Origin of the sequence: Bacillus sp. ATD, assembly GCF_050585765.1 — a bacterium.
Taxonomy (GTDB): domain Bacteria; phylum Bacillota; class Bacilli; order Bacillales; family Bacillaceae; genus Bacillus; species Bacillus stercoris.
Map to the genome: position 1 here is coordinate 1 of NZ_JBOBQH010000008.1, position 56,334 is coordinate 56,334.

Below are 56,334 nucleotides of genomic sequence, written 5' to 3' on the forward strand. Positions count from 1 at the left end.
CACAGTGCTGCTTTTTTTATCCCTGTTTTTTTGCGGGCTGAACATCAGGCTTCCATTTAAATACCTTGTTCAGCAAGCGGTAAATCTGTTTTGATTCCTTTGTTACGAGCGGTCCCAAAATGGCTAGAATGAGGACATATAATGCGGCAAACGGCTTTAATGTGGCTGACAGTCCGCCGGCTATCCCAAGATTGGCAACGATAATCGAAAATTCTCCCCGTGATACGATCGTCAGCCCGATATTGGATGAAGCCTTATGAGAAAGCCCTGCGCGTCGTCCTGCGACCATTCCGGCGATAAAGTTTCCCACAATGGTCAAAATCACTGCACCTAACGCAAGCCAAACCGCTTCACCGAGCGAAAACGGATCAATGCTGAGGCCGAAGCTGAAAAAGAACATCGCACCGAAGAAGTCGCGGAACGGAATGACAAGGTGCTCAATCCTATCGGAATGCTCTGTTTCTGAAAAGACCAAACCGAGCAACAGCGCGCCGATGGCTTCCGCTACATGGATCGTCTCTGAAAACCCGGCGATAAAAAAGAGCGCTGCGAAAATGACGATAATAAACACTTCATTTGAGCGAATGTCCAACAGTTTATTCAACAGCGGCGGGAGTTTTCTGGCTGCGATAAAAAACAGCAGCATATAACCGAAGGCGATCAAAATGGACAAGAGCGCACTCCCTACGGATGTCGCATCACCTAGCACAAGGCCGGAAACAACCGACAGATATACGGCAAGGAAAATATCTTCAAACATAATGATGCCGAGAATCAGTTCGGTCTCGGGATTGGCGGTTCTTTTTAAATCAACGAGCACTTTTGCGACAATCGCACTTGACGAGATTGTGATGACGCCTGCGAGGACGAGGACTTCCAGAAAGGAAAACCCGGTGATAAACCCGTAAAGCAGCCCGAGGGTGAAGTTAATCAATATATAAATCGTTCCGCCGACCGCGATTGATTTTCCTGATTTGATTAATTTCCCGACGGAGAATTCGATCCCGAGATAGAAGAGGAGGAACAGTACGCCCATTCGCCCGAAAAACTCAATGATTTCACTGCTTTCAATAAATGTAAGGTCAATAATTCCCATTTTCGGCGCGTGCGGCCCAACCAGCATGCCCAGCACAATCAGAAATGGAATAATTGAAAATTTAATTTTGTTGGCGATCACACTGGCGATTGCGACAAGCACAAGTGCAGTTCCGACTTCAAATACAAGATGGTCCATCGGCGCTCACACGCCCTCTCCAGAAAGAAAATCGTGAATCAGTTTCTTCAGATGCTTTCTCTCACCTGAGAGGACAAGGGTGTCATTTTCTTCAATAACCGAATCGGCTCCGGGATTTAGGAGCTTTTCCTGATTGTGTTTGATGATGGCAATCACAGTGACATCGTAGTTCTGGCGGACATCAAGCTCTCCGAGTGTGCGCCCGATCGATTTGGCGCCTTTTTCGACCTTAAACCATTCAATAATAAGGTCGCTGAAGGCCATTTCGATGGACTCCAGAGCTTGCGGTTTATAGACCATGCCTCCAAGAATAGCTGCAATTTGCCTTGCCTCAGAATCATCCAATGAAATATTTGAGAGGAGCTCATCCGGGTCCCGGTCATTAAACCGGTAAATTTCCCTTCTTCCGTCATCATGAATGATTATGGTCATTTTTTCGCGGTTTCTCGTTTCGATTTCAAACTTTTTGCCGATGCCCGGCAGATCGTTTTCTTTAATATTCAATGAAAATCCCTCCGAATGTCGTGTTGGCAAGATGGGGTGAGTTACAAATAAAACTTGAGCAAATTATATTCGGAGGTAATTAGACTGGTATTTGACAGGGGCGGCAAAAGCTTTTTCCAGCCTGTTTATCAGCGGTTCGTCAAGGGGCTTGACAGAGAGCTGCCTGATAGAGTGCGACAGCGGGCTGTACGCGTTGATCAGCTCAGCAGGGTGCACGCTGCCCGGCGACGGTGTTTTTGCCGATTGTGTTTCCTGCGGATATGAAGACATAGGCACATAGCTGTCAGAGCTTGCTTCAAGCTGGGAAGGCAGAACCACGTCCGAAGGGGGAAAGTACACCATAAATAAACTTAACAGAAAACTGATCAGCAATTTATCCATGTTTCTTTCCTCCTTTCCCATCAAGATATCCCTTCTTTTTCACTATATAAAACTTTATGTGTTCATTCAAACAATATGCATTTTTTCAGTATCTATTGACCTTGAAAAATATGAAGGTTTATTTGGGGATGACGGGGAATGTATAGGAGAAAGAAAAAAGAAAGCGTATACATGGAGGTGCTTCATATGAAGTTTATTCAATATGAATGTGATGGGGCTGTTGCGGAGATTATCTTGAATCGCCCTGATGCCCATCACGCCCTGAATGAACAGATGCTGGCTGAATTGAAGGAGGCAGTCGAAATGGCGGCTGCAAGCGAGGCGCTCATTGTTCTCCTGAGAGGAAGCGGGAAAGGCTTTTCCGCCGGCGGTGATATCAGGATGATGACGTCAGAGCATGAACCTGATCAATTTAAACGACTGATGGATACGATTGAGGCTGTCACCCTGAAGTTATACCAGATGAAGAAAGTGACAATTGCAGCCATTCACGGTGCTGCTGCGGGGCTGGGCCTGAGTTTGGCGCTTTGTGCGGACATTGTGCTCGCTGAAAAAAACGCCGTTCTCGCGATGAATTTTATTGGCATTGGGCTTGTTCCGGACGGCGGCGGACATTATTTGCTGAAGAAAAGAATCGGCGAAGCAAAAGCGAAAAAGCTGATTTGGAGCGGGAAAAAACTATCTTCCTCTGAAGCTGCCGATATGGGGCTTCTAGATGGAACATTTACCGGAGATCCTGCCGAAGGTGCAAGACCCATTATCGAAACCCTGTTGGCTTCACCTCTTTTGGCGATGATCGAAACGAAAGGCATCTTTCAAAGCCTACATCTTGAAGAACTGAAAAAGGTGCTTTCTCTTGAGCGCAGCGCCCAAGAGAAAATGAGAATGACCAAGGATCATCAAGAAGGAATCCGTGCCTTTTTAGAGAAACGGGAACCGAAGTTTCAAGCGTAACAGATCAGCCGGAAAGCTGATCATCTGTGAAACAAAATCAGCTTTCCGGCTGCATTGACTAAACGATGAGTATGACTGTGAAGCTCTTTTTCTTTTAAGATAACTTCACCATGCGTTTTAGCCGCTTCTTCATTTTCCGCCTCGAATCGCTCGTTTACCAGTGTGTTCCCCGAAGGATCAAAAACAGTTAGGAAATAATCAGCCATCAGGTTTCTCCTCCATTTTTCATGATTTATCAGTCTTTCTTCATTTATATTCTAACCAGGAAATGAAAATCCTCTATTATGTTTCATCCAAAATTAGTATATAATGGGTCAGGGAAGGAGGAGATTCGGTGCTTACAATTGATCACGTAACGAAGACATTCGGAGATTACAAAGCTGTTGACGGATTGGACTTAGATATTCCGGAACAGCAAATGTTCGGTCTGTTAGGCGCAAACGGAGCGGGAAAAACGACGACGTTTCGCATGATCCTAGGATTATTAAGCATTACGGAGGGCTCAATCAGCTGGAAGGGCCGTCCTGTGAATTATCATATCAGCAACAAAATCGGTTATTTGCCGGAAGAGCGGGGTCTTTATCCGAAAATGAAGGTAAAGGATCAGCTTGTCTATCTCGCCAGATTAAAAGGGATGGAGAAGCGGGAGGCTGTAAAAGAGCTTGGGACATGGCTTGAACGCTTCAATATTACAGATTACGAGAATAAGAAGGTGGAAGAGCTTTCAAAGGGGAATCAGCAGAAAATCCAATTCATTTCGGCAGTTTTGCATAAGCCGGAGCTGCTGATTCTTGATGAACCTTTCAGCGGCCTGGACCCTGTCAATGTTGAGCTGTTAAAAGAGGCTGTGATCTCGCTGAAAAACAGCGGCGTTTCTATTTTATTTTCAAGCCATCGGATGGAACATGTGGAGGAGCTCTGTGAGAACCTTTGCATATTGCAGAAAGGAAGACCGGTCGTGCAAGGCAAGCTGAAGGAGATAAAGCGCTCCTTCGGTAAAAAGAATGTTACCATCCACTCCGATGACGATCTGCGATTTTTGCAGTCTCATGAGGGTATTCTTCAATGGAAGGAAACGGCCGACGGCGTCAAGCTGCAGATCGCCAATGAAGACATCTCTCAAGAGATTTTTGCGATGCTTCAGGGAAAAGGGTTTATCAGAAAGTTTGAGCTTGAAGAGCCGTCACTGCATGATATTTTTATAGAAAAGGTGGGGGCCGTCTATGAATAAATTTTGGATCATGCTCTCTCATACATACAAAAATAAGATTATGGCAAAATCCTTTATTATTTCGACTGTCATCACGGTGCTGCTTGTTTTAGCTGTAACGAATCTGGAGTCGATCATTTCTTTGTTTCAAGGTGAAGACGCGAAAGAAAAAATCGCTGTTATTGATGAAACAAACGAATTATATCCGATTTTTTCAAAGCAGCTGAAAGCGGTGGATACAGACGGCGATCTTGAGGTGAAGCTGTCGAAGCAATCGGAGGATGAGGTCACAAAGCAAGTCAAAGATGAAGCGTTCGATGGCATGCTCATCATCAAACGAGATGAAAAAGGGACCATTTCAGGAACATATAAAGCGTTAACGATTTCTGATGAAAGCACGTATCAAACGCTGCAGCAGGCGCTGACGCAAACCAAAACGGCTGTCGGAACGGCGGAGCTCGGCGTGTCGCAGGAAACGATCAGCAGCCTTTATGCGCCCGTTACTGTGGGGCAGAAGGCGCTGAAAGAAGGAGCGAAGTCTGAGGAAGAGCTTGGCCAGACGGTAGGGCTTGTTTACATTATGCTGTTTGTCATTTATTTTTCAGTGATTATGTATGCCAGCATGATTGCGATGGAGGTCGCAACTGAAAAATCTTCGCGGGTCATGGAAATCCTGATCTCAAGCATGCCGCCGATCCAGCAAATGTTTGCAAAGCTGCTCGGTATCGGGCTTGTCGGGATCACACAGCTTGCTATCATTATCGGAGCCGGCTCTCTGTCTCTTAAGCTGAACCAAAAGAGCGAAACGGCATCATCTGTCGGCGGATTCCTTAATCTGACTGACGTATCAGCAACGACTGTCATCTATGCTGTCATTTTCTTTTTGCTCGGATACTTTTTATACGCGACACTCGCCGCGTTTCTCGGCAGCGTTGTCAGCAGAATAGAAGATGTGCAGCAAGCGATCACGCCGATGACGCTTTTGGTTGTCGCGGGTTTTATGATCGCGATGTTCGGATTGAATGCGCCTGACGCAGGATTTATTACGGTAACTTCGTTTATTCCGTTCTTTACGCCAATGATTATGTTCTTGCGCGTCGGCATGCTTGATATTCCATTCTGGCAGGCGGCAGCCGGAATCGGAATCACACTGCTCACCATTGTCATACTGGCCGTTATCGGCGCCAGAATTTATAAAGGCGGTGTATTGATTTACAGCAATTCAAGCGCGTTCAAAGCGATCAAACAAGCGCTTCGTTTAGCGAAAAACTGATTGGAAAACAGCCTGGGGATTCTCAGGCTGTTTCTTTATTGACAGAACGTGCATTCGCAAGAATTCGGTGCTAAAATAAGGGTACTTCATCCTGGAAAGGAGCAGAATGTTGACTGATCTAACCTTTATTCATGCGGCAGATCTTCATCTTGACAGCCCGTTTTACGGGATATCGCAGTTGCCGGAGCCGATTTTTGCCCGGATTAAAGAAAGCACGTTTGCAAGCGTGAGACATATAATAAACGCCGCAATGAGAGAAAACGTTGATTTCATTTTGCTGGCGGGGGATCTGTTTGACGAAGCCAATCGAAGCTTAAAGGCTCAGCTCTTTTTGAAAAAGCAGTTTGAAAGACTCAGAGAGTGCGGAATTTCGGTGTACGTCATCTTTGGGAATCACGATCATCTTGGCGGGGAGTGGACGCCGATTGAATGGCCTGAGAATGTCCATATTTTTTCGTCAGCTGTTCCAGAAGAAAAATCGTTTTTTAAAGAAGGCAGGCGTATAGCGAGCATTTACGGATTCAGCTATCAGGCCAGAGCCGTGACGGAAAACCAAGCCGCCCGCTATCGGAGATCAACTGACGCACCGTTTCATATCGGTATGCTCCACGGCACGCTGTCTGGATCTGAAGGACACGATCCGTATTGCCCGTTTACACATGACGACCTCGTGAAGAGCGGGATGGATTATTGGGCGCTTGGCCATATACATAAACGCCAGGTTCTATCTGCCGAGCACCCGGCAGTCATTTACCCGGGAAACACGCAAGCACGCCATATGAAGGAGACGGGAGAAAAAGGCTATTATCTCGTTCATGTGACAAACGGAGAAATATCTTATGAATTTCAGAGAGCTCATGATGTCCTGTGGGAAAAAGCAGCGGTAGATGTGACGGAGGCAAAGAATATGACTGTTCTCTTCCAAATGGTGGAGGACACGTTTTCGAAGCTGCGAAAAAAGGGGAGCCCTGTTTGTGTAAGGCTTGTTTTACAAGGAACTGCGCCAGAATGGCTGCTGAAGGCGCCAAAAGGCACCTTGGAAGAGTTTCTTGAAACGCTTCAGGAGCAAGAAGCGGAGGAGGAACTGTTCGTTTGGCCTCTTGCATTGGATGATGAGACAGAAAACGAAGCTAACGTAACAAATCTTGATCCTTTTTTTGGCGGTTTATTTGAAGACATAGATCGCAGCGATCTGTCAGACGTGCTGGAAGGACTTGAGCGGCATCCAGTGTATAGAAGGCACGCAGACCGGTTTAGCCAAGAGGAAGTAAAGGAAATAAAAGAACAGGCACAAATTTTATTGAAAAAGCAGCTTAAGGTGCTTGAACCATGAGGCGGTGACAGCTTTGCGAATTATATCTTTACACATCTACCAATATGGAAAATTTTCTAATCGAACCTTTCATTTTTCCGCCTCTCCTGTCCAAGTTATCTACGGATTAAATGAGGCAGGAAAAACGACGATGATGTCATTTATTGAAAGCATGCTGTTCGGTTTTCCGAGAACGAAAAAATATGAACCGAAATCAGGCGGTGTCTACGGTGGTATTCTTGAAGCTGAACATCCTGAGTATGGGGTGCTGAAGATCGAACGGACGAAAGGGACTGCCGAAAAGTTAAGAGTGTATACAGAAAAGGGCGAAGTAAAGGATGGAGATGTTTTAAAGCGACTGTTCCAGGGCACAGACAGGTCGTTGTACAAAGCCATTTATTCGTTTGATGTATTCGGGTTGCAGGAAATTCATGCTTTTAACCGGGACAAGATAGGGGAATTTTTGCTATTCTCCAGCTTGTTTGGAGCTGAAGCCGTATCAAAGCTTGATTCAAGGCTGACGAAGGAAAGCGAAAGGCTCTATAAACCAAACGGGCGAAACCCTCAATTGAATCAGGAGCTGGAAACGCTTAAGCAGCTGGCAGTGAAGCTAAAACAGGCTGAAGCAGAGGAAGCGGGCTATCATCAGCTTCTTGAGGAAAAACGAACGTTTGAAGCCCGCCTTGCAGCCGCGGAAACCGAATTGAAAGAGACGGCGGAGCATATCCGAATGATAGAGGGAGCGATTGAGCGAAAGCCGCTGTTGAATGAAAAAGCGACACTCGAACAGGTGATTGCGGAATTTCCGGAACATGCAGGACAATTTCCGGCTGACGCACTGCACCAGCTGGAAAAATATGAATCCCACCTTCACCCGAAATCCGCACAGCTTGAGGCGCTTCGGGTGAAGATGGCAGAGCTGGACAAACAGAGGCAAAAGCTTACCCCAGATAAAGAACTATTGGCGAAAGAAACGCTGATACAAGAGCTTTCGGCATCATTTCATGTGTACCAATCATGGGGAGAACAGCTGGCCGCCATTCAGGCACAGCTGCGCCAGTCGTCTGCACAGACAGCGGCAGGTCTCGAACAGCTAAATAAAACGGATGAAAATGAGCTTCTGAATATGAACACGTCATATGATTATGAATGGCAGCTTCAGCAAGCCGTGCAGCAATATGTACAGGCAAGAGACAGAAAACGGCAGCTTGACGAGACGTTTGAACTTGCCCGGCAAGAGCTGGAAGACGCAGAAAAAGCCGTTCATGCCGCTTCGTCCGCCATTCTTGAAGACAGCCAAAGAAAAGATAAAGAAGCGGCACTTAGCGCATATGATGAAACACAAGGGCAGCACCAAGAGCAAGCACAGCTGAGAGAGCAGCTAACGTTTTTTGAAAGACAGCAGGCTAAACAGAGAAAGGCTGTCATTGCAGCTGGTATGTTCTTCATCGTTCTCTTTTTTCTGCTGCAGCAGGTGATTCCCGCCATCAGTATCGGCGCTGCACTTATTGTGTATTGGCTTTTATCAGGAAAAAAAACGTCTTCTCGAAACAGCCGGGAGACAAGACAGCCAATGACGGATATTTCACCAGCAGAAGCTGAAAAGCTGAGAGAAGCGTTATGGGAGGACGACCGCAATAAACAGCATCTTCTCACGCAGCGAGCAGCGCTTCAGCAAAAAGAGGCGGCGTATGAAAGGGTCATCCAGCAGTTTGAACAGTGGGAAGCCGATATGGCCCCGTCCTTAACACAGGTCGAGCGTTTTATGAATGAGCTCGGATTTAACGAAGATCCATCGTTTTTGCTTGATGCATACAGCTTAATGAAGGATGTCAAAAAAGAAGTGAGGAAAAAGCATGAGCTGACTATTGAAGCAGGCAGGCTGAAAAAGCACCGGAGAACATTCGAAGAACGCATCAGCATGCTGCATCCTCATAGTCAGGACATCTCCATCTCGGACGCCCTTCACACATTGCGGAAAAACATTGAGCGTGAAAAAGAAATTGAGAAGCAAAAAAAGGAAATTGAAACAGATATTCATTATACAAAGGAACAGATGCTTGAGCTTGAGCAAGAAATACAGTATTTTCACGTACAGATCGAACAGTTATTTGCCGCGGCTGCTGCAAAAGACAGAGATGCGTTTTTTGCCACAGCCGACATCAGCAGGCAATTGAAGGATACGGAGAACAAGCTTTATCACGTAAACGCACAGCTTCAAGGCGGGCACCCAGAGGAGCTTGAACTGGCGGATTCCAATACGCTTTCTGAATTGAAAAACAAGCAAGTCATCGAGAATGAAAGAAAAGAGCGGCTGACTGAGGAGATCGAGCAGCTCCGCAGCCAAATCGCACTGCTCTTAGTCAAACAGGAACAATTAGAGGCTTCGGGATTGGTGTCAGATCTCAAGCTTCAAACCGAAATGCAAAAAGAACGTGTGAAAGAAACGGCTAAAAAATGGGCCTCCATACAAATGGTCAAACAAGTGATCAAAAACAAATTGGAGCGGCATAAAAAGGTTGAGCTTCCGCGCCTTCTGGAGACAGCAGGAGAATTCTTCCGCCCCCTGACTGACGGAAGCTACCAAACCATTTATTTTTCCGAAACGGATGATTCGATCATGGTTATGCATCGCGATGGAACTGTCTATCATGCGGAAGAGCTGTCACAAGGGACGTGTGAACAGCTGTATACAGCGATCCGATTTGCTCTGGCTGTTACGCGCCAGGATGGGTCAAAGCTTCCGTTTCAGCTTGACGACAGCTTTGTTCATTTTGATCAGGAAAGGCTGAAACGTGTATTACATGTTCTGTATGATTTAACCGAAGGCGGAAGGCAGATTTTGTATTTTACATGCCATGACCATGTGAAGGATGCATTTCATAGCAGCCAAACTATCCATTTGGTGTCATAAAAGAGGTTCTATAGCTGAAAATCGGTATGTGATATACTGGTATTATGTAAGATACGGAGGGAGCTTTAATAGAATGGCTAAAGGGATTATGCTACATGAGGTTGGCGAACAGGTGGACCAGTATCTATTGATTAAATCCTCGACGAAAGGGATTGCAAGCAATGGAAAACCGTTTTTGACGCTGATGCTGCAAGACCAGTCAGGCGATATTGAAGCAAAGCTGTGGGATGCCAAGCAAAGTGATGAAGTGACCTATGCGCCGCAGACGATTGTCAAGGTTGTCGGCGATGTTCACCATTATCGCGGCCGCACCCAGCTGAAGCTAAGAAATATCAGACCAGTAAGCGAAAATGAAAACGTCAATATTGATGATTTTCTAGAAACTGCACCGATTCCGAAAAATGAAATGATGGATACCATCACTCAATATATATTTGAAATGAAAAATCCGAATATCCAGCGAATCACAAGGTTTTTAGTGAAAAAACATGAAGCTGAATTTATGGATTATCCGGCGGCTACGAAAAACCACCACGAGTTTGTCTCAGGTTTGGCGTATCATGTTGTCTCTATGCTGAACTTGGCAAAATCAATAGCAGATTTATATCCGTCTCTTGATCGTGATCTGCTTTATGCCGGTGTTATTCTGCATGATCTTGGAAAAGTGAAGGAGCTGTCCGGCCCTGTTTCCACTTCATACACGGTTGAAGGCAATTTGCTCGGCCATATTTCGATTATGGTGACAGAGCTTTCAAAAGCGGCTGAGGAGCTTCAAATCGATTCTGAAGAGGTGTTAATTCTTCAGCACTTGATTTTGAGTCACCATGGCAAAGCGGAATGGGGCAGTCCGAAACCGCCGATGGTGAAAGAAGCGGAAATTCTTCACTATATAGACAACCTGGATGCAAAAATGAATATGATGGACAGAGCGCTTGAGCGCGTGAAGCCGGGCGAGTATACTGAACGTGTATTTGCGCTGGAAAACCGTTCCTTTTATAAACCGACATTTCATAAATAACTTAAAAAGGACTGATGCTGACATATTCAGCTCAGTCCTTTTTGATGCGTCTTTCCCGCTCATAACTCGTCTCATTCCCGCATATGGTTAAGAATAAAGAATTTATGCAAAAGGGGGAGGAGCCCGTGTTATTTTTTCCATGGTGGGTGTATCTTTGTATTGTAGGCATCATTTTCAGCGCATATAAACTTGTGGCGGCAGCTAAAGAGGAAGAAAAAGTAGACCAGGCTTTTATTGAAAAAGAAGGGCAGATTTATATGGAGAGGATGGAAAAGGAGCGAGAACGCCGCAGTTCTCAGCAGCATGAAGAAGAAAATCAAAACCATTCCATCGCATAAAAAAAGCTGTGCGGCTCAATGAGCCTGCACAGCTTTTTTATTACTTAGAACTGCTTGAAGATGAAGAAGTGCTGTTGCTTGTTGAAGATGTATTAAATGTGTCTTTCAGATCTTTATCTTTTACTTCGATGTCAGCCTTCTTCATGACTTTTTGAACAGCTTCCTGAACGGCATTGCTGTCATTTAGTTTTTGTTCAAGCACTTCAGATTTCAGTTCTTTTTTCATATCATCGTATTTGCCGCGTTCTTCGGTCTTTTTAATGATATGGTAGCCAAATTGTGTTTTCACAGGATCGCTGACTTCGTTTGTTTTCAACTTGAATGCAGCTTTTCTGAATGTGGAATCCAGTTGTTCGTTATCTTTTGAAATCCAGCCAAGTTCGCCACCTTTTGAAGCTGAGCCTGTGTCTGTAGAGTATTCCTTCGCAAGGGCATCAAATTTCTCGCCTTTTTTCAGCTTTTTCTCTACTTCTTCAGCTGTCTTTTTGTCAGCGACAAGGATATGGCTTGCGCGAATCTGGCCTTTTAAGCCTTCCCAGTATTCTTTAATTTCATCGTCTGTTACTTTGATGTTATCTTTAGCCGCTTTTTGTGTCAGCAATTCATATTTTACTTGTTCTTTAAGGTAATCCTTGCCATATTGCTTTTCGAGGGCAGTATATTGATCCCCAAGCTGCGTTTTGTATTCTTTCAGCTTGTTGTCAATTTCTTTATCCGAAACTTTATACTTCTTGTCCAACACTTTTTCTTGCACCAGCTGTGTCAGGACGCTTGCGCCAGCAGTTTTCTTCATGTTTGTGTAAAGCTCGCCTTTAGTTACATCGCCTGCGTCTGTTTTTGCGATGACTTCTTTGTCGCCGCTGCTGCAAGCACTGAGAGCGAGGATGCTTGTAGCAGTGATAGCTGCTATTGCGATTTTTTTCATGGTTTTCAAACACTCCTAATCATTCCAAATTAAATTACCTATGCGTATCATAACATATTGTGGCTTTCTGTAAAAAGATTTTAAATAAAGGGCATTCGTCTAGTCAAACTTTTGCTGATGGCATACTTATATATTGATCAAGAAAAGGAGGTATGTAACATGAGCGGAGGATACTCTAACGGGTTCGCGTTGCTTGTAGTACTGTTCATTTTGCTTATCATCGTAGGTGCAGCTTACATCTACTAAGCAGCCCGGGGATCGCTTGCAACATAAGCGATCCTTTATTTTCACTAGCGCCTAATCGTTTCAAACATGAATTGCATAACATGTAATTGGTAAATAAAGTTTTTTACAGGAGGTGCTTTTTAAGATGGGTGAAGTTTTTGCAGGCGGATTCGCTTTATTGGTTGTGTTATTTATTTTATTGATTATCATCGGCGCTTCTTGGCTGTACTAATCAACATAAAAAAGCATAGCTGCCCAATCGCAGCTATGCTTTCTTTCGTTTTTACACTGTAAAGGAGATCTCCACAAACGAAGAGATCAGTAAAATTAATATAGATACATTAATAAATCGGAATACCTTATCTTGCCGCTCTTCAGGAATCTCTCTGACAAGGCATAATGTATTGGTGAGCCTGTTTATGAAATATAAAATAAACACGGCAGCCACGATAAAATAGAATAAAATGATGGGAGATTCCCCCTCTCTCTGAACTGTCCCATATTACATTACCAAATATTTATTAAAAAAGATAGAATGTAAATTGAAAAATCGCTGCCAGCACCAGGGGGTGGCTACTTTTCAACAAGAATATCCAAGCCGTCTGCTTCCTGATCAATAAAAGCGGTTTTCGGCGCTTTTATCAGCTTGAGGGCCAGCAGGAAGTCAGGCAGACAGTAGCCGGCGTGAATGCCCGAGATCATGCAGAAATAATGAGCGTGATTCGGAAACGCCAGTGCGGCGTAAAACAATACCGGTGTAATCAGCAAGAACGGACTTACCAATGAAATCAGCATTGTTGTTTTTGGTATTCGTTTCCATGTGCGCATGCGCAATATGTAAAACTTTTTTTCTATTTTTCTTTTTTTGCAGATGATTGGCAGGACATGGATGACTTTATGTACAAATAAAATAACGACGAGCAAACCGCCGAATAAAGGTACATATTCATCGCTTAAGCTTGTGCCAGGCCGCAGCAGCTCAAAAGCTAAAAAGGTAGAGATAAAAACCAAAATCATAAAACATACAGCAGTTAATATTATGCGAACGGCGCCATAATCCTTCATGAGATTTATGGTCTTCCAGCAATTCATCAAAGTCATCCTTCCATACATCTTGAGTAGAATCTCAAAATAATTTACTCCTCCCAAGAGAAAAAATCAATGCTTTTTTAAGAAAAAATATCATCCGGCAGGTATTTTTTTGAAACAAGCAAACAAACTGCGAAATATGGGGTTAGAACTTTCTTCTCAGTGAATTATCAGCTAAAATAAGATTAAAGATAGAAAGAAGTGGTGTGGATGGATTCGATGGATCATCGCATTGAGCGATTAGAATATTACATACAATTATTAGTGAAAACAGTAGATATGGACAGGTACCCCTTCTATGCGCTTCTCATTGATAAAGGGCTGAGCAAGGAAGAAGGGGAAAAGGTTATGGGGATATGCGATGAATTGTCGGAAGAGCTGGCAACACAAAAAGCGCAAGGATTTGTAACCTTTGATAAGCTCCTTGCGCTTTTTGCCGGACAGCTGAATGAAAAGTTAGATGTTCATGAAACGATTTTTGCCCTGTACGAGCAGGGGCTTTACCAAGAGCTGATGGAAGTCTTTATCGACATCATGAAGCATTTTGATTAACTGTTTACAGGTTCGAGCTCTTCTGCCGGTTCATCCGCCGTACTGTCCTTTGCTTTTTTCTTCAGTTTTCCGTTTACGCTTTCAAAGTCATTGTCAATATTGGTGAGTGACGTTTCGAAAATTTCCATAAAATCATCGCCGTAGATATGGCGTATCATACACATCATTTCTGCCACTTCAGGGAATTTTCCGAATAAATGGTACAGAGGCTGTGACCCTTTAAAAACAGCGTTGCGTGTCGGATCAAATTCCTCAAGCAAGCTCCAGAATACCTCGGTGCCTTCCTCAGTCAATTGGACGTATGTGTTCCGTTTATCGTTCAGCCGTTTGGAGAATCTTAAATATCCCCGTTCTTCCAGCTTTTTTGAAAAGTTGAATGCGGTTGATACGTGCATGACCCCGAATTTTGCGATTTCAGAAATGGAAGCTCCATTCAATTGATACGCAATCCATAAAATATGATGCTCATTAATATTCAGGTCATACGGTTTGAGCCATTGCTGCCAATCCTTCTCGATCGATTTCCAAAGAGCCTTGCTAAGCTGAGCCATTTTCTGGGTGAAGACCAGAGCTTCTTTCACATCATAGGGCGGTTCCACTCGATTCATTACGTCACCTGCTTCTCTTTTTCTTTTTCTCTATTATGCCAATAAAATAAAGATTAATAAAGATGAAAATGTAAGAATTTTTTAATAAATTCACAAACCATTGTGGCGGAAGGGTTTATTGGCCTAAAAAAAATACGGGTCCAATTTCGGCCCGCATTTTTTTCTTTTGAATAGGATATTAGTTTTGTAAGGTTTTCTCCAGCTGTCTGATTTTCTCTTCAATATCAGCAATTTCTTTTTGCAGATCCTGCTGGTGAGGCTTGATCTCTTCCTGCCATTTTTTAATTGACGTTTGGAGCTCGCCGCCTACGTCTTTAATCACATCTGTGCTTTCTTTTGCCGCCTTGATCAACTGGTCTTTTAACGCAAGCCCGTCTGATTTTAAGCGTTTGATCGTTTCTTCTAAAGAATCATAATTGGTCTTCATTTTTTCACGCAGCTGCTTTCCTGAGGAAGGTGCAGTAAGAAGAACCGCTGCTCCTCCGATAATGCCGCCTACGAATAGTCCTGTTAATAGAGAACGTCCGCTCGCCATTACAATCACCCCGTCTTTTTCTTCAAAATAGGATTCATTCAGCATTTTTCATTTTTGTTGAAAGCCTGAACTTCTATACATAGCTTGCTTTATTTTAGCATATTTTTTAAGTGAAAAGGAGGGAGAAGGTTGTCTGTCTTTTTGATTGTGTTATCCTGCATCACCCTTGCCTTCGCTACAGGCGCTGTTTACTATATCAGACTTCTCAGCCAGGCTGCTTCTTATCCGCCCAAGAAGGTGATCCGGCAAAAAGCGCTTGTTTGTTCAACCGGAACCGCCTTTACACTATGTCTTATCTTTTTCACAAAACTCCTCGCTTAAAACATGCTGACATGCTGCGGGCGCTCTGTTTTAAAAAAACCTCTCCCGGAAGCGGAAGAGGTTTTGTGTGACAATTATTTAGCAGCTTCCATAAAGCTCGAACGTCTTAAAATGGTTTGCACAATCGGATAAATAATGATCATTGAGATTGTATTCAGCACAGCGGCCGGCAGAACAACGGCTGCGAACAATGCGGCGAAACCGCCAGGCAAACCGACGATCAATAAAGCTGAAGATAGAAACACAATTCCCGATAAGATGGTCCCGATTACTGTCAGCACAGCGGCTGCACCTGTTTTCCGGCTCTTTCTGAACAAGAGAAACAGGGAGAAGAACAGAAACGCTGATACGGGTTTGTCGATGATGTTAGGGATCTGTCCGGCTGGAAATGCGGTTGTAAGCGCGGAAATGATTCCGGTCACGATCCCGATGACGAGTACGTTTTGCACCCGGGGGAACAGCAGAATGCCCATGAACATCATGATCAGCATCATATCTGGTTTCATGCCGCCTAAAAAGGGCGGAATAATGGAATGAAGCGCTGCGCCGATTGCGGCAAACAGAGCCATAATGACTAACTCTTTTGTTTTCATATCTATGCTCTCCTCTGCTAAGCTTTTGCCCTCCAATAATATGCTCATCATTTATTGCGAAGGCTTTATAAGAATGTGTTATGCAAACAGTATACCAAACGAACGGTTTGCATAGCCAGACTTTTTACTCATTTTCCTGCTGGAATTTCTTCATGAACGCCGCTAGTTTTTCACAGTCTTCGAGAGACACCGCGTTATAAATAGAAGCGCGGCAGCCTCCCACTGAACGGTGTCCGCCAAGGCCGACCATCTTCGCATCTTTTGCTTTTTGAACGAATGTTTTCGTTAATTCGTCATCCCGAAGCGTGAAGGTCACATTCATGCGTGAGCGGCTGTCCTTTCTGGCATGTCCTTTATAGAATCCGTTGCTTTCATCAATACAGCTGTAGAGAACCTGCGCTTTTTGTTCATTGCGCTGTTCAGCGGCTTCCACACCGCCGTTTTCCTTCAGCCACTCCAGAACAAGGCTCAGCATATAAATCGCAAATGTCGGCGGAGTGTTGTAGAGTGAATCCGCTTTGACATGCGTGGAATATTTCAAGATTTTTGGGACGTTCGCATTTTCATTTTGCAGCCAGCTTTTTTTCATGATAACTACAGTCACGCCGGAAGGGCCGAGGTTCTTTTGGGCGCCTCCGTAGATCACGTCAAATTTGGACACATCGATTTTTCTGCTCAAAATGTCGCTGGACATGTCGGCGACGAGCGGAATTGGGGAATTCGGGAACTCCTGCCACTGAGTGCCGAAAATCGTATTGTTGGATGTGATGTGTAAATATGCGCCGTCTTTTACATCCGTAAGGTCAATCTCCGGAATATAGCTGTAATTGTCTGTTTCACTTGTAGCGGAGATAGACGTGTTCCCGAACAGTTTCGTCTCTGCCAGTGCTTTTTCAGACCAAGCACCTGTCATGACAAAATGCGCGGTTTTTTCAGGTGTTAAAAAGTTCATCGGAAGCATTGAGAATTGAAGGCTCGCCCCGCCTTGAAGAAACAAAATATCGTAATCTTCCGGAATGCCCATCAGTTCGATTAAGAGGTTTTTCGCTTTTTGGTGCACCGCTTCATACTCTTTGCTGCGGTGGGAAAGCTCCATAACAGACATGCCGGATTCGTTAAAATCAATAAATTCTTTCTGTGCTTTTTGCAGAACTTCCAATGGCAGCGCTGCAGGACCTGCGTTAAAATTCGTTGTACGTTCCATCATGATCTCTCCCTGTTTTCCACGTTAATGTATAAAATAATACAATTATCCTATCACAAAAATTCAGTTTTTTGATAAAAAATTAGAATTATCAAAAGAAATTGACGGATGTTTGCGAAATGTTCACAAATAAAATAACCTCATCTTATGATGAGGCCAGGCGTTTTGCGATAGAGGAAGAGATATTCTGCAGATCCTCCGGTTTATAATCATCAGCATGCGTTTTCCAAACCGCTCCGAATCCATCTCCTTTTCCATAGCGGGGGATAATATGCATATGGTAGTGGAACACAGATTGTCCAGCTTTTTCTCCGTTATTGTTCAGCGTATTTAAGCCGATCGGTTCAAATTCATCCCGGATAGCGCGGGCGATTTTCGGAACAGCATGGAAATATTGTTTTGCTAATTCATCTGTAAATTCATACACATTCTCAATATGTGTTTTCGGAATGACAAGCGTATGGCCTTTTGTTACTTGGCTGATATCAAGAAAGGCAAGTACATGTTCATCTTCATACACCTTCGCGGATGGAATGTCGCCGGCGATAATTTTACAAAAGATACAATTCTCTGCACAATGCATGAGGGTTCCTCCTTATGAAATTGTTTAATATGTATACACTCATCGTACCACAGAAATGCAGAAAATAGAAAACAGGATGAACGGCGAGCGTTCACCCTGAATGCAGAGGAAGAGCTTATATGAAGAAAATGTGTTATGCCTTTGGTAAGCACCTCATTTGTTAATAAAATGAAGACTTGTTTAATGCCTAACGATTCCTGCGATAAACACCTCATTTGACAATTTGCTTCATACATGAAGAATTCATCAATTCAGTGAAGAGAAATGGTTTGAGCATTGGACATGTTTATTTTCTATCCAACTGTTTCTAAGACGTCTTTGACAAACACCTCATTTCAGTTGATATGCTTTTCCTCTACGACTATTATGATGTCCAGAACCCTGTCTCTTTATGACAGCAAATTCATCATTTGTTAAAAGGGAATTGTTTCAAATCAAGCCTTGTTTTTGGTACTATGAAGAAAAACACTATAAGGGGAGAAACTATGTCTCTGCTATCGGTAAATGACTTAACCGGCGGATATACAAGAAATCCGGTTTTAAAAAACGTATCATTCACCCTAGAACCAAATCAAATAGTCGGCTTAATCGGGCTGAATGGTGCTGGCAAAAGTACAACAATCAGACACATCATCGGGCTGATGGACCCGCATAAAGGTTCAATCGAATTAAACGGTAAAACCTTTGCTGAGGATCCGGAAGGCTACCGTTCACAATTCACCTATATACCAGAAACACCTGTTTTATATGAAGAACTGACTTTGATGGAGCATCTTGAATTGACAGCCATGGCATATGGCCTGTCAAAAGAAACGATGGAGAAAAGGCTGCCTCCGCTTTTAAAGGAATTCCGAATGGAAAAGAGATTGAAGTGGTTCCCGGCCCATTTTTCCAAAGGAATGAAGCAGAAGGTTATGATTATGTGTGCATTTTTGGCAGAGCCTGCGCTCTACATTATTGATGAGCCTTTTCTGGGGCTTGATCCGCTTGCCATTAACGCGCTGCTTGAGCGGATGAATGAAGCGAAAAAAGGCGGGGCGAGCGTGCTGATGTCAACGCACATTTTGGCAACGGCAGAACGCTATTGTGATTCGTTTATTATTTTACATAACGGCGAGGTGCGGGCGCGCGGCACGCTGTCAGAGCTCAGAGAGCAGTTTGGAATGAAAGACGCGGCGCTGGACGATTTGTATCTTGAGCTTACAAAGGAAGACGCTGGCCATGAATAATATGCTTGATATTTGGCAGTCGCGGCTGCAGGAGCATATCAAAGAAACAAGAACATACATGAAATATATGCTCAACGATCACCTCGTCATTGTTTTGATCTTTTTTCTAGCGGGCGCTGCAAGCTGGTACAGCAAATGGATACGGGACATCCCCGCTCACTTTCCATCCTTTTGGGTGATGGCCGTGCTGTTTTCGCTCGTGTTGACAAGCTCTTATGTGCGGACGCTTTTGAAGGAGGCTGACCTTGTTTTCTTATTGCCTCTTGAATCAAAAATGGAGCCTTACTTGAAGCAGGCGTTTGTCTACAGCTATGTGTCTCAGCTGTTTCCGCTGATTGCACTGAGCATCGTTGCGATGCCGCTTTATTTTGCAGTCACCCCGGGGGCTTCACTCGTTTCGTATGCCGCGGTCTTTGTCCAGCTTTTGCTGCTGAAAGCGTGGAATCAGGTGATGGAATGGCGCATGACCTTCCAAAACGACCGCAGCATGAAGCGGATGGATGTCATTATTCGCTTTGCGGCGAATACGCTCGTTCTTTATTTTGTTTTGCAATCTGTTTATATGTATGCGCTTCTTGTCTATGTCATTATGGCTGCTCTTTATCTGTATATGTCTTCGGCAGCAAAACGGAAAACGTTTAAATGGGAGAGTCATATCGAGTCCGAATTGAGACGCAAGCAGCGTTTCTATCGGATTGCCAACCTGTTCACTGATGTGCCGCATTTACGAAAGCAAGCGAAACGCAGAGCGTATCTTGACTTTTTGCTGCGGCTCGTGCCGTTTGAACAGCGCAAAACATTTGCCTATATGTTCACCCGCGCCTTTTTGCGTTCGAGTGATTATTTGGGCATTCTCGTCAGGTTAACGATCATTTTCGCGCTGATCATCATGTATGTTTCAGCCAGCCCGCTGATTGCAGGGGTTTTGACTGTGTTTGCCATTTTCATTACGGGCATTCAGCTTCTGCCGCTCTTCGGCCACTTTGACCATCTGGCGCTTCAAGAGCTGTACCCTGTGAAAAAAGAAACGAAGCTGAAAAGCTATTTCTCTCTATTAAAAACTGCACTTAGTGTTCAAGCGCTGCTGATGTCTGCTGCATCTGCCTATGCAGCCGGCTTGACCGGTTTTGTTTACGCGCTGATCGGTTCTGCCGTTCTGATTTTTGTTGTTTTGCCTGCTTATATGACAACCAGGCTGAAAAAGCACGGAAAGCTGTGAACTGAAAAGAGGTAATCAAATGACAGATAATCAGCTGCTGATGCAGGAAGCTTTGGAATGGAAAATGCATTTTTTGCGAAAGGATTCCATGTTTGAACGCTTTTCGAAGCGTGTCCAGACGAAGGTGAATGAACGGATTCCTGAAAAAATCCATACGGTCGTCACCGAGAGTGTAAGAAAAATGGTAGAAGCGACAATGGCGGGCTCCAATATTATTACCTATAAGAAGGATACAAGCACACTTTCGCTAAGTGAAAAGAACGAACTGGCGAAAAAAACGATTGCTTCTTATCAGAAGGTGGCGGCTGCTGAGGGAGTCGGCACTGGAGCAGGCGGCATATTTTTAGGCATTGCCGATTTCCCGCTGCTGCTTTCTATTAAGATGAGGTGTTTATTTACTTTATCCTCAATATATGGCTTTGATGTGAAGGATGCACAAGAAAGAATGTTCCTGCTGCTCGTGTTTCAGCTTGCGTTTTCGAGTGATGATGGCCGAAAATCGCTTTTTTCTGTCATCGAAAATTGGGAGACGGAGAAAAAGAGCATCGACTGGAGAGTGTTCCAGCAGGAATATCGCGATTATATCGACGTCGTGAAGTTTTTTCAGCTTTTGCCGGGCGTAGGAGCGGCAGTCGGCGGGATTGCCAATTATAAACTGCTGGCTCAGCTTGGTGAGACGGCAAGACACGTTTTTCATCTGAGGATAATAAAGGAAACAGCCGGAGAATAAACATTCCCGGCTGTTTTTTTATAGCTTATGATAGGTGATTGCGGCGCCTGCAAGGACCTTGGCTGCTGTCAGCATTGCTTTTTCATTAATATCAAATTTCGGATGGTGATGGGAATAGACCCGCTCTGGCTGTTCAAGAGCGGCACCTGTAAAGAAAAAAGTGCCTTTCACGTTTTGTAAGTAATAAGCAAAATCCTCGCCGCCCATTTGCGGTTCACCGGCAATGACCTGCTGAACACCCTCTATGTTTTTGGCGATGCTGGCCAAGTGGCTCGTTTCTGCAGGATGGTTCACAACCGCCGGATAGCCCCGTTCATAGTTGTACTCATAGGACGCGCTGTGCATACTGCATACTCCTTTTACAACCGCTTCAATTTCTTTTTCCAGAATGTCCCGGACATTTTCATCAAAGGAACGTGCTGTACCGATGAGTACTGCTTGGTCTGCGATGACATTAAATGGATTGTCTGCGATAAAGGAGCCTGTCGAAATGACGGCGGATTGAATGGGATTGACCTTGCGGCTGACAATGTGCTGCAAAGAGGAAACGATTTGTGAACCGATCAGGACGGCGTCTTTTGTATCATGCGGATGAGCACCGTGGCCGCCCTTTCCAAGGACTTTAATCGTAAATCGGTCCGCCGCTGCCATTACGGCGCCGGGGCGGCAAAGAATGGTTCCGAGCGGTTCGGTTGCCCAAAGATGAGTGCCGAATATCACATCCACGTTTTCGAGACAGCCGTCATCAATCATTGGCTTTGCGCCTCCTGGATAATATTCTTCCGCATGCTGGTGGATCATCACAAAAGTTCCCTTCAGCTCATGTCTGTTTTGGTGAAGAACCTTGGCGACTGCGAGAAGAGCTGCCGTATGGCCGTCGTGGCCGCATGCGTGCATGACACCGGGCACTTTGGAGGCGTAAGGGACGTCTTTTTCATCTTGAATGGGGAGAGCGTCAAAGTCAGCCCGCAAAGCGACTGTAGGACCTGGTTCGCTTCCTTCTATATATGCTAAAATTCCTCTGCCGCCGACATTCGTGCGGATTGGGACTCCTAGCGATTCATAATAGGAAGCAATAAATGCGGCGGTTTTTTCTTCTTGAAACGAGAGCTCAGGATACATATGGAAATGGCGCCTGATTTCAATCATTTCTTCAAAACAGCTGTCGAGCTGTTTGTTTATCTCTTTCTGCAGTGTGGATATGGACAAAGCCGCTTCCCCCTTTTCTATGCTTTTCCATGATTGTATAGGAAAATTCTGAAAACTTCAACTTACGCTGTTTTAAAGCATCATCACGGCTGCGATTGTTGTCACGAAAAGGCCAATCGCGACGGGAATGAAGTTTTTTCTGGCTAATTCAAATGGATCAACTTTGCAAATGGCCGCAGCGGGAATCAACGCCCATGGGACAAGTGTGCCTCCGCCCACCCAAATGGCGGAGATTTGTCCGAGTGCGGTCAGGACGGCGGGGTCGGCATGGAGAGCGGACGAAAAGAGCTTTGCAATGGAGCCGGCGAGAGAAATGCCTGAAAATCCTGAGCCGTCGAGGCCCGTTATGGCTCCAGCGGCAGTTAATGCAGCGGCGGCAAGCTCTTTTGACATAGGCATCATATGGGATAAAGCAATGCCGAGATCGTTAACAATGCCGTGGGAACCTTTAGGGAGTGAAACGCCTATTATGCTTTCATAGCCTGAGTCCCCAAGATAAAAGAAAGCGGCAATCGGGATGACGGGGCCGAAAACCTTAAAACCGAACTTAAACCCGTCAATAAAATAGCCGGTGATTTTTTCAAGCCCTTTATGCTTATACACGAGAAAATGAACGGTTAGGAGGATACAAATCGCAGACCCGCCAATTAACGCGGTTGCATCATTTCCCTGCAGGTTAAACAAGAGCATGCAGGCAATATCAGCAAGAAAGACAAGCGGAATCAAAAAAGCCAGAATGGACCGCATGCGTTTTGGCAAGTACAGTGAGTTGTCTTGTTCGCCGGAAAAAACGGGGGAAAAAGAAGCGGGATGCTCCTGTTTTCTGTGCTCGCGCTGAATCATGATAAAGGCAGCGGTTGTTGTTGTCACACCCATAATCAGCACAAGCGGAATGCTGGCCGAGACGACATCACCCACTGGAATGCCTGCTGCATCCGCAGTCAGCTTTGGCGCCGCCTGAATGACAAAGTCTCCTGACAGGGCAAAACCATGTCCGAATAAGTTCATGGCCATGGCTGCTGCAAGAGGTGTCAAACCGGCGCGTGCGGCTGCCGGGAGCAGGACGGCGCCGATCAAAGCGACACCCGGAGAAGGCCAGAAGAAGAGAGAAATGGCGAACATCAGGCCTCCAATCAGCCAGTAGGCAGTCACGGGCCCTTTCACAAGGCTTGTAAAGGGAGAAATCATCGTTTCATTTATCCCTGTTTTTGTTAATAAATCACTCATCGAAACGATAAAGCAAATGATGAAAATCGTGGGCAGCAGTTCGCCGGCCGCATAGATAAAGCTGTGGAACAAGCTGCTGACAGAAGCTGAAAGTGAATGGCTGGCCCATAGCGATATGATAAAAATGCCGAATAAGGAAATAAAGGTCGTATCTTTCCGCAGCAGCATAAATAGGATAATCGCCCCGATAAACAACACGTACAGAACATGGATAGGCAAAATCCCGACTTCCATCATTAATCACTCCTTCCGCTTCCTACAGATTATTCATAGGCGGGCGGAAGGTGCGGGACAGAAGTCTGGGTTATGATGGAAGATAAGCATTGATACGTTTCAGCTGTTCAGTTAAAGCATGCTTTTCACTTTTTGCTGTTGCGCTGGGCAGCAATCAGGAGAAAACATAACAGAACCGTCAGCAAGCCACTGTTTTCTGTAGGCGATGATGCTTTCCGCAGGTTCTAAATATGAACCATCCTCGTGCTGCATCTCGTACTCGTCAAATCCGAACTGAAAACCGCAGCACGGGCAGATTTCATGAGATTGATGGCCTTCATGATCATATGGCGGTTCCGTCAATCCCTTAAACCCGCAGACTGGGCAAGGATGCTTCATTTTGCTTTCCTCCCAATAAATAAGCTGCCGGACATGCCGGCAGCTATTCGACAGCGAAATATGTGGTGACGTACGAAGGCCGGGAGAAGATCGACGTCGTGTCAATTCCGGCAGACGTGCCACGTTTTTTGTGGGCTTCCTTGTAAGAACCGGACTGCTGCCAGTCTTGAAAGGCACTTTCCGTTTCCCACAATGTCAGAATGACATAGGTGTCACTGTCAAGCGGACGGAGCACTCGAATTGCTTCAAAGCCAGGCTCATTTTCGACTTTTCCCGCTCTGTTTTTAAATCTGTTTTCAAACAGCGGTCGCCCTTCCTGCGTGACGGCAATATTGTTCAATACTGCAAAACCGGGATGCTTGATCTCTCCGACTTGGTCAATGACTTCATAAGCATGTGGTGCCTGAAAAACGGTATCTCCGTTTGTTTCATGAATCAAAATCGCGTTTTCCTGCCCCTGCATCAAAAGGATATGCTCTGAGGGATGCTTCTCAACGATCTTTTTTAAAAAATCGGCTGTCCCATATGTAATATAAACCTTCATATCAGCCACCTCCTGCTTGCTAGTATATCAAAACAATGGTATAAGTTTCTATTGGCGAGTGCTTCGAACATAATTCCAAACAATTTTTCCCATACTACCCTTAGAAAGGCGAGGTGAGTTCATGTTTAAGATAAAGAAAAAGAAACTTTTTATACCTATCATTATTTTAGTGTTAACTGCTTTTCTCGCTTTAATAGGATATATTTCAATTATTTTTCTCGGCCATTATGTCATAGATGAAAAGAAGCTGATACTTCATGCCTCTTCAAAAATTGTTGATCAAAACGGCGATGAGGTTGCAAGCCTGTATACAGAAAATCGCGAGCCGGTTTCGATCAATGAGATTCCCAAGCAAGTCAGAGAAGCGTTTATCGCTGTTGAGGATAAAAGATTCTATGAGCATCACGGCATTGATGCGAAATCTGTCGGAAGGGCAGTGTACCGCGATATATTAGCAGGCGGAAAGGTGGAAGGCGGAAGCACAATCACCCAGCAGCTTGCCAAAAATATTTTTTTGACACATGACAAAACGTTTCTAAGAAAAACAAAAGAAGTCATCATTGCGATCAATCTTGAACGGGATTACAGCAAGGACAAGCTGCTTGAAATGTATTTGAACCAGCTTTACTTCGGACACGGGGTCTACGGCATACAAGCGGCGTCCCACTATTATTTTAATAAAGAAGTAAAAGATTTGACTGTATCTGAAGGCGCTGTTTTGGCCGCTATTCCAAAGGCGCCTTCTACGTACTCTCCGATTTTGCACCCTGATAAAAGTAAGGAGCGGCGTGATACAATTCTAGGTATGATGAATGACCAAGGCTATATCAGTGCGAAGGAGGCTGTCACCGCGCAGGGCCGGACGCTTGGGCTGCACGTGAAGAAACAGTCGGAAACACCTTGGTTTGACAGTTACATTGACCTTGTGATCAAAGAGGCAGAAGACAAGTATTCCATTTCCGGAGAGCAGCTTCTTCAAGGCGGATACACGATCAAGGTGCCGCTTGATTCGAAGTTGCAGAAGACGGCTTATCAGGTGATGAAAGAGGGAAGCTATTATCCCGGAACAGATCAGAATGCCGAGGGCAGCGCGGTCTTTATTAATAACAAGACAGGCGGTGTAGAAGCGGCCATCGGCGGAAGGGATTACACATCCAAAGGATATAACCGTGTCACAGCTGTCCGCCAGCCGGGTTCCACATTTAAGCCGCTCGCAGTATACGGACCGGCGATGCAGGAAAAGAAATTTAAGCCATATTCTCTATTGAAGGATGAGTTGCAGTCCTACGGAGATTATACACCGAAAAACTATGACAGCCGGTATGAGGGCGAAGTCACTATGTCTGATGCTATTACGTATAGCAAAAACGCGCCGGCTGTCTGGACGCTGAATGAGATCGGCGTCGAAACAGGAAAATCTTATTTGAAAGCAAACGGCATTGATATTCCTGATGAAGGGCTTGCTCTTGCTCTAGGCGGCTTGGAAAAAGGCGTTTCACCGCTTCAGCTTGCCGGCGCGTTTCATACTTTTGCCGCGAATGGGACGTATACTGAACCGTTCTTTATCTCAAGCATAATAGATGAAGACGGGGAAACAATAGCCGATCATAAAGGAGAAGGAAAACGGGTATTCAGCAAACAGACGTCCTGGAATATGACGAGAATGCTGCAGCAGGTAGTCAAAAAAGGAACGGCCACGTCTGGCATCTATCACGGCGATCTGGCGGGAAAAACAGGTTCTACAACTTATACAGGCGTCTCCGGCGCGACAAAGGACGCTTGGTTTGCAGGCTATACGCCGAAAATAACCGGGGCAGTCTGGATGGGCTATGACAAAACGGACCGAAATCATTATTTAACATCCGGGAGCTCGTACCCGACGCGGCTGTTTAAGGATATTTTGACACAGGCAGGAGAAACCGGTGCTGTGTTCACAAAGCCTAAAAACGTCAAAGAACTGGAAAGTCCGATTGAGCTGAAGCCGGTCAAAACACTCACAGCCGATTACACATTTAAAGCAGCGGGGCTCTTTACTATTGAATTAAAGTGGGACGCCCAAGAGGATGATCGGGTTGTATACAGAATTTATGTAAACAAGGACGGAAAGGAGACGCTTCTTGATTCGGTTGAAGGGAAGGGGAGCTATGAAATCCCTTATGCCAACTTGTTTTCGGGCGCGTCTTATAAAATTGTGCCTTATAATTCACAGACAAAAAGAGAAGGGGAAGGAACCGATTACGTTCAGCCGAAATTGTTTTCCTCTTAATGGAATTCGGCGATTTTTTGAACTTTGAGCTTCATTTCTATACCATTTGCCTAAAACAAGGTATAGTGTAATAAGTCAAGAAATACGAACGTATGGTTGCAGTATGAAAGGTGGAAATCAGATGAGTAAACGAGAAACGTTTAACGAGACGTTTTTAAAAGCTGCGCGGGGAGAAAAAGCGGATCACACGCCTGTGTGGTATATGAGACAAGCAGGTCGCTCACAGCCGGAATATCGTAAGCTGAAGGAAAAATACGGATTGTTTGAGATCACCCATCAGCCCGAACTTTGTGCGTATGTCACAAGACTGCCGGTTGAGCAATACGGAGTCGATGCTGCAATCCTATATAAAGATATCATGACTCCGCTTCCGTCAATTGGTGTGGATGTTGAAATCAAAAACGGGATCGGCCCTGTGATTGATCAGCCAATCCGGTCTCTGGCGGACATTGAAAAACTCGGCCAGATTGATCCGGAACAGGACGTGCCGTACGTGCTTGAGACGATTAAACTGCTTGTCAATGAGCAGCTGAACGTCCCGCTCATCGGTTTCTCAGGTGCGCCTTTTACGCTTGCCAGCTATATGATCGAGGGCGGCCCATCTAAAAATTACAATAAAACAAAAGCCTTCATGTACAGCATGCCGGATGCATGGAATCTGCTGATGTCCAAGCTTGCCGACATGATCATTGTGTATGTGAAAGCGCAGATTAAAGCAGGCGCAAAAGCGATTCAAATCTTTGATTCGTGGGTCGGCGCGCTGAATCAGGCCGATTACAGAACATACATCAAACCTGTGATGAACCGGATCTTTTCAGAGCTTGCCGGGGAGAATGTGCCGCTGATCATGTTTGGCGTTGGTGCAAGCCATCTGGCAGGTGACTGGCATGACCTTCCTCTCGATGTTGTCGGGCTGGATTGGAGACTCAGCATTGATGAAGCCAGATCAAAAGGAATCACCAAAACAGTGCAAGGCAACCTGGATCCGTCCATTTTGCTTGCGCCATGGGACGTCATTGAGAAGAAAACGGCGGCAATACTTGATCAAGGAATGAAATCGGACAACTTCATTTTTAACCTGGGACACGGGGTATTTCCAGACGTCAGTCCTGAGGTTTTGAAAAAACTGACAGCATTTGTCCATAAATATTCACAAAACAAGAAAATGGGTCAATATTCCTAAGCATATCTTTTGGTATCATGATGATATCCTGTCAAAATGTTTGTATCAGATCATTAAAGAGGGTGTAAACAGTGAGTAGAAAGAAAATGGGGCTTCTCGTGATGGCGTACGGCACGCCTTATAAAGAAGAAGATATCGAACGTTATTATACACATATCAGAAGAGGCAGAAAGCCTGAACCTGAAATGCTTCAAGATTTGAAAGACAGATACGAAGCAATTGGCGGCATTTCACCGCTTGCGAAAATCACAGAAGAGCAGGCACATAATCTGGAACAGCACTTGAATGAGATTCAGGACGAGATTACGTTTAAAGCGTATATCGGACTGAAGCATATCGAGCCATTTATTGAAGACGCTGTAGCAGAGATGCATAAAGATGGCATTACAGAAGCAGTCAGCATCGTGCTGGCGCCGCATTTCTCCACGTTCAGCGTTCAGTCCTACAACAAGCGTGCCAAAGAAGAGGCTGAAAAACTCGGCGGTTTAACGATTACGTCTGTTGAAAGCTGGTACGATGAACCGAAGTTCGTGACATATTGGGTTGACCGAGTGAAGAAAACATATGCGTCAATGCCTGAGGATGAAAGAGAAAACGCGATGCTCATCGTATCCGCGCACAGTCTGCCGGAAAAAATCAAAGAATTTGGAGACCCTTATCCGGACCAGCTTCATGAATCGGCGAAATTGATTGCTGAAGGCGCAGGCGTTTCCGAATATGCTGTCGGCTGGCAAAGTGAAGGGAACACGCCTGATCCATGGCTGGGACCTGATGTTCAGGATTTAACTCGCGATTTATTTGAACAAAAAGGCTATCAAGCGTTTGTATATGTTCCTGTCGGGTTTGTCGCGGATCACTTAGAAGTGCTTTATGATAATGATTATGAATGCAAAGTGGTTACAGACGATATCGGCGCAAGCTATTACCGGCCGGAAATGCCGAATGCCAAGCCTGAGTTTATTGATGCTTTGGCAACAGTCGTATTAAAAAAATTAGGACGTTAAAGAAGGCGATGAACATGAGTGACGGAAAAAAACATGTAGTCATCATCGGCGGCGGCATTACCGGTTTAGCCGCCGCCTTCTATATGGAAAAAGAAATCAAAGAAAAGAATCTGCCGCTTGAGCTGACACTTGTTGAGGCAAGTCCGAGAGTCGGCGGAAAAATCCAGACTGTCAAGAAAGACGGATATATCATCGAAAGAGGGCCAGACTCATTTCTGGAACGGAAGAAAAGCGCCCCGCAGCTTGTTAAAGATTTAGGCCTTGAGCATTTGCTTGTCAACAATGCGACCGGACAATCCTATGTGCTTGTAAACCGCACCCTGCATCCAATGCCGAAGGGCGCTGTAATGGGGATACCGACAAAAATTGCGCCGTTTGTTTCTACGGGTCTGTTTTCCTTGTCCGGTAAGGCGAGAGCTGCTATGGATTTCATCCTGCCTGCAAGCAAAACAAAGGATGATCAGTCATTGGGAGAATTCTTCCGCAGACGTGTCGGAGATGAAGTGGTCGAGAACTTAATCGAGCCGCTTCTATCAGGGATCTATGCAGGCGACATTGATAAGCTCAGCCTGATGTCGACATTCCCGCAGTTTTACCAGACGGAACAAAAGCATAGAAGCCTGATTCTCGGCATGAAAAAAACAAGGCCTCAAGGCTCAGGCCAGCAGCTGACGGCAAAGAAACAAGGACAGTTCCAGACTCTGTCAACCGGATTGCAAACCCTTGTTGAAGAGATCGAAAAGCAATTAAAGCTGACGAAGGTGTATAAAGGCACAAAAGTGACCAAGCTCAGCCGTGGCGGCTCTGGCTACTCGCTTGAACTGGATAACGGTGTCACACTTGATGCTGATTCAGTAATTGTGACTGCTCCGCATAAAGCGGCTGCGGGAATGCTTTCTGAGCTCCCTGCCATTTCCCATTTGAAAAATATGCACTCCACATCCGTGGCAAACGTCGCTTTAGGCTTCCCGGAAGGCGCCGTCCAAATGGAGCATGAGGGAACGGGCTTTGTCATTTCAAGAAACAGTGATTTTGCAATCACAGCCTGTACGTGGACGAACAAAAAATGGCCGCACGCAGCGCCGGAAGGCAAAACGCTGCTTCGGGCATATGTCGGAAAAGCCGGAGACGAATCGATTGTCGATCTATCAGATAATGACATTATCAACATTGTGTTAGAAGACTTAAAGAAAGTCATGAACATAAACGGCGAACCGGAAATGACATGTGTCACCCGATGGCATGAAAGCATGCCGCAGTATCATGTCGGCCATAAGCAGCGCATCAAGGAACTGCGTGAATCACTGGCATCCGCATATCCGGGTGTTTATATGACAGGCGCTTCTTTTGAAGGTGTCGGAATACCCGACTGCATTGATCAAGGAAAAGCTGCCGTGTCTGACGCGCTTACCTATTTATTCAGTTAAAACCTCCGCCATAAAGCGGAGGTTTTTTTGTGCTGTGCGATGGCAATATTGTGTAAAAAATGATTGAATTGAGCAGCAGGTTATGATACATTTGCATATGTACTTAATGACTAAAATGTTCAAACGGTCAGTTTTGGGGTGATATACGATGTCAATAGATCGAAAAAAGCTCATTTTGGAGGCGGCTACAAAGTCTTTCACGCAGTTCGGGTATAAAGCGACGACAATGGACCTTGTCGCAAAGCTTGCGAATGTGGGGAAGGGAACCATTTATACATTTTTTAAAAACAAAGAAGAGCTGTTTGACGAGATTTTCACAACTTTATTGAAGGAAATGAAGCAAAAAGCGGATGAAGCGATGGAGCCGAACCTTCCGTTCCATGAAAATGTGCACAGAGCGCTGTTTGCCATTCTGGAGTTCAGGAAAACACATCAGCTGACGATTAAGATTTTCCAAGAGAATGCCGAGATTGGTACAATGGCAGTTCAGGAAGTGATCCAGAAAATGGAGCGAGCCATACTGTCTTATATCAAAAGTAAGATTGAAGACGGGATTAAAAGCGGCGCAATCAAGCCTTGCGATCCTGAACTGACGGCCTTTGTGATGCTGAAGCTTTATATCGCGCTCATTTTTGACTGGGAAAAACAACATCCCCCGCTTGATAAAGAGACAATTGCGGAACTGCTTGAATTGTATGTTGTCAATGGATTGTCAGCCAACTAGATAATCCTTTCTCTTTGCAAGAAAATGACCATTTTTCATGATGAGTCAGTTTTAGAATGGAGGCATCAGGATGAACACAATACGAAGTCAGTGGAAAGACATCGTAACAAGTAAAAAACTATTGATTCCCATCATCGCCATTTTGTTTGTTCCGCTTATTTACAGCGGCGTATTCTTAAAGGCTTATTGGGACCCGTACGGCACAGTTGACCAGCTGCCTGTCGTAGTCGTCAACCAAGATGAGGGCGCAACGTATGAAGGAGAAAAACTTCAAATTGGTGATGATCTGGTCAAAGAATTAAAGGATAATAAAAACTTTGATTGGCATTTTTCCAATGATCTAGACCAATCGTTAAAGGACTTATTAAATCAAAAATATTATTTAGTTGTCGAGATTCCTGAGGATTTTTCTAAGAATGCCAGCACTGTGTTGGACAAAAATCCGAAAAAATTGGATCTGAAATACCATACAAATGCCGGTTCCAACTATGTAGGGGCAACGATCGGCGAAAAAGCGATTGATAAACTGAAAGCCTCTGTGTCTAAAGAAGTGACCGAGCAATATACGAAAGTTATTTTTGATAATTTTAAAGATATCGCAAAAGGGTTGAGCGACGCGAGCAGCGGCGCGAAAAAAATTGATGACGGCACAAAGGATGCGAAAAACGGAAGCGCCCAGCTGAAAGAAAATCTGGCGAAGCTGAAGGAAAGCACCGCTACCATCAGTGACAAAACAGCGCAGCTTGCAGATGGAGCGGCTCAGGTGACGAGCGGCATCCAATCACTTGACAGCTCGCTCGGTAAATTCCAGGACAGCAGCAACCAGATTTATGATAAATCTGGTCAGCTTGCAGCAGGATCAGGCAAGCTGACGGGCAAACTAAATGAACTGAATGCCGGCCTTCAAAAGGTGCAGCAGGGCTTACCTGATCTTACAAACGGGCTGGATCAGCTCAACAGTAAAGCACAAGAAGAGTCGGAGAAAGTAGCAAAAGCGGAAAAACTCATAAATGCGCTTGATTTAACACAGCTTGAAACAGCTGTGAACAATCTGGAAAAGTCAGAAACTGCGATGAAGGAATTTAAAAAACAGCTGTCTGACTTTGAAAACAGCTTGAAAAACCGTGATCAGGCATTCAAAAATCTCATCAACTCGAGTGATTTCTTAACAGCGGAGCAAAAAAGCCAGCTGATCAATTCTGTTGAAAAGCAGCTTCCGCAAGTTGATGCGCCTGATTTTGATGAAATTTTAAGTGGACTTCCTACAGCTGATCAGCTGCCTGACATCGCAACGATAAAAAGCTCATTGGAAGATGTGAAAGCGGAGGTTGCCCAGGTGAAGGCATTGCCGGAAGCTACCTCTAAGCTTTATAACGGCGCAAAAGCCACTCAAGACGCGATTGACCAATTATCTGCTGGATCTGAGAAAATATACAATGCGTCACAGCAGGTGACAGATGGCCAAACTAAACTGACAGCGGGTATCGGTGAATATAATAAGCAGTTCGCAAAAGCAAAAGCGGGCTCAGAGCAATTGGTGACAGGAAGCAGCAAAGTATCCGGCGGATTGTTTAAGCTGTTAGACGGGTCTAAACAGGTCCAAAGCGGATCATCAAAACTGGCAGACGGATCTGCATCACTTGATACAGGCTTAGGCAAGCTATTGGACGGCACAGGGGAGCTGTCTAATAAGCTGAAGGATGCGGCAGATCAAACAGGAGATATCGATGCTGATGATCAAACATACGGCATGTTTGCGGATCCGGTGAAAACCAAAGATGATGCCATTCATTCCGTTCCTAACTATGGAACAGGGCTGACACCTTATATCCTGTCAATGGGCTTATATGTCGGCGGCATCATGCTGACGGTTGTCTTCCCGCTGAAGGAGGCGTCAGGACGTCCGAGAAACGGTTTTGAGTGGTTCTTCAGCAAATTCAATGTCATGATGCTTGTTGGAATCATTCAATCGCTGATTGTGGCGACAGTTCTTCTATTGGGAATTGGGCTCGAGGTAGAGAGCACGTGGAGATTTTACGTGTTTACGATTATTACGAGTCTCGCTTTCCTGGCGATGATTCAATTTTTGGCCACAACAATGGGCAACCCGGGACGTTTTATCGCAGTCATTATTTTAGTGCTGCAGCTGGGAGCAAGCGGAGGAACCTTCCCGCTGGAATTGCTTCCGAATTTCTATCAGGTCATTCACGGCGCATTGCCGATGACCTACAGCATTAACGGATTCAGAGCGGTCATTTCAAACGGGGACTTTGGCTACATGTGGCAGATGGCGGGCGTCTTAATTGGCATCGCCCTCGTTATGATTATCTTAAGCATTACCTACTTTACAGTGTTAAGCCGGAAGGAAAAAACATCGGAAGAACAGCCGGCTTCATAAAGAAAAAGAACTTGTTTCCTTGGAAACAAGTTCTTTTTTTGTTACATTCCCCATCTAATAAGCAATCCTGTATAGGTTAATCCGCCGCCAAATCCGAAAAGCATTACGGTTTGGTCTTTTTTCAGCTTCCCTGCTTTCACTGCGAGATCGAGCGCTAAAACAATGGAGACCGAAGACGTGTTTCCATAGTACTCAACACTAGTGAGCGTTTTTTCAATCGGGAAAGGTGTTTTTTCACAAATTGACTCGATCATGCGCAAGTTGGCGCTGTGAGGAACAAACCAATCGAGACCATCAGAGCTGAGTCCTGCTTTATGTAAAAGCCGTTCAAATTCGCCAGGGATTGTTCTTACGGCCCATTTATATACTTCGCGGCCGTTTTGGACCATTTTCCCGGAGCCAGCAAGTTCCACACCGTTTATTTCATTTCGCAGTCCGGCACGATACAAAATATCGCCTCCGTTCCCGCTTGTTCCTTGGACAGAGGCAAGAAATCCTGGCGCCTCTTCCTCTCGCTCCACTAACAGCGCACCCGCGGCGTCGCCGAACAGAACGCATGTCGTTCGATCGGTATAATCCGTTACCTTTGACAATGTCTCCCCGGCGATGACGAGAATTTTTTGATGAAGGCCGGATGTGATCAATCCATTTGCCAAATGAAGACCGTATGTCAGTCCGGCGCACGTCGCATTAATATCCAGCGCGCCGGTGTTTTCCCAGCCGAAATATTCCTGCACGCGGCATGCCGTACTCGGAAAAGCGTAATCGGATGTTGTTGTGGCAACGAGAATCATATCGACATCATCAAGTGTGCCTTTATAGCGGCTCTTGAGGTCCTTCACTGCTTCGATGCATAAATCAGAGGTAAACTGCTGTTCATCCGCAATCCGGCGTTCTCTCATGCCTGTACGCTGAACGATCCATTCATCAGATGTATCAACGATCTTTTCTAAATCAGCATTGGTTAAGCGTCTGCTCGGCGCATATGTGCCGATAGCTGTAATTTTTGCTTTTGACATATGAATCACTCCTTATGATCAGATTATAACACTAGATATTAGTATCTGGTACTAAAAAGAAGGTTTTTTGATAAAAAAAGAGAAGTGTAGGATAGGGAAGCTATGAAATAGAAAAAGGAGGCTGAAAAATGGTCAGTCAAGAAGCAGTAGTCTTTTTGGCGTTATCCGGGGCTATTGCGTTTCTGTTGCCGATCGGGCTGATTGTGTGGTTTAAGCGGAAATATGACGCTTCGCTTAAAGTGTTCTTTATTGGCGCTCTTACGTTTTTTGTCTTCGCTCAGCTGCTGGAAGGCGGCGTTCATCTGTATGTACTGCAAGTGAATGAAGTGACAAAAGAAGCGATGCAACATCCTTTATGGTATGGCATTTACGGCTGCTTGATGGCCGGCATTTTTGAGGAGTGCGGAAGGTATTTGATGATGCGATTTTTTATGAAGCGCCATCATACTTGGGCGGATGGCCTGGCTTTCGGGGCAGGCCATGGCGGGCTTGAAGCCATCCTGATTACAGGCTTGTCCTCTATCTCACTTATTGTATACGCATTTGCTATCAATAGCGGGACGTTTGAACAGCTTTTGGTCAATGGCGACGTCAAACAGGCGCTTTTGCCGGTACAGGAGCAGCTGCTGCATACCCCTTCGTATGAATGGCTGCTGGGCGGAATAGAAAGAATCAGCGCCATTGCTGTCCAAATCGGGCTGTCGCTGCTAGTCCTGTACGCGGTTAAAAGCCGCCGGCCGCTGTTTTTGCTGTATTCTATTCTTTTACATGCACTGTTTAATGTCCCGGCGGTTTTATATCAAAGAGGAATCGTAGAGCATGCCGCTGCTGTTGAAATCATTGTTGCTTTTATAGCTGCTTTATCAGTGTATTGGATTGTAAAAGCAAAAAGGCTGTTTCAATAAAAGGTCCAAGCAGCAGCAAAGCCCGCTTGGAAAAATGTGAATGGAAATATTCATTAAGCATGGGTCATCAGAATATTTCTGATTCAGTCTTTAGCAATGACAGCAAGAATGTCTGTGTTTTTTACAAGAGAAACAATGGTGTTTCTTTTTCTTCTTCTCGCAAGGGTCATGGCATTCTTTCTTTTTCTTGCAATGGTCGTGGAAATCTTTATCGAACCACTCGTCAAAGAACCAAAAATCATCGAACCAATCGTGACAACGACATTTCTGTTCATGTGAATGACGACAGCACATAGAAATCCCTCCTCTTCCCATGCTCTCTACAGCATATGAGAGATTGATAGGAAAAGATTGGACGGGTCCCTCGGGAAAAGAGTATATTTTAAGTAGAAAATAAAAGGAGGAATGCCCTATGACGTCCGTACGTAAAACGATGGAGCTCATTAAAGAACTGGTATCGATCCCAAGCCCGACAGGAAATACATATGAGGTAATCAATTATATTGAAAGCCTTTTAAAAGAATGGAAGGTAGAAACGGTTCGGAACCACAAGGGCGGCTTACTTGCAACGCTTCCAGGACGCGACACATCCCGGCATCGCATGCTGACGGCGCACGTTGACACCCTCGGCGCTATGGTGAAGGAGATTAAATCGGACGGTCGGCTGAAAATCGACTTAATCGGCGGGTTTCGCTACAACTCAATTGAGGGGGAGTATTGCCAAATTGAAACCGCCTCGGGAAAAACGTACACAGGCACCATTTTAATGCATCAAACGTCTGTGCACGTATACAAAGACGCGGGAAAGGCCGAGCGGAATCAAGAGAATATGGAGATTCGCCTAGATGAACCTGTTCACTGCCGAAAAGATACGGAGGAGCTTGGCATTGGTGTCGGAGATTTTGTGTCGTTTGATCCCCGTGTCGAAATCACATCAAGCGGATTTATTAAATCGCGCCATTTGGATGACAAAGCAAGCGTCGCCTTATTGCTCCGCTTAATTCATCAAATTCAAACAGAAGACATTGAACTGCCGTATACAACCCATTTTCTTATTTCCAATAATGAAGAAATCGGATACGGCGGGAATTCGAATATTCCTCCTGAAACGGTCGAATATTTGGCGGTTGATATGGGAGCTATCGGAGACGGACAGGCCACAGATGAATATTCAGTATCAATCTGTGTGAAGGATGCGAGCGGGCCGTATCATTACCAGCTCAGAAAGCATTTAGTTCAATTAGCCGAAAAGCATCATATTGACTATAAGCTTGATATCTATCCGTACTACGGGTCTGATGCGTCAGCAGCAATCAAATCCGGGCATGATATTGTGCATGGCCTCATCGGGCCGGGAATTGACGCATCCCATGCATTTGAACGCACCCATAAATCATCTCTTCGACATACCGCTAAGCTTCTGTATTACTATGTACAGTCACAAATGGTATAAGGGAGGAAGAGCGAATGAAGATTTATAAGCTGAAAAGCACATTCGGCTGGGAAGGTGATGACGGGTTGGGAGAACAGCTGATTCAGCAGATCCTTGCCGGAGAAAAAACCGCCACGTGCGCGCCGAGATCATTATATTCAAAAGATGAATTGAGGGACGTTTATCAAACAGCTGGTCAGCTTGTTACCGTTTATGATAAACATGACAATCCAAGATGCAATATAAAAGTGACAGACGTCTTTGAAACCACCTTTGGTGCGCCTGATATGAGGTTAGTCAAAGGAGAGGGCAATGGAGACCGAATTGACGAATTTCAAAAGGATCATCGGATGGCTTGGGCGGAACTGATCAAAAGCGGTGAACTGGAGCTGAATGAAGATACGGTTTTGATTACAGAGCTGTTTGAGCTTGTTCAAGACTAAAAAAGCCTGCGGGGATAAGAATCCCGCAGGCTTTTCATTAACCGGAAATGGTTGCGTTTTGCTCTGTTTTCGATTGGGACATAACAGTTTCTGCTTTCGCAGGGTTAAACATGCCTTCCCATTTAGACATCACAACAGCAGCAAGCGCGTTACCAGTCAGGTTGACAACTGTACGTGCCATATCCATGATACGGTCTACGCCGGCAATAAAGGCAAGTCCCTCAGCCGGAACGCCGATGGTGCCAAGCGTCGCAAGCAAGACAACAAAAGAAGTACCAGGCACGGCAGCCATCCCTTTAGATGTCACCATTAAGACAAGCACAAGCGTAATTTGGTGCCAAATTGTCAAATCAATTCCGTATACCTGTGCCAAAAACAGCGCGGCAATGGATTGATAGAGAACGGAACCGTCTAAGTTAAACGTATATCCGATCGGAATCACAAATGAAACAATGCCTTTCGGGCATCCGATTTTCTCCATTTTTTCCATGATGCGCGGAAGAACCGTTTCAGAGCTTGATGTACTGAACGCCAGTAAGATCTCATCCTTCATGTAAGCAAGGAATTTGAAGATGCTGATGCCGGCCATTTTTGCGACAATTCCAAATACGACAATTAAGAAGAAAGCAAGTGCGACATACACCAATCCGACGAGCTTTCCGAGAGAGATAAGAGAACCGAGCCCGAATTTAGACACAGTCACTCCGATAAGCGCGAAAACGCCGAACGGCGCCACTTTCATCACAAGGTTTACAACGTGGAACATGGCATGGGATACACCTTCAAAAAAGGCTAAAACTGGCTTGCCTCTTTCACCGATCGCGGAAATACCCAATGCAAATAGTACTGTAAAGCAGATGATGGCTAGAAGATCCCCTTCGACCAACGACTGGAAGAAGTTTGTCGGCACAATATGGAGGAATGTTTCCGCCACTGATTTATTACTTTGTTCTTTTTCGGTTTCAACATATTGACTGATGTCCGATTTTTGAGCTTCGTGTATATTAACTCCTGTACCCGGATGGAAGATGTTTGCAAGGGCTAGTCCGAGAATAATGGCAAAAGTCGTGATGATCTCGAAGTACAGAATCGTTCTAAAGCCTAGTTTACCGACTTGCTTTCCATTTCCTGCACCGGCTACACCGATGATTAAGCTGGAGACAACAATAGGAATCACTATCATTTTGATTAAGCGTAAAAAGAGATCCCCAATTGGCTGCAGGTAAGTAGGCAATGCTGGGTTGCCATACCAAATGACGCCAACAATAACACCTAGAATAAGTCCAACGAATATTTGTGTGGCTAATCCAAACTTAATTCTTTTCATAGATTACCTCCCAAAAAACAAAGTATCAACATATATCATGAATAGACATATATTTAATCTCACTATTAGATCAAATTATAATAGATAAGAAATGAATTCGTCTACAGTAAATTATATTTCGAAAATAAAGAATATTCAGTGATGACGCGATAATCACCAGAATTATCTAAAATCGGGTGAGCTTTGACCTAACCTGACTATTATTTCAAAATTAAGATATATGTGAATAAATAAGAAAATCCCACGCGCAGGGCGTGGGATTTTTGCTTATGACAAATCATTTACTTTTATGCAGTTATTGCAGATATTACCATAGCACTCATGCTGCTCTTCTATCTTTTTTCCGCATTCCGCGCACTTTTTCGAAGGCAGGTTTCTAAAAAATTCTGTGATTTTTCCCAGCATAACCAATCCCTCTTTCCCCTTTGTAGTGACTTCATTGTAATATAACAGATTGTAAAAATCAATAACTGTTTTGATACAATATTTAAAACATGCTTTTTTCAAGAAAAATGGGTATATTGAAGGAGGAACAATTTTCTTGAAAAGATAGGAGGACATTATGAAAGTTACAGTTATCGGATGCTATGGCGGTTTCCCGGCCGCAAATGAAGCGACGTCAGGCTATTTATTTCAGTCAGGTGATTACTCTCTGCTTGTCGATTGCGGCAGTGCCGTATTGTCTAAGCTGTTCGGCTATGTGCCGGCGGAAAAGCTGGATGCGGTCGTTCTGTCTCATTATCACCATGACCATATTGCTGATATCGGGCCGCTGCAATTTGCCAAGCAAGTCGGTTCGTTTCTCGGCAAAGGAGAGCATACGCTTCCGATTTACGGACATGATGCTGATATAGAACAGTTTCAAAAGCTTACATATAAAACACATACGAAAGGCATTGCCTATCAGCCGGATCAGCCGCTGACTGCCGGTCCGTTTACGATCACATTTTTAAAAACGATTCACCCGGTGACGTGTTATGCCATGCGGATTACTGACGGCAGCCACACTGTCGTTTATACTGCTGATTCCAGCTATCAAGATTCATTTATTCCGTTTTCGAAAGATGCTGATTTGCTGATCTCAGAATGTAATTTTTATGCGGATCAAGACGGGACAAGCGCAGGCCATATGAACAGCCTGGAAGCCGGGCGCATTGCAAAAGAAGCGGGAGCTGGAGAGCTGCTGCTGACACATTTGCCGCATTTTGGCGTGCATGACAATCTTCGCAAAGAAGCGAAAACCGTTTTTAACGGTGAAGTGAATATTGCGAAATCAGGTTTTGTGTGGGAAGGATAAAGGAGGAGCACCATGTTATTTATAGACAATCAAAATATCAATGATCCGCGGATCAATCTTGCTATCGAGGAGTACTGTGTCAAGCATTTAGACCCTGAACAGCAGTATTTGCTTTTTTATGTGAATCAACCGTCTATTATCATTGGGAAAAACCAAAATACAATAGAAGAAATCAATACAAAATATGTAGAGGAAAACGGGATTATCGTCGTCCGCCGTTTATCAGGCGGGGGCGCTGTGTACCATGATCTGGGGAACTTGAACTTCAGCTTTATCACCAAGGATGACGGGGACAGCTTTCATAACTTTAAAAAGTTCACTGAGCCGGTGATTCAGGCGTTACATCAACTCGGGGTTGAAGCGGAATTAAGCGGCCGGAACGACATTGTAGTGGATGGCCGGAAAATATCCGGAAACGCCCAGTTTGCAACGAAAGGCCGTATTTTCAGCCACGGCACCCTTATGTTTGATTCAGCCATTGATCATGTTGTGTCAGCATTAAAGGTGAAAAAGGATAAAATTGAATCAAAAGGCATCAAATCGATCAGAAGCCGAGTGGCAAACATCAGTGAGTTTCTCGATGATAAAATGACCACCGAAGAATTCCGCAGCCATTTGCTCCGCCATATTTTTAACACAAACGACATTGGAAACGTGCCGGAGTATAAGCTGACAGAAAAAGATTGGGAGACCATCCATCAAATTTCGAAAGAGCGCTATCAGAATTGGGATTGGAACTACGGCCGCTCACCGAAATTTAACCTTAATCATTCGAAACGTTATCCGGTTGGGTCGATCGATTTGCGCTTGGAAGTGAAGAAAGGCAAAATTGAGGACTGCAAAATCTTCGGAGATTTCTTCGGTGTCGGTGATGTATCTGATATTGAAAACCTGCTGGTCGGAAAACAATACGAACGGAGCGTCATCGCTGAGGTGCTCGAAGATGTGAATCTCAAGCATTACTTTGGGAACATTACGAAAGAGGATTTCCTTGATCTGATTTATTAAGGCAAAGCACTTCGTTTGAAAGAGCGGTTGTGTGTTTGAAATAATGGAGGCAGGAGGGATTCACATGAAAGTGTTTTTAATCGGAGCGAACGGACAAATCGGGCAAAGACTCGTCTCTTTATTCCGGAATCATCCTGATCATTCCATTAGAGCGATGGTCAGAAAAGAAGAACAGAAAGCGTCTCTCGAAGCTGCTGGTGCAGAAGCTGTGCTTGCGAATCTGGAGGGCAGCCCCGAAGAAATCGCCGCCGCGGCAAAAGGCTGCGACGCCATCATTTTCACAGCGGGTTCCGGCGGCAGCACAGGCTATGATAAAACGCTGCTGGTGGATCTTGATGGAGCGGCAAAAGCCATTGAAGCGGCGGACATTGCCGGAATCAAACGGTTTATTATGGTCAGCGCCCTTCAAGCCCATAACCGTGAAAATTGGAATGAGGCACTCAAACCTTATTATGTGGCCAAGCATTATGCCGATAAAATTTTGGAAGCAAGCGGTTTAACCTATACGATTATCCGTCCGGGAGGCCTTCGCAACGAGCCTGGAACGGGAACTGTTTCAGCTGCGAAGGATCTGGAGCGGGGTTATATTTCCCGTGATGACGTTGCAAAAACGGTCATTGCCTCTTTAGATGAAAACAATACGGAAAATCGGGCCTTTGATCTGACAGAAGGAGATACGCCGATTGCTGAAGCATTGAAGAAACTATGACTGAACTGACACTCGGGGCTTTTTGCTCTTGAGTGTTTTTTTCTGTTTCTCTATAATGGAGGAGAAAGCTTGGCTTCAATAATGAATGACTATTCATTCACTTTAAGGGGTGGGAGAATGAATCTTGTTTCAAAATTGGAAGAAACAGCATCTGAGAAGCCCGACAGCATCGCATGCAGGTTTAAGGATCACATGATGACGTATCAAGAGCTGAATGAACAAATTCAGCGATTTGCGGACGGCCTTCAGGAAGCCGGTATGGAGAAAGGGGACCATCTAGCTTTGCTGCTTGGCAACTCGCCTGATTTTATCATCGCGTTTTTTGGTGCTTTAAAAGCCGGGATCGTGGTTGTTCCCATCAATCCGTTGTACACGCCGACAGAAATTGGTTATATGCTGACAAATGGCGATGTAAAGGCGATCGTGGGCGTTAGCCAGCTTTTGCCGCTTTATGAGAGCATGCATGAATCGCTGCCAAAGGTTGAGCTCGTCATTTTATGCCATACGGGAGAGGCTGAGCCGGAAGCCGCGGACCCAGAGGTCAGGATGAAAATGACAACGTTTGCAAAAATAGTGCGGCCGACATCTGCCGCTAAACAAAACCAAGAGCTTGCTCCTGATGATACCGCGGTTATTTTATATACGTCAGGAACGACTGGAAAACCGAAAGGCGCAATGCTGACTCATCAGAATTTGTACAGCAATGCCAACGATGTCGCAGGCTATTTGGGAATGGATGAGAAGGACAATGTGGTTTGTGCTCTTCCCATGTTTCACGTGTTTTGTTTAACTGTCTGCATGAATGCACCGCTGATGAGCGGCGCAACTGTCTTGATTGAGCCTCAATTCAGTCCGGCATCTGTTTTTAAACTTGTTAAGCAGCAGCAGGCGACCATTTTTGCCGGTGTTCCTACGATGTATAATTACTTGTTTCAGCATGAGAATGGAAAAGAGGATGATTTTTCTTCCATCCGGCTTTGCATTTCGGGGGGAGCGGCCATGCCAGTCGCATTGCTGACGGCATTTGAAGAAAAATTCGGCGTTACCATTTTGGAAGGCTACGGGCTCTCGGAAGCATCACCTGTCACATGCTTTAACCCGTTTGACAGGGGCAGAAAGCCGGGCTCCATCGGAACAAGTATCTTACATGTCGAAAACAAGGTCGTAGATCCGCTCGGACGCGAGCTGCCCGCTCACCAGGTCGGCGAATTGATCGTAAAAGGACCCAATGTGATGAAAGGCTACTATAAAATGCCGATGGAAACAGAGCATGCGTTAAAAGATGGTTGGCTTTATACAGGGGACTTGGCAAGACGGGATGAGGACGGCTATTTTTACATTGTTGACCGGAAAAAAGACATGATCATTGTAGGAGGATACAATGTGTATCCGCGGGAAGTGGAGGAGGTGCTGTACAGACACCCGGACGTCAAGGAGGCCGTGGTCATCGGCGTGCCGGACGCCCAAAGCGGGGAAGCGGTAAAGGGATATGTGGTACCGAAACGTTCTGGCATAACAGAAGAGGACATCATGCAGCACTGTGAAAAGCATCTGGCGAAATACAAGCGGCCTGCCGCCATTACGTTTCTTGACGACATTCCGAAAAATGCGACGGGGAAAATGCTCAGACGGGCGCTAAGAGATATTTTGCCTCAATAAAATGAAAAAGCGAAGCAGCTAGCTTCGCTTTTTCATTTTCAATCCTTTGCTTCTTTTTTCATAATGTTTAGCAGCGCCTTTGTATCGTTTTTGCTTAATTTGTAGTATGTGCCATCCTTCAAAAATACGGCTTGCTGGCTGCCGTCAATCCATAGCCTGAATGAGTCGTACCGGTCTTTATGAAACTTGATTGTCCCTTCGTAATCAGGGGCTGATGTTTTTTCTGTCTTCACCTGTTTTCCCTGATTCATAATGTCCAGCATATCTTTGACGTGCTGCCTTTTTTCAATCTTAATATCTTCCTGGCCGCTTGAAGACAGTGTGATCAAATCCGCGTCTACCGATTGATACACATCGCCTGACCGGCTGTAAAGATAGAAAAATGCAATAAACACAAGACCGATTACCACGATGGCTGCCACTATTTTTTTCATTTGCATCACTCCAAACATTGTTAGTTTTCCCAGCGATCGGGCTTTCCATGCTTAAAAGGATGGAAAAGTGCGGAACACGGCTTGGTTCTAAGAATTTGAATTTATGATTACAATAGAAGTAACGGGTTGATGTGAGGAGTGAGGTGTTATGCGCAAATGGATTGCGGCAGCAGGGCTTGCTTACGTGCTGTACGGGCTGTTTTTTTATTGGTATTTCTTCCTGTCCGGTGATTCCGCAATACCGGAAGCCGTGAAAGGGACGCAGGCTGATCCGGCTTCTTTCATGAAGCCGTCTGATTTGGCGGTGGCCGAGCAGTATTCAAATATCAAGAATTTTTTATTTTTTATCGAGGTACCTCTTGATTGGTTTCTGTTTTTTGTTTTGCTGGTCAGCGGCATTTCAAAGAAAATCAAGAAATGGATGGAAGCGGCTGTGCCTTTTCGATTTTTGCAGATCGTTGGTTTTGTATTCGTACTTTCGCTGATTACCACATTGGTGACGCTGCCTTTAGATTGGATAGGCTATCAGGTGTCACTTGACTACAATATTTCCACACAGACTACGGCCAGCTGGGCTAAGGATCAGGTTATCAACTTTTGGATCAGCTTTCCAATCTTTGCGCTTTGCGTTCTCATGTTTTATTGGCTGATCAAAAGGCATGAAAAAAAATGGTGGTTATACGCCTGGCTGTTAACAGTGCCGTTTTCGCTGTTTCTGTTTTTTATTCAGCCGGTCATTATCGATCCTTTATACAATGATTTTTATCCGCTGAAAAATAAAGAGCTTGAAAGCAAAATTTTAGAGCTGGCAGAAGAAGCTAATATTCCGGCTGATCATGTATATGAAGTGAACATGTCGGAAAAAACAAATGCGCTGAATGCCTATGTTACGGGAATTGGGGCCAATAAACGGATTGTATTATGGGATACGACGCTGAACAAACTTGACGATTCAGAGATTCTGTTTATAATGGGCCACGAAATGGGCCATTATGTCATGAAGCACGTTTACATCGGCCTGGCTGGCTATTTGCTCGTGTCGCTCGCCGGATTTTATGTCATTGATAAGCTATACAAGCGGACGGTGCGCCTAACGCGCAGCATGTTTCATTTAGAAGGGCGGCATGATCTTGCGGCACTTCCGCTGTTATTGCTTTTGTTTTCTGTTTTGAGCTTTGCGATTTCGCCTTTTTCTAATGCTGTCTCGCGTTATCAGGAGAATAAGGCTGACCAGTATGGGATCGAGTTGACAGAGAACAGAGAAGCCGCTGTTAAAACGTTTCAGGATTTGGCCGTGACGGGGCTGAGCCAGGTTGATCCTCCGGTGCTTGTGAAGATTTTCAGAGGCAGCCACCCTTCGATCATGGAACGGATTCAACATGCGGAGAAAGAAGAGAAAACGCCGGAACATCCTGCCACAGAACAGGATAATGGCAAATAAAAAGAAGCAGGTATGGAGGAACCTGCTTCTTTTTGATATTATTGGGCAGCTGCTTCTACATTGATTAACCCTTTTCCATAGTAGAAAGAGCTTCCAAGGTATGTTGCAGTGCTTTCTAAACGATCACGGACTTGCGCGTTTGTCCAAGTCGGGTGCTTAGAAAGAATTAACGCTGCTGCTCCGGCAACGTGAGGAGTCGCCATTGACGTTCCGTTGTAAGCACCGTAAGTGCCTCCAGGAAGTGTGCTTTGGATAGATACGCCAGGAGCCATCACATCAAGCTCAGAACCTGCGCTTGAGAATGAAGCTCTTTGGTTGCTGCTGTTTACCGCACCTACCGCGATGGTAGAAGGATATTTCGCAGGATAGCCGACTGTGCTTGAGCTTCCGGACGAGCCTTCGTTTCCGGCTGCGGCCGCAACCACAATACCGCTGGAAACGGCTTTATCAACTACTGTTTTCAGCGCTGTAGAACCAGAAGGTCCGCCAAGGCTCATGTTGATAACGTCCATATTGTTGGAAATGGCCCACTCAATGCCGTTGATGATCCAGCTGTATTGGCCGCTTCCTGTTGAATCAAGAACTTTTACCGCATATAACGATGCGCTTGGCGCTACGCCGAGAACACCGATTGAGTTATTAAGAGCGGCAATCGTACCGGCTACGTGCGTACCGTGAGAACTGCCGTCCTGGTATGGGTTTGTTTCAGAAGGTACGAAGCTTGCTCCGCCTCTGACGTTTAAGTCAGGATGAGAAGAGTCAATTCCGCTGTCGATAACAGCTACTTTTACGTTAGAGCCTGTGTAGCCTTGAGAGTGAAGAGCCGGCGCTTTAATTTGGGAAATGCCGTAAGGAACAGATTGCGCATATTCATGTGCAATATGATCTTCTTCCACATATGCAACACTCGGATCTTGTTTTAATTCTTTTACAGCTTTTTCATCCAATGTTGCTGTGGCTGCGTTAACATACTTAAACTGCTTTTGAACTTTTCCGCCTTTCTCAGAAATAACATCCTTTTTCTTGGCGGAGCTCATGGCACTCATTGTCTGTTTAAATCCGACAATGTATTTCTTTTCTGTACTGCTTTTTCCGGCAGCCTGCGCAGACATGTTGCTGAACGCCATCGTAAAGATTAACGTTAACGCAAACAACAAGCTGATCCACAATTTTTTGTTTCTCACTCTTTACCCTCTCCTTTTGAAAAATTCAGAGTAGACTTACTAAAAAGACTATTCTGTGAATTTATTGTAATAGATGGAATAATATTTTAGTAGACCCATTTTTTTGAGATGATTTTATCTCTATTTAGGTATATCATCTCTCGCTATTTCCGTAGAGACTCGAAATAACTATTTTCATACAGAAAAAAACGAAAATAGACATGAGTAAATGTTCATTATGCCGAAATGTCATGCTTTTTCAGGTTAAATGCTCCTGAGTCCCGGCAAATTCCTGTCGAAAAAATTCGTTCGAATGACCTGCATATGCTTTCGTGAGAACAATGGATATTATCGTGATATTTTTTCAATGCATGATGATAAAAGTATTCTGAAAAATAAACTTTACAGAAAAATTTGATTAGGGATAGAATGAAAAAATGATTGAGAGGGAGGAAGAACTGGATGAACATTCGCCAAGCAAAGATTTCAGATGCGGCAGCCATCGCGCCGCTGTTTAACCAATATCGGGAATTTTATAGACAGGCATCCGATTTGCAAGGGGCGGAGGCTTTTTTGAAAGCGCGTTTGAAAAATCACGAGTCTATTATTTTGATAGCAGAAGAAAATGGAGAGCTCATAGGCTTTTCCCAGCTCTATCCCGCGTTTTCTTCTGTGTCAATGAAAAGAATCTACATATTAAATGACTTATTTGTTGCTACTCATGCGCGAACAAAGGGAGCCGGCGGCCAGTTGCTTTTGGCCGCAAAGGATTATGCAGCGGAAAACGGGGCAAAAAGTTTAACGCTTCAAACTGAGCACCACAACCGGAAGGCAAGAAGCTTGTATGAGCAAAACGGCTATGAAGAGGATACCGCATTTGTCCACTATCATCTCAATGTGCCGGCGAAGTGAAAATGGCGGCTTGATGATTTGGTTTTTGGAACGTTCTTCGGTTACGATATAAATGAAAAGGAGTGTGCCGAATGTCAACGTTATTTCAAGCATTGCAGGCAGAAAAAAATGCCGATGATGTTTCAGTCCAAGTGAAAACCATATCAACAGAGGATTTGCCGAAGGATGGTGTCCTGATTAAAGTTGCTTATTCCGGCATTAATTACAAAGATGGTCTGGCCGGAAAAGCAGGAGGCAATATCGTCAGAGAGTATCCGCTTATTTTAGGCATTGATGCTGCGGGTACGGTCGTCTCTTCCAATGATCCGCGTTTTGCAGAGGGGGATGAGGTCATCGCGACAAGCTATGAGCTCGGCGTCTCCCGTGATGGCGGATTAAGTGAATACGCTTCGGTGCCCGGTGACTGGCTGGTGCCTTTGCCACAGAATCTTTCGTTAAAAGAAGCGATGGTGTACGGAACGGCGGGGTTTACTGCGGCGTTATCAGTGCATCGGCTTGAACAGAACGGCCTGTCTCCGGAAAAAGGCAGTGTGCTAGTCACAGGAGCAACCGGCGGTGTCGGCGGAATTGCGGTATCGATGCTGAACAAGCGGGGCTATGATGTGGTGGCAAGCACCGGAAACCGGGAGGCGGCTGATTATTTGAAACAGCTCGGTGCAAGCGAAGTAATCAGCAGGGAAGATGTCTATGACGGAACGCTTAAGGCGCTGTCCAAGCAGCAATGGCAGGGAGCGGTTGATCCAGTCGGGGGAAAACAGCTTGCCTCGCTTTTAAGCAAAATTCAATATGGCGGAGCTGTCGCGGTGAGCGGCTTAACCGGAGGAGGAGAAGTTCCAGCAACGGTGTATCCTTTTATTCTTCGCGGAGTAAGCCTGCTCGGGATCGATTCAGTATACTGTCCGATGGACGTCAGATCCGCTGTTTGGGAGCGCATGGCTTCTGATCTCAAGCCTGATCAGCTGCTGACCATTGTGGATAGGGAAGTATCATTGGAAGAAACGCCTGGTGCATTAAAAGAGATTTTGCAAAATCGCATTCAAGGAAGAGTGATAGTGAAGCTTTAACAGGATCAGCTTGCAGGGAATGTATGTTTCTGCAAGCTTTTTTTGTGGACAGGGTGTTAAGCTGTGCCCCAAAATAATCTTCCGTTTCTTGTTTGCGCTATGTTAAAAAAAGAAACAAGATTGACCTGGAAAGCGGAACTTTCTTTTCTCATTTGAAAAATAATTGGTGATAATGATTCTCATTCCGTGTTATACTACTCTTGGACATCTTAATCATAGAAACTGCTAACAGGAGAGACTGGAACCTATGAAAAAAACACTGATTATTCTTACAGTTTTACTTCTTTCTGTCTTAACGGCTGCTTGCTCGTCTTCAAGCGGCAATCAAAACAGCAAAGAACATAAAGTGGCGATAACACATGATTTAGGAAAGGCGAATGTGCCTGAGCATCCGAAGCGGGTTGTTGTTCTTGAGCTTGGTTTTATCGACACACTGCTTGATCTCGGCATTACGCCTGTCGGGGTTGCCGATGACAACAAAGCGAAGCAGCTGATCAACAAGGATGTGCTGAAGAAAATTGACGGTTACACATCTGTCGGCACTCGCTCACAGCCAAGCATGGAAAAAATCGCTTCATTAAATCCCGATTTAATTATTGCTGACACGACCCGGCATAAGAAGGTGTACGATCAGCTGAAAAAAATCGCGCCGACGATTGCGCTTAATAATTTAAATGCCGATTATCAGGATACAATTGACGCTTCCCTTACGATTGCAAAAGCAGTCGGCAAGGAGAAGGAAATGGAGAAAAATCTGACGGCACATGAAGAAAAGCTTAGCGAGACAAAGCAGAAAATCAACGCGAACAGCCAGTCCGTGCTTTTGATCGGAAATACAAATGATACGATTATGGCCAGGGATGAAAACTTCTTTACATCAAGACTTTTAACACAGGTCGGCTATCGATATGCAATTAGTACGTCAGGCAATAGCGATTCAAGCAATGGCGGCGACTCCGTGAATATGAAAATGACACTGGAGCAGCTGCTGAAAACAGATCCGGATGTGATCATCCTGATGACAGGAAAAACAGATGACCTCGACGCCGACGGGAAACGCCCGATCGAAAAGAATGTCCTCTGGAAAAAGCTGAAGGCAGTGAAAAACGGGCATGTATACCACGTGGACCGTGCAGTGTGGTCTCTGCGCCGCAGTGTAGACGGGGCGAATGCCATTTTGGACGAGCTTCAGAAAGAGATGCCGGCTGATAAGAAATAAAAGAAAAGACAGGCTGATGCCTGTCTTTTTCTTATTTGATAAAGCCGGATAAGTGGCTGTTGATATTATAGTCTTTAATCCGCCATTTTTCTTCTGCAAATTCAATGTTGCTGAGGCAGGCGTTTACGAGGCGAGTGCTTTTAAGCTCAGGGTCACCGCCGGATATCTCCGTCAGCAGGGCGTGAATTGCCGCACCGTGCGCCACGATCAGCACCTTCTTGTCTGGATACGCTTGGTTCACTTTTGCCAACCCGCCCATCAGTCTGTCAGTGAGTTCTTCTAAGGTTTCCATATTCGGATAGATGTTATCCGGATAGCGCTTTGTCCGTTCCTCCAGCGGCATGCCCTCCGCGTCGCCGTAATCGCGTTCCTTAAAATCATCCATCTCGACAATCGGAAGATGCAGATATTCATTAATAATTTCCGCGGTTCTTTTCGCTCTTTTCAGCGGGCTCGTCACAATAATATCCCAAGAAAAGTCCTTTACATATTCTCCGGTTTCTCTTGCTTGGCGTTCACCTGTTGCGTTTAGCGGGATATCGGTTTTGCCTTGGCATTTTTGCTGCAGGTTCCAATCGGTTTCTCCATGTCTTACTAAACAAACGGCTGTCATAAAATCCCCTTCCTGACTTTATTCATATTGCTATTATACTAAATCGAAAGCGTGCATCCTATGAAAAAGCCTATGCAAGCACTTCAAATAATAAAGCCAGTCCGATTCCGCCGCCGCTTCCGATGGCTGCAACCGCATATTGACAGTCTGTCCGTCTTTTCGCTTCATAAAACAATCTGGTTACCAGAGCTGCACCTGATGCACCGTATGGATGGCCAAGAGCTAATGCGCCGCCGCGCACATTGATTTTTGAAAAGGGAATGCCGAGTTCTTGCGAGCAGACACAAATTTTGACGGCAAAGGCTTCATTGATTTCAAATAAATCGATATCATCAGGTGTTACATCGTGTGTATGTAAGAGCTGACTGATCGCATCAACCGGTGCCGCGGGCGGATAGTTGGGGTGAATACCGCTGACAGCGCTGCCGATAAACCGAAGCACAGGCTTAAGTCCGAGGGCAGCCGCTTTTTCTTCTTCCATTACTAAAAGAGCGGCTGCTCCGTCTGCTATGCCACTGCTGTTGGCTGCTGTGACTGTTCCGGAGCTGGTGTCGAAAACCGGCTTTGCACGGGGAATAATCGCTTTTATCGGCCGCGTTTTCAAAAATGCTTCGTCCGTCTCCAATTCCCCGAGAGCAACAATTTCTTCACGGTAAAATCCTTCATTATGCGCGTTCCTGCTGCGTTGATGGCTGAGAAGCGCGTACTCATCCTGCATGCTTCTACTGATGGAATAGCGTGCAGCCGTATATTCTGCGGCAATGCCCATGTCGGGATCGCCGATCGCATCTGGAGAAAAGCGGGCCCGTTCTGAAAAAGGGGATTGGCTGCTGCTTTCTGAGCCGCCCGCAATATACATCGTGCCGGCTCCCGCTTGAATGAGGCTGCAGGCATAGCGTACGGCTTCAAGGCCTGAACCGCACTGTCTGTCAATTGTCATCCCGGGAACCGATAAAGGCAGTCCGGCTTGAAGGGCTGACAGTCTGGCGAGGTTGCCGCCTCTGCCGGTAGCGTTTCCTAGAATGACCTCATCAATTTGATCCTCTAGCTTTCGGCTGAGACAACGGATGATGGGAGCCGCCAAATTCTCCGGCAGGAAAGGCTTCAGCAGTCCATTTTGTTTTCCGAAGATCGTTCGTTTTGCATCAACAATAACCGCATTCATTTATACTGTACACCCTCTTCCAGCCATTTCTTCACTCTGGAACGGGCAATTTTTCCGCTGCTCGTTTCCGGCAAGCTGTCTGCAAACACCCATTTTTTCGGGATTTTATAGGAGGCTAATTTCTGTTTACACCAGGCTTTCAGCTTTCTGGCATTAGCGCTTCCACGAATGACAGCTACAGCGATTTCTCCCCAATACTCGTCCGGCATTCCAACGACAGCCGCGTTTTCAACCTCTGGGCAGGAGAGTAGCACACGTTCAACTTCTTCTGGGAAAATATTTAATCCTCCGTACACGATCATCCCGTTTTCTCTTCCTGATATGTATAGAAAGCCTTCCTCATCAACGTAGCCCATATCATCCACTGTCATCCATTCATCTGGTGTGCTGCCGTTCACATAGCCGGAAAACCGCATCGGGCTTTTGACAAATATTTTTCCGATTTCTCCTGGCTGGCAGCGTTCTCCTTTGGCGCCGCGGATTTCGATCTGGACATTATGAAAAGGGCGGCCGGCTGAATGCGGCTTCCGTTTGCTGTCTTCCGGTGAAGAAAACGTCACAAAACTAAGCTCTGAAGTGCCGTAAAAATCGTACAGCCTGAGTTGGGGCCATATAGCGGCAAGCTTCTTCTTGGATTCTGCCGGCCAGTCTGCACCAGATGAAATGATTTTGAGAGGGCTGTCGGGAAAGCCCTCAATCCGGGTGAGTGCGTCTGTCATTGTCGGTACGGTATAAAGAACACTGACGGCTTCACGGTTCAGCCATTCCTTTGTCTGGGCAGGAGAAAACTTATTCAGCAAACAAACCGTTCCCCCGAGATATAAAGTGCTGACTGCCCCATATAAAAAGTGAGAGGATATTAACGTTCCGGGAATCAATACCGTGTCATCTGATGAGATCGAAAAATCTGTTTCTGTACAGGTAAAGCTCTCTATCCATGAGCGGTGAGACCGCATAAAGGCCTTTGGTTTTCCTGTCGAGCCTGACGTGAATCCCATGTAAAAGGGGTGCTCCGGGTCAATGATAGGTAAGGGAGCAGCGGATTCCTCTTCAATATTTGCCATACAGTTATCCAGCAAAATAACGGGTGTCTTGCTATGTATCAGTTTGTTTTTGTAAAAGGCTGAAGTAACCACTAGATCCGCATCGCTTATGGACAGCCTCTCCATACATTCAGCCGGGCTCCAGCGTGTGTCGAGGGGAATGGCCGTGCATCCAGCCGCTGCGGCTCCGGCAAACAGCTGTAAAAACGCCAGACTATTTGGGAGCAAAAATGCCACACGATTCGGCATGCTTGGCTGTGACCGCAGCCAATTTGCGGTTTGGGCGACAAGCCGATCCCAATCTTGGTACGTGATTTGTTCCGATTCAGTTAGGATCGCTACACGGCCGGGCGATGTTTCGGCAGTAGATGAATAGGTATGAGTAATTGTCATGCAGTGTCATCCTCCTTTTGTAAACATCGTATCAGAAAGAGACAAGGCTTGAGTGATTTTTATTGCCAGGAATGCAGATACAGCCGCTTTTATCAAATCACCGGGCACATATGCAAGACTCATGAAGGCGGCCTGTGACAAATCAATATGCATCATAAAAGCTTGTACCGGTATACCAAGCAGATAAATAAAGATGATGCCGAATGCGATATGAGTGAAAAAGAGACGCACTGCTGTCACCTTTCGCAGTCTGTTAGCGGCTAAACTGATCAGCCATGAAGCGAGGGGATAAGCGATCAAAAAACCTGCGCTCGGTCCGAAAAACACACCAAAACCGCCTCGTCCGCCAGGCAACAGCGGCGCTCCGAAGGCGACGAGGAGCAAAAAGACAAGCTGGCTTAAGAAAGCAGACTTTGGCTTGAGGATGCTGCCTGCCAGCATGACACCAAGCGTTTGCAATGTAATCGGAACGGGTGTAAAGGATAAGAAGAGAGGGGGGATAAAGCCGAGCACCGCCATCAGTGCGGTGAAAATAGCAATGTGCATCATGTCGATTAATTTCAGCATTGTGAATCCTCCAAACAGTAATCAAATATGGTTATACAATAAATGCAGGCTATTATTATGTCAACTTATTTTTAAATTAAGTTTACATTATGAACGCAGAAAAACCGGCCGTATGGCAGGCCGGTTTTTGATGATTATTCTTCTGTCAGAATGACAAGCGAATCAACGGAAGCGGCCACATGGGAAACGGCGCGGCTGACTTCCTGAAGCCCTCCAAGAAAGGCCTGCAGATCGACGTCGATTTTGCCTGATTGCTCTTTGCTGATTTTCATGCTGTGGACGATTTCATCGAATAAGCGGTTAATTTGAGTCATTTTTTCTTTACTTTCGCTGACTAGCTCATTCACGTCTTTGATATGCTTCGATACAATGTTGATTTGTGTATTCGTATTATTCACAAGCTCAGACACAGTAGAGACGGTTTTTTTCGTGTCCTCAGAAAGCTTCCGCACTTCATTTGCCACGACAGCAAAGCCTTTGCCGTGTTCTCCGGCGCGGGCGGATTCAATGGAGGCATTGAGCGAGAGAAGGTTTGTTTGTTCAGCTATGCCTGTGACGATGCCGAAGATTTTTTCAATTTGCTGCGCGATTTCATCCAGCTTGACCATTTCTTTTTCGATTTGGACAAGGCTTGTGTCAATTTTGTTCATCTGTTTTTGCTGGACTTCTAGCTCTTTTTTCCCGCCGATCGACTTTTCTTCAACAGTGCTGGATGTCACCGTGCCGGCTTTGGATGCTTGAGAAATGCCTTCAGATTTGTCCACAAGCTCTTGAACGGATCTGCTTGTTTCTGAAAACAGATTGGCAATCGATCCAGAGGTTTCTTGAATTTTCTGATGCAGAAGGTTTTTCTTTTCTTCTTGTTCATCACGGGTCTGGCTGTACTCGCTTTGAAATGCTTCAAGGACAAGCTGCTGTTCTAAGTTCAAGATTTTTGTTGTCGCTTTAATGGCTTTCAGCAGTTCTTGCTGATTTGTAATGGAAGCTTCGTAAATGTCAATCATTGACAAAAGTAGTTCTTGAAACGCGCCCATATACCATTTTGGCAGAAGGCCGATTTTTAAATGGATAGAGGCGATTCGGTTTCGCTTTTCAATGAATTCATCATCGATAACGCCTGCAAACATTTCCTGAATATGCCGTTTTAACGTTTGTTTTAAACGGTCAACTGAGCTGTGATCATTAATGATATCCATCAATGAGCTTTCATGGTCAAGGTTTTTATAAAACGCATCGACGATGAATACGATATTTTCTTGAATTAATGGCTGAAGCTGCTCCAACACGTAAAGCTCAGCATCTCCCAGCCTGACCATTTTGAGCTGTTTTTTGACATCTTCATGTTTGTTTGTGAGCTGGATGCGGTTTTTTTGCTGTCCATTTGAATCAGAAAAGTAAGCAGTTTCTTGTTTTCTCTCTTTTTTAAATAACAATACAATGATCCCCCTTGGGAAAAATATAATTTTTACTTTTTGGCTTTTTAAGCCTTTTACTTTTTTATCGGCCAAGGGAAACATGAATGAAGCTGCAGATGAAAAATATTTGAAAAACCGTTCATTAAAATGAACGGTTTAATCGAGATCTATTTGCTTTAATGGTTTAATGGCCGGACCCTCTACAACTTCGCCAGAAGGCTTAAAGCGTGATCCGTGGCACGGACAATCCCACGTATGCTCGCTGTCGTTCCACTCGACCTCGCAGCCTAAATGGGTACAGGTTGTATCAACGAGATGGAGGCAGCCTGTCTCATCCCGAAATGCGCCCGCCCGCCTGCCGTTTATGGTGACAGCTTTCCCTTCTCCTGTCGCAATGTCTTCAAATTGGACATCAGGCTTTTCAAGCTTTCCTTTAATCAAATGCTTGGCGACATCGGCATTGTAGGAAATCACTTTCTGCAAACCGGGATTCAGATGGAACCGGGACGGGGTGAAAATGCTTTCGTAAGGATTATCTTTTTTCTCTACAAGGTCCGATAATAAAGTGGCTGCGACCCCCGATGACGTCATGCCCCATTTTTTGAACCCGGTCGCTACTAGAATATTGTCCTCATTTTCCGACATCGGCCCAATAAACGGGATTTTGTCGATCGTCACAAGATCTTGGGTGGACCAATAATATGGGATGCTTTCGATGCCGATGGTGCTTTCGGCTAATTGTCTCAGTGTTTCATAATGTGTAGACATGTCTTTTCCCTGTCCTGTTTTATGGCTTACTCCGCTGAAGAGAATCAGCTTTTCACCGTTTGCAACCGTATAGCGAAGGGCCACTGACGGCTGATCGATACTCAAATACATGCCCTCGGGATACTCGATCTTCGGCTTGATGGCGAGGACATAAGATCTGTCAGAGTACATTCTCGCAGCATATAATCCGCCTCCGTCATAAAAAGGGAAGTGGGAACAGCATATGACAAAGCGGCCCTTAATGGCGTGCCGGCTTTTTGTTATCACTTCGGGCCTTTCGCCTTTTTTGATATCAAGCGCAACGGTCTCTTCATAAATTCGGCCGCCTTTTTGAACAATTTGCTCCAGAAGCGCTTTTAAGTATTGCAGCGGATGAAATTGAGCTTGATTCTTCATGACAAGCGCCAGCTTAGAACCTACGGGAATCGGAAGATCCTTGATAAGGTCTCTTTCAATTCCGAGTTTTGTGTATGCCTCATGCTCAGTGCGGATTTTTTGAACAGCGTTTTCATTTGCTGTGTAAAGATATGCGTCTTGCTCAATCCATTCACAGTCAATTTGATGTTCATCCACAATCCCTTTTATGTAATCAATTGCATTTTGGTTTGCTTCATAATAAAGCCTCGCATGGTTTAATCCGAAATTGCGGATAAATTCGTCGTATATCATGTCATGCTGTGCGGTAACTTTAGCCGTTGTGTGGGCAGTGGTTCCGTTGAGAACCTGATTTGCTTCAATCAAGACAACACGGAAGCCTCTCTTCGTAAGTTCATATGCCGTTGTAATTCCTGTA

The 56,334-nt window shown here is 45.1% G+C and carries 58 protein-coding genes and 2 pseudogenes (1 of these 60 only partly in view); 32 read left to right on the forward strand and 28 right to left on the reverse strand.

From position 1 onward, the window contains the following. Positions 1–16 precede the first annotated feature (16 nt). The 3 genes from khtU to ACQXR1_RS16500 all read right to left on the reverse strand — a co-directional run bounded on the left by khtU (position 17) and on the right by ACQXR1_RS16500 (position 2,140). Positions 17–1,234: a K(+)/H(+) antiporter subunit KhtU gene (khtU, locus tag ACQXR1_RS16490; RefSeq protein ID WP_430772512.1), complete on the reverse strand. Its 1,218-nt coding sequence runs from the start codon at positions 1,232–1,234 to the stop codon at positions 17–19. A gap of 6 nt (positions 1,235–1,240) precedes the next feature. Further along, positions 1,241–1,738: a K(+)/H(+) antiporter subunit KhtT gene (khtT, locus tag ACQXR1_RS16495; RefSeq protein ID WP_430772513.1), complete on the reverse strand. Its 498-nt coding sequence runs from the start codon at positions 1,736–1,738 to the stop codon at positions 1,241–1,243. A 63-nt stretch (positions 1,739–1,801) separates the two neighbouring features. Then, the gene (locus ACQXR1_RS16500; protein ID WP_014663387.1) at positions 1,802–2,140 is read right to left on the reverse strand and encodes a hypothetical protein; all 339 of its coding nucleotides are present in this window, start codon (positions 2,138–2,140) and stop codon (positions 1,802–1,804) included. A gap of 165 nt (positions 2,141–2,305) precedes the next feature. Here ACQXR1_RS16500 and ACQXR1_RS16505 point away from each other — a divergent pair, with 165 nt between their 5' ends. Further along, complete coding sequence (locus ACQXR1_RS16505; RefSeq protein WP_430772514.1) at positions 2,306–3,073, forward strand: enoyl-CoA hydratase; 768 nt, start codon at positions 2,306–2,308, stop codon at positions 3,071–3,073. Between the two features lie 20 nt (positions 3,074–3,093). Here ACQXR1_RS16505 and ACQXR1_RS16510 read toward each other — a convergent pair whose 3' ends face one another. Continuing rightward, a complete protein-coding gene (locus tag ACQXR1_RS16510; protein WP_014663389.1) occupies positions 3,094–3,279 on the reverse strand; it encodes a YhzD family protein in 186 nt (61 codons plus the stop codon). Between the two features lie 128 nt (positions 3,280–3,407). Between ACQXR1_RS16510 and ACQXR1_RS16515 the strand changes: the two genes are divergently transcribed. The 6 genes from ACQXR1_RS16515 to yhaL all read left to right on the forward strand — a co-directional run bounded on the left by ACQXR1_RS16515 (position 3,408) and on the right by yhaL (position 11,138). Continuing rightward, positions 3,408–4,304 (forward strand): ABC transporter ATP-binding protein, encoded by an 897-nt coding sequence (locus ACQXR1_RS16515; RefSeq protein WP_040083572.1) that lies wholly within the window; start codon positions 3,408–3,410, stop codon positions 4,302–4,304. Next, positions 4,297–5,556: an ABC transporter permease gene (locus ACQXR1_RS16520; protein WP_430772515.1), complete on the forward strand. Its 1,260-nt coding sequence runs from the start codon at positions 4,297–4,299 to the stop codon at positions 5,554–5,556. Before ACQXR1_RS16515 ends, ACQXR1_RS16520 begins: the two co-directional genes overlap by 8 nt. A gap of 106 nt (positions 5,557–5,662) precedes the next feature. After that, entirely contained in the window at positions 5,663–6,889 is a 1,227-nt protein-coding gene (locus ACQXR1_RS16525) for a metallophosphoesterase family protein (RefSeq protein WP_430772516.1), read from the forward strand. Between the two features lie 4 nt (positions 6,890–6,893). After that, entirely contained in the window at positions 6,894–9,782 is a 2,889-nt protein-coding gene (gene sbcE, locus ACQXR1_RS16530; RefSeq protein WP_430772584.1) for a DNA repair/recombination ATPase SbcE, read from the forward strand. Positions 9,783–9,855: 73 nt separating this feature from the next. Next, positions 9,856–10,800: a 3'-5' exoribonuclease YhaM gene (gene yhaM, locus ACQXR1_RS16535; protein WP_069149299.1), complete on the forward strand. Its 945-nt coding sequence runs from the start codon at positions 9,856–9,858 to the stop codon at positions 10,798–10,800. Between the two features lie 125 nt (positions 10,801–10,925). Continuing rightward, entirely contained in the window at positions 10,926–11,138 is a 213-nt protein-coding gene (gene yhaL / locus ACQXR1_RS16540) for a sporulation protein YhaL (protein ID WP_003233252.1), read from the forward strand. Between the two features lie 40 nt (positions 11,139–11,178). On the opposite strand, the gene ACQXR1_RS16545 is transcribed toward yhaL, so the two are convergent. Beyond that, on the reverse strand, positions 11,179–12,063 hold the full coding sequence (locus tag ACQXR1_RS16545) for a peptidylprolyl isomerase (RefSeq protein ID WP_069149300.1): 885 nt from the start codon (positions 12,061–12,063) through the stop codon (positions 11,179–11,181). Positions 12,064–12,222: 159 nt separating this feature from the next. Here ACQXR1_RS16545 and yhzE1 point away from each other — a divergent pair, with 159 nt between their 5' ends. Both yhzE1 and yhzE2 read left to right on the forward strand, forming a co-directional pair. Continuing rightward, complete coding sequence (gene yhzE1, locus ACQXR1_RS16550; protein WP_003327753.1) at positions 12,223–12,309, forward strand: sporulation protein YhzE1; 87 nt, start codon at positions 12,223–12,225, stop codon at positions 12,307–12,309. A gap of 124 nt (positions 12,310–12,433) precedes the next feature. Further along, positions 12,434–12,520: a sporulation protein YhzE2 gene (gene yhzE2, locus ACQXR1_RS16555; RefSeq protein WP_003155248.1), complete on the forward strand. Its 87-nt coding sequence runs from the start codon at positions 12,434–12,436 to the stop codon at positions 12,518–12,520. Positions 12,521–12,571: 51 nt separating this feature from the next. Here yhzE2 and ACQXR1_RS16560 read toward each other — a convergent pair whose 3' ends face one another. Beyond that, the gene (locus ACQXR1_RS16560; RefSeq protein ID WP_024571667.1) at positions 12,572–12,754 is read right to left on the reverse strand and encodes a hypothetical protein; all 183 of its coding nucleotides are present in this window, start codon (positions 12,752–12,754) and stop codon (positions 12,572–12,574) included. Positions 12,755–12,861: 107 nt separating this feature from the next. Beyond that, the gene (locus ACQXR1_RS16565) at positions 12,862–13,380 is read right to left on the reverse strand and encodes a DUF3267 domain-containing protein (protein WP_040083567.1); all 519 of its coding nucleotides are present in this window, start codon (positions 13,378–13,380) and stop codon (positions 12,862–12,864) included. 207 nt (positions 13,381–13,587) lie between these two features. Here ACQXR1_RS16565 and ACQXR1_RS16570 point away from each other — a divergent pair, with 207 nt between their 5' ends. Next, positions 13,588–13,929, forward strand: a complete 342-nt coding sequence (locus ACQXR1_RS16570) for a YhaI family protein (RefSeq protein WP_251198996.1) — start codon at positions 13,588–13,590, stop codon at positions 13,927–13,929. Here the strand turns inward: ACQXR1_RS16570 and ACQXR1_RS16575 are convergent. Continuing rightward, positions 13,926–14,537 carry an HTH-type transcriptional regulator Hpr gene (locus tag ACQXR1_RS16575; RefSeq protein ID WP_014663398.1) on the reverse strand — a complete coding sequence of 204 codons (612 nt, stop codon included), beginning with the start codon at positions 14,535–14,537 and terminating at the stop codon, positions 13,926–13,928. The genes ACQXR1_RS16570 and ACQXR1_RS16575 overlap by 4 nt on opposite strands. Positions 14,538–14,715: 178 nt before the next feature. Next, positions 14,716–15,072 carry a YtxH domain-containing protein gene (locus tag ACQXR1_RS16580; protein WP_040083814.1) on the reverse strand — a complete coding sequence of 119 codons (357 nt, stop codon included), beginning with the start codon at positions 15,070–15,072 and terminating at the stop codon, positions 14,716–14,718. A 129-nt stretch (positions 15,073–15,201) separates the two neighbouring features. Here ACQXR1_RS16580 and ACQXR1_RS16585 point away from each other — a divergent pair, with 129 nt between their 5' ends. After that, entirely contained in the window at positions 15,202–15,393 is a 192-nt protein-coding gene (locus tag ACQXR1_RS16585) for a hypothetical protein (RefSeq protein WP_014663400.1), read from the forward strand. 74 nt (positions 15,394–15,467) lie between these two features. Here the strand turns inward: ACQXR1_RS16585 and trpP are convergent, their stop codons facing one another. The 3 genes from trpP to ACQXR1_RS16600 all read right to left on the reverse strand — a co-directional run bounded on the left by trpP (position 15,468) and on the right by ACQXR1_RS16600 (position 17,773). Continuing rightward, the gene (gene trpP / locus ACQXR1_RS16590) at positions 15,468–15,986 is read right to left on the reverse strand and encodes a tryptophan transporter TrpP (RefSeq protein WP_003233236.1); all 519 of its coding nucleotides are present in this window, start codon (positions 15,984–15,986) and stop codon (positions 15,468–15,470) included. Positions 15,987–16,110: 124 nt separating this feature from the next. Next, on the reverse strand, positions 16,111–17,190 hold the full coding sequence (gene serC / locus ACQXR1_RS16595) for a 3-phosphoserine/phosphohydroxythreonine transaminase (protein WP_041521287.1): 1,080 nt from the start codon (positions 17,188–17,190) through the stop codon (positions 16,111–16,113). Positions 17,191–17,335: 145 nt separating this feature from the next. Further along, positions 17,336–17,773, reverse strand: a complete 438-nt coding sequence (locus ACQXR1_RS16600) for an HIT family protein (protein WP_003233231.1) — start codon at positions 17,771–17,773, stop codon at positions 17,336–17,338. A gap of 485 nt (positions 17,774–18,258) precedes the next feature. Between ACQXR1_RS16600 and ecsA the strand changes: the two genes are divergently transcribed. From ecsA to ACQXR1_RS16615, 3 genes are read left to right on the forward strand one after another with little or no spacing between them, the layout of a single operon-like run. Further along, positions 18,259–19,002, forward strand: coding sequence for an ABC transporter ATP-binding protein EcsA (gene ecsA, locus ACQXR1_RS16605; protein ID WP_014663403.1), 744 nt, complete (start codon positions 18,259–18,261; stop codon positions 19,000–19,002). Then, positions 18,995–20,221 (forward strand): ABC transporter permease EcsB, encoded by a 1,227-nt coding sequence (gene ecsB / locus ACQXR1_RS16610; RefSeq protein ID WP_430772517.1) that lies wholly within the window; start codon positions 18,995–18,997, stop codon positions 20,219–20,221. The genes ecsA and ecsB overlap by 8 nt, the downstream gene beginning before the upstream one ends. 19 nt (positions 20,222–20,240) lie before the next feature. Then, entirely contained in the window at positions 20,241–20,951 is a 711-nt protein-coding gene (locus ACQXR1_RS16615) for an EcsC family protein (RefSeq protein WP_430772518.1), read from the forward strand. An 18-nt stretch (positions 20,952–20,969) separates the two neighbouring features. Here the strand turns inward: ACQXR1_RS16615 and sndC are convergent, their stop codons facing one another. From sndC to hmoB, 4 genes and pseudogenes are all read right to left on the reverse strand, one after another. Then, positions 20,970–22,160 carry an N-acetyl amino acid acetylase SndC gene (gene sndC / locus ACQXR1_RS16620; RefSeq protein ID WP_430772519.1) on the reverse strand — a complete coding sequence of 397 codons (1,191 nt, stop codon included), beginning with the start codon at positions 22,158–22,160 and terminating at the stop codon, positions 20,970–20,972. Positions 22,161–22,232: 72 nt separating this feature from the next. Further along, on the reverse strand, positions 22,233–23,624 hold the full coding sequence (locus tag ACQXR1_RS16625) for a hypothetical protein (RefSeq protein ID WP_430772520.1): 1,392 nt from the start codon (positions 23,622–23,624) through the stop codon (positions 22,233–22,235). Positions 23,625–23,691: 67 nt separating this feature from the next. Beyond that, positions 23,692–23,999: pseudogene (locus tag ACQXR1_RS16630) on the reverse strand (hypothetical protein). Between the two features lie 43 nt (positions 24,000–24,042). Continuing rightward, positions 24,043–24,543 carry a heme-degrading oxygenase HmoB gene (gene hmoB / locus ACQXR1_RS16635; RefSeq protein ID WP_014663410.1) on the reverse strand — a complete coding sequence of 167 codons (501 nt, stop codon included), beginning with the start codon at positions 24,541–24,543 and terminating at the stop codon, positions 24,043–24,045. A gap of 121 nt (positions 24,544–24,664) precedes the next feature. On the opposite strand from hmoB, the gene ACQXR1_RS16640 reads away from it, so the two are divergent. From ACQXR1_RS16640 to ACQXR1_RS16665, 6 genes are all read left to right on the forward strand, one after another. Continuing rightward, positions 24,665–26,809 carry a transglycosylase domain-containing protein gene (locus ACQXR1_RS16640; RefSeq protein ID WP_071582285.1) on the forward strand — a complete coding sequence of 715 codons (2,145 nt, stop codon included), beginning with the start codon at positions 24,665–24,667 and terminating at the stop codon, positions 26,807–26,809. Between the two features lie 121 nt (positions 26,810–26,930). Beyond that, the gene (gene hemE / locus ACQXR1_RS16645; RefSeq protein WP_040083554.1) at positions 26,931–27,992 is read left to right on the forward strand and encodes a uroporphyrinogen decarboxylase; all 1,062 of its coding nucleotides are present in this window, start codon (positions 26,931–26,933) and stop codon (positions 27,990–27,992) included. 71 nt (positions 27,993–28,063) lie between these two features. Next, on the forward strand, positions 28,064–28,996 hold the full coding sequence (hemH, locus tag ACQXR1_RS16650; protein ID WP_430772521.1) for a ferrochelatase: 933 nt from the start codon (positions 28,064–28,066) through the stop codon (positions 28,994–28,996). Between the two features lie 14 nt (positions 28,997–29,010). Next, positions 29,011–30,423 (forward strand): protoporphyrinogen oxidase, encoded by a 1,413-nt coding sequence (gene hemY, locus ACQXR1_RS16655; RefSeq protein WP_134975686.1) that lies wholly within the window; start codon positions 29,011–29,013, stop codon positions 30,421–30,423. A gap of 148 nt (positions 30,424–30,571) precedes the next feature. Next, a complete protein-coding gene (locus ACQXR1_RS16660; protein ID WP_021479630.1) occupies positions 30,572–31,147 on the forward strand; it encodes a TetR/AcrR family transcriptional regulator in 576 nt (191 codons plus the stop codon). A gap of 70 nt (positions 31,148–31,217) precedes the next feature. Next, entirely contained in the window at positions 31,218–33,545 is a 2,328-nt protein-coding gene (locus tag ACQXR1_RS16665; protein ID WP_430772522.1) for a YhgE/Pip family protein, read from the forward strand. Positions 33,546–33,586: 41 nt separating this feature from the next. Here the strand turns inward: ACQXR1_RS16665 and fabHB are convergent, their stop codons facing one another. Beyond that, positions 33,587–34,564: a beta-ketoacyl-ACP synthase III FabHB gene (gene fabHB / locus ACQXR1_RS16670; RefSeq protein ID WP_040083549.1), complete on the reverse strand. Its 978-nt coding sequence runs from the start codon at positions 34,562–34,564 to the stop codon at positions 33,587–33,589. 128 nt (positions 34,565–34,692) lie between these two features. Between fabHB and ACQXR1_RS16675 the strand changes: the two genes are divergently transcribed. The 4 genes from ACQXR1_RS16675 (at position 34,693) to ACQXR1_RS16690 (ending at position 37,344) form a co-directional block, all read left to right on the forward strand. Beyond that, on the forward strand, positions 34,693–35,469 hold the full coding sequence (locus ACQXR1_RS16675) for a YhfC family intramembrane metalloprotease (RefSeq protein ID WP_071582279.1): 777 nt from the start codon (positions 34,693–34,695) through the stop codon (positions 35,467–35,469). Positions 35,470–35,607: 138 nt separating this feature from the next. Next, positions 35,608–35,748, forward strand: coding sequence for a hypothetical protein (locus ACQXR1_RS16680; protein ID WP_172635042.1), 141 nt, complete (start codon positions 35,608–35,610; stop codon positions 35,746–35,748). A 133-nt stretch (positions 35,749–35,881) separates the two neighbouring features. Beyond that, positions 35,882–36,922 (forward strand): M42 family metallopeptidase, encoded by a 1,041-nt coding sequence (locus ACQXR1_RS16685; protein ID WP_251198988.1) that lies wholly within the window; start codon positions 35,882–35,884, stop codon positions 36,920–36,922. Positions 36,923–36,936: 14 nt separating this feature from the next. Next, positions 36,937–37,344 carry an ASCH domain-containing protein gene (locus ACQXR1_RS16690; protein ID WP_430772523.1) on the forward strand — a complete coding sequence of 136 codons (408 nt, stop codon included), beginning with the start codon at positions 36,937–36,939 and terminating at the stop codon, positions 37,342–37,344. Between the two features lie 37 nt (positions 37,345–37,381). Here ACQXR1_RS16690 and gltT read toward each other — a convergent pair whose 3' ends face one another. Then, positions 37,382–38,671: a glutamate/proton symporter GltT gene (gene gltT, locus ACQXR1_RS16695; RefSeq protein ID WP_095432691.1), complete on the reverse strand. Its 1,290-nt coding sequence runs from the start codon at positions 38,669–38,671 to the stop codon at positions 37,382–37,384. Positions 38,672–38,938: 267 nt separating this feature from the next. After that, positions 38,939–39,076 carry a protein YhfH gene (gene yhfH / locus ACQXR1_RS16700; RefSeq protein WP_052438181.1) on the reverse strand — a complete coding sequence of 46 codons (138 nt, stop codon included), beginning with the start codon at positions 39,074–39,076 and terminating at the stop codon, positions 38,939–38,941. A 157-nt stretch (positions 39,077–39,233) separates the two neighbouring features. Between yhfH and ACQXR1_RS16705 the strand changes: the two genes are divergently transcribed. The 4 genes from ACQXR1_RS16705 to lcfB all read left to right on the forward strand — a co-directional run bounded on the left by ACQXR1_RS16705 (position 39,234) and on the right by lcfB (position 43,344). Next, positions 39,234–39,968: an MBL fold metallo-hydrolase gene (locus tag ACQXR1_RS16705; RefSeq protein WP_003233185.1), complete on the forward strand. Its 735-nt coding sequence runs from the start codon at positions 39,234–39,236 to the stop codon at positions 39,966–39,968. A 12-nt stretch (positions 39,969–39,980) separates the two neighbouring features. Further along, entirely contained in the window at positions 39,981–40,976 is a 996-nt protein-coding gene (gene lplJ / locus ACQXR1_RS16710; RefSeq protein WP_014663424.1) for a lipoate--protein ligase LplJ, read from the forward strand. A 64-nt stretch (positions 40,977–41,040) separates the two neighbouring features. Further along, positions 41,041–41,685 carry an SDR family oxidoreductase gene (locus ACQXR1_RS16715; protein WP_430772524.1) on the forward strand — a complete coding sequence of 215 codons (645 nt, stop codon included), beginning with the start codon at positions 41,041–41,043 and terminating at the stop codon, positions 41,683–41,685. A 117-nt stretch (positions 41,686–41,802) separates the two neighbouring features. Continuing rightward, the gene (gene lcfB, locus ACQXR1_RS16720; RefSeq protein ID WP_071582276.1) at positions 41,803–43,344 is read left to right on the forward strand and encodes a long-chain-fatty-acid--CoA ligase LcfB; all 1,542 of its coding nucleotides are present in this window, start codon (positions 41,803–41,805) and stop codon (positions 43,342–43,344) included. 38 nt (positions 43,345–43,382) lie between these two features. On the opposite strand, the gene ACQXR1_RS16725 is transcribed toward lcfB, so the two are convergent. Next, positions 43,383–43,778, reverse strand: coding sequence for a hypothetical protein (locus ACQXR1_RS16725; protein ID WP_014663427.1), 396 nt, complete (start codon positions 43,776–43,778; stop codon positions 43,383–43,385). 148 nt (positions 43,779–43,926) lie between these two features. Between ACQXR1_RS16725 and ACQXR1_RS16730 the strand changes: the two genes are divergently transcribed. Next, positions 43,927–45,219 (forward strand): M48 family metallopeptidase, encoded by a 1,293-nt coding sequence (locus ACQXR1_RS16730; protein ID WP_430772525.1) that lies wholly within the window; start codon positions 43,927–43,929, stop codon positions 45,217–45,219. 38 nt (positions 45,220–45,257) lie between these two features. On the opposite strand, the gene aprE is transcribed toward ACQXR1_RS16730, so the two are convergent. Beyond that, positions 45,258–46,403, reverse strand: a complete 1,146-nt coding sequence (gene aprE, locus ACQXR1_RS16735) for a subtilisin AprE (RefSeq protein ID WP_014663429.1) — start codon at positions 46,401–46,403, stop codon at positions 45,258–45,260. A gap of 441 nt (positions 46,404–46,844) precedes the next feature. On the opposite strand from aprE, the gene ACQXR1_RS16740 reads away from it, so the two are divergent. The 3 genes from ACQXR1_RS16740 (at position 46,845) to ACQXR1_RS16750 (ending at position 49,577) form a co-directional block, all read left to right on the forward strand. Next, positions 46,845–47,294: a GNAT family N-acetyltransferase gene (locus tag ACQXR1_RS16740; protein WP_430772526.1), complete on the forward strand. Its 450-nt coding sequence runs from the start codon at positions 46,845–46,847 to the stop codon at positions 47,292–47,294. 71 nt (positions 47,295–47,365) lie between these two features. Further along, complete coding sequence (locus ACQXR1_RS16745; RefSeq protein ID WP_306646029.1) at positions 47,366–48,358, forward strand: NADPH:quinone oxidoreductase family protein; 993 nt, start codon at positions 47,366–47,368, stop codon at positions 48,356–48,358. Between the two features lie 247 nt (positions 48,359–48,605). Next, positions 48,606–49,577, forward strand: coding sequence for an ABC transporter substrate-binding protein (locus ACQXR1_RS16750; protein WP_430772527.1), 972 nt, complete (start codon positions 48,606–48,608; stop codon positions 49,575–49,577). Positions 49,578–49,608: 31 nt separating this feature from the next. Here the strand turns inward: ACQXR1_RS16750 and phoE are convergent, their stop codons facing one another. The 7 genes and pseudogenes from phoE to ACQXR1_RS16785 all read right to left on the reverse strand — a co-directional run. Beyond that, the gene (phoE, locus tag ACQXR1_RS16755; protein WP_040083533.1) at positions 49,609–50,190 is read right to left on the reverse strand and encodes a phosphatase PhoE; all 582 of its coding nucleotides are present in this window, start codon (positions 50,188–50,190) and stop codon (positions 49,609–49,611) included. 70 nt (positions 50,191–50,260) lie between these two features. Beyond that, positions 50,261–51,355, reverse strand: a complete 1,095-nt coding sequence (locus ACQXR1_RS16760; RefSeq protein ID WP_430772528.1) for an acetyl-CoA C-acyltransferase — start codon at positions 51,353–51,355, stop codon at positions 50,261–50,263. Further along, entirely contained in the window at positions 51,352–52,791 is a 1,440-nt protein-coding gene (locus tag ACQXR1_RS16765; protein ID WP_430772529.1) for an acyl-CoA synthetase, read from the reverse strand. Before ACQXR1_RS16765 ends, ACQXR1_RS16760 begins: the two co-directional genes overlap by 4 nt. Positions 52,792–52,797: 6 nt before the next feature. Beyond that, positions 52,798–53,358, reverse strand: a complete 561-nt coding sequence (locus tag ACQXR1_RS16770) for a biotin transporter BioY (RefSeq protein WP_052438173.1) — start codon at positions 53,356–53,358, stop codon at positions 52,798–52,800. 134 nt (positions 53,359–53,492) lie between these two features. Then, positions 53,493–54,008, reverse strand: a complete 516-nt coding sequence (locus ACQXR1_RS16775; RefSeq protein ID WP_326255844.1) for a methyl-accepting chemotaxis protein — start codon at positions 54,006–54,008, stop codon at positions 53,493–53,495. 240 nt (positions 54,009–54,248) lie between these two features. Further along, positions 54,249–54,875: pseudogene (locus ACQXR1_RS16780) on the reverse strand (protoglobin domain-containing protein); the annotation flags it as partial. 54 nt (positions 54,876–54,929) lie between these two features. Beyond that, positions 54,930–56,334: the 3' portion of an FAD-dependent oxidoreductase gene (locus ACQXR1_RS16785; protein ID WP_430772530.1), read on the reverse strand. It continues 125 nt past the right edge of the window; 1,405 of the gene's 1,530 nt are visible here — the last part of the coding sequence; its start codon lies off the right edge, out of view — the gene reads right to left on this strand; it ends in the stop codon at positions 54,930–54,932.

What these genes read in the sequence shown, in the direction of transcription:
- khtU (WP_430772512.1), bottom strand. Translation starts at nt 1,234, where the DNA reads ATGGACCATCTTGTATTTGAAGTCGGAACTGCACTTGTGCTTGTCGCA.
- ACQXR1_RS16500 (WP_014663387.1), bottom strand. Translation starts at nt 2,140, where the DNA reads ATGGGAAAGGAGGAAAGAAACATGGATAAATTGCTGATCAGTTTTCTG.
- ACQXR1_RS16505 (WP_430772514.1), top strand. Translation starts at nt 2,306, where the DNA reads ATGAAGTTTATTCAATATGAATGTGATGGGGCTGTTGCGGAGATTATC.
- ACQXR1_RS16510 (WP_014663389.1), bottom strand. Translation starts at nt 3,279, where the DNA reads ATGGCTGATTATTTCCTAACTGTTTTTGATCCTTCGGGGAACACACTG.
- ACQXR1_RS16520 (WP_430772515.1), top strand. Translation starts at nt 4,297, where the DNA reads ATGAATAAATTTTGGATCATGCTCTCTCATACATACAAAAATAAGATT.
- ACQXR1_RS16525 (WP_430772516.1), top strand. Translation starts at nt 5,663, where the DNA reads ATGTTGACTGATCTAACCTTTATTCATGCGGCAGATCTTCATCTTGAC.
- yhaM (WP_069149299.1), top strand. Translation starts at nt 9,856, where the DNA reads ATGGCTAAAGGGATTATGCTACATGAGGTTGGCGAACAGGTGGACCAG.
- ACQXR1_RS16545 (WP_069149300.1), bottom strand. Translation starts at nt 12,063, where the DNA reads ATGAAAAAAATCGCAATAGCAGCTATCACTGCTACAAGCATCCTCGCT.
- yhzE1 (WP_003327753.1), top strand. Translation starts at nt 12,223, where the DNA reads ATGAGCGGAGGATACTCTAACGGGTTCGCGTTGCTTGTAGTACTGTTC.
- yhzE2 (WP_003155248.1), top strand. Translation starts at nt 12,434, where the DNA reads ATGGGTGAAGTTTTTGCAGGCGGATTCGCTTTATTGGTTGTGTTATTT.
- ACQXR1_RS16565 (WP_040083567.1), bottom strand. Translation starts at nt 13,380, where the DNA reads ATGAATTGCTGGAAGACCATAAATCTCATGAAGGATTATGGCGCCGTT.
- ACQXR1_RS16570 (WP_251198996.1), top strand. Translation starts at nt 13,588, where the DNA reads ATGGATTCGATGGATCATCGCATTGAGCGATTAGAATATTACATACAA.
- ACQXR1_RS16575 (WP_014663398.1), bottom strand. Translation starts at nt 14,537, where the DNA reads ATGAATCGAGTGGAACCGCCCTATGATGTGAAAGAAGCTCTGGTCTTC.
- ACQXR1_RS16580 (WP_040083814.1), bottom strand. Translation starts at nt 15,072, where the DNA reads ATGGCGAGCGGACGTTCTCTATTAACAGGACTATTCGTAGGCGGCATT.
- trpP (WP_003233236.1), bottom strand. Translation starts at nt 15,986, where the DNA reads ATGAAAACAAAAGAGTTAGTCATTATGGCTCTGTTTGCCGCAATCGGC.
- serC (WP_041521287.1), bottom strand. Translation starts at nt 17,190, where the DNA reads ATGGAACGTACAACGAATTTTAACGCAGGTCCTGCAGCGCTGCCATTG.
- ACQXR1_RS16600 (WP_003233231.1), bottom strand. Translation starts at nt 17,773, where the DNA reads ATGCATTGTGCAGAGAATTGTATCTTTTGTAAAATTATCGCCGGCGAC.
- ecsA (WP_014663403.1), top strand. Translation starts at nt 18,259, where the DNA reads ATGTCTCTGCTATCGGTAAATGACTTAACCGGCGGATATACAAGAAAT.
- ecsB (WP_430772517.1), top strand. Translation starts at nt 18,995, where the DNA reads ATGAATAATATGCTTGATATTTGGCAGTCGCGGCTGCAGGAGCATATC.
- ACQXR1_RS16615 (WP_430772518.1), top strand. Translation starts at nt 20,241, where the DNA reads ATGACAGATAATCAGCTGCTGATGCAGGAAGCTTTGGAATGGAAAATG.
- ACQXR1_RS16625 (WP_430772520.1), bottom strand. Translation starts at nt 23,624, where the DNA reads ATGATGGAAGTCGGGATTTTGCCTATCCATGTTCTGTACGTGTTGTTT.
- hmoB (WP_014663410.1), bottom strand. Translation starts at nt 24,543, where the DNA reads ATGAAGGTTTATATTACATATGGGACAGCCGATTTTTTAAAAAAGATC.
- ACQXR1_RS16640 (WP_071582285.1), top strand. Translation starts at nt 24,665, where the DNA reads ATGTTTAAGATAAAGAAAAAGAAACTTTTTATACCTATCATTATTTTA.
- hemE (WP_040083554.1), top strand. Translation starts at nt 26,931, where the DNA reads ATGAGTAAACGAGAAACGTTTAACGAGACGTTTTTAAAAGCTGCGCGG.
- hemY (WP_134975686.1), top strand. Translation starts at nt 29,011, where the DNA reads ATGAGTGACGGAAAAAAACATGTAGTCATCATCGGCGGCGGCATTACC.
- ACQXR1_RS16660 (WP_021479630.1), top strand. Translation starts at nt 30,572, where the DNA reads ATGTCAATAGATCGAAAAAAGCTCATTTTGGAGGCGGCTACAAAGTCT.
- ACQXR1_RS16665 (WP_430772522.1), top strand. Translation starts at nt 31,218, where the DNA reads ATGAACACAATACGAAGTCAGTGGAAAGACATCGTAACAAGTAAAAAA.
- fabHB (WP_040083549.1), bottom strand. Translation starts at nt 34,564, where the DNA reads ATGTCAAAAGCAAAAATTACAGCTATCGGCACATATGCGCCGAGCAGA.
- ACQXR1_RS16675 (WP_071582279.1), top strand. Translation starts at nt 34,693, where the DNA reads ATGGTCAGTCAAGAAGCAGTAGTCTTTTTGGCGTTATCCGGGGCTATT.
- ACQXR1_RS16685 (WP_251198988.1), top strand. Translation starts at nt 35,882, where the DNA reads ATGACGTCCGTACGTAAAACGATGGAGCTCATTAAAGAACTGGTATCG.
- ACQXR1_RS16690 (WP_430772523.1), top strand. Translation starts at nt 36,937, where the DNA reads ATGAAGATTTATAAGCTGAAAAGCACATTCGGCTGGGAAGGTGATGAC.
- gltT (WP_095432691.1), bottom strand. Translation starts at nt 38,671, where the DNA reads ATGAAAAGAATTAAGTTTGGATTAGCCACACAAATATTCGTTGGACTT.
- yhfH (WP_052438181.1), bottom strand. Translation starts at nt 39,076, where the DNA reads ATGCTGGGAAAAATCACAGAATTTTTTAGAAACCTGCCTTCGAAAAAG.
- ACQXR1_RS16705 (WP_003233185.1), top strand. Translation starts at nt 39,234, where the DNA reads ATGAAAGTTACAGTTATCGGATGCTATGGCGGTTTCCCGGCCGCAAAT.
- lplJ (WP_014663424.1), top strand. Translation starts at nt 39,981, where the DNA reads ATGTTATTTATAGACAATCAAAATATCAATGATCCGCGGATCAATCTT.
- ACQXR1_RS16715 (WP_430772524.1), top strand. Translation starts at nt 41,041, where the DNA reads ATGAAAGTGTTTTTAATCGGAGCGAACGGACAAATCGGGCAAAGACTC.
- lcfB (WP_071582276.1), top strand. Translation starts at nt 41,803, where the DNA reads ATGAATCTTGTTTCAAAATTGGAAGAAACAGCATCTGAGAAGCCCGAC.
- ACQXR1_RS16725 (WP_014663427.1), bottom strand. Translation starts at nt 43,778, where the DNA reads ATGAAAAAAATAGTGGCAGCCATCGTGGTAATCGGTCTTGTGTTTATT.
- ACQXR1_RS16730 (WP_430772525.1), top strand. Translation starts at nt 43,927, where the DNA reads ATGCGCAAATGGATTGCGGCAGCAGGGCTTGCTTACGTGCTGTACGGG.
- ACQXR1_RS16740 (WP_430772526.1), top strand. Translation starts at nt 46,845, where the DNA reads ATGAACATTCGCCAAGCAAAGATTTCAGATGCGGCAGCCATCGCGCCG.
- ACQXR1_RS16745 (WP_306646029.1), top strand. Translation starts at nt 47,366, where the DNA reads ATGTCAACGTTATTTCAAGCATTGCAGGCAGAAAAAAATGCCGATGAT.
- ACQXR1_RS16750 (WP_430772527.1), top strand. Translation starts at nt 48,606, where the DNA reads ATGAAAAAAACACTGATTATTCTTACAGTTTTACTTCTTTCTGTCTTA.
- phoE (WP_040083533.1), bottom strand. Translation starts at nt 50,190, where the DNA reads ATGACAGCCGTTTGTTTAGTAAGACATGGAGAAACCGATTGGAACCTG.
- ACQXR1_RS16760 (WP_430772528.1), bottom strand. Translation starts at nt 51,355, where the DNA reads ATGAATGCGGTTATTGTTGATGCAAAACGAACGATCTTCGGAAAACAA.
- ACQXR1_RS16765 (WP_430772529.1), bottom strand. Translation starts at nt 52,791, where the DNA reads ATGACAATTACTCATACCTATTCATCTACTGCCGAAACATCGCCCGGC.
- ACQXR1_RS16770 (WP_052438173.1), bottom strand. Translation starts at nt 53,358, where the DNA reads ATGCTGAAATTAATCGACATGATGCACATTGCTATTTTCACCGCACTG.
- ACQXR1_RS16775 (WP_326255844.1), bottom strand. Translation starts at nt 54,008, where the DNA reads ATGAACAAAATTGACACAAGCCTTGTCCAAATCGAAAAAGAAATGGTC.